Here is a 55,799-nt window from a genome sequence, read left to right as displayed (position 1 = left end):
AGCACGATGAGCACCGCGACGAGCGCCGACAACGGCGCCAGCTCCTGATACAACGAGCCGTGTCGATGGACCCCGTACACCAGCGATCGCGTTTCGTCGCGTTCGACCACCCGGACGACGACGCTCGTGGTGGCTGCCGCGATGAGCGCGCCATGGCCCCAGGTGACGAGCAGCCACGCCGCCCGGCGTCCTCGGCGCATGCCCTCCGCGCCCACCAACAGCACGACCGCCGACATCAGATTCGCGACCACAGGACCGAACCCCGACAGTCGAAGTGCCTCCTGCCCTTTGCGGCATTCACCGTGCAGTGTCGGGTCGGCGCACACGTCCACCAGTTCCCTGGTGGTGTAGGGAACCTGATCGAACAGTTCTCGCAGTGCCGACAACGGTCCGATGGCATGCGGGGAGAGTGCTGCCAGCATCGGCCCCAGCACACTTGCCGCCACCACGAGGGCGACGAGGGTGCGTTGTTCCCTGATGGTGCCGCCGAGTGTTGTCGTGCGCGTGCGGTCGCGGAAGAGGATCGATCCCAGCGCCAGTCCGGCGAGGGCCGCGCACAGACGCGTCAGGTCCTGCAGGTGTCCGGCAAAGAGCGCGGTGGTGACCAGGAAGACCACTGTGACCATGCGGATTCGTCGTCGCCACAGTGTCGGCATCGCGGCGGTAGCGGCCAGCAATGTGCCGATAACCCAGGGGAGTGGATCTTCGATCAGGTGGCCGTGCAGCTCGAGCCTCCACGAGTTCGGAACCATCGAGGCGACCTGTGCCAGGGCCAGGGCCGCTGCTGCGCCCACCCCATGGGTTACGACCGCACTCACCGCGAATCGTCCACTCCCACTGATGTTCTCGACAGGAACGGCCACCGCAAGAATCACGACGGTCGCGAGCAGATAGTCGCCGAGCCCGGACGCGAACAGCCCGGACGTCCACAGCACCCAGATGTGTCCGTCCGAGAAGCTGGAAATCCCGAGTGAGACGTTGCGCGCGACGTCTCGCGACGGTCCGTGCAGGACACTTCCCGTCGCCGCCGCCAGAATCCAGAGGCTCGCCAGTAACCCGAGCGTCACGGGGGCGCGGCGCAGCATCGATGTGCCACGCGTGAACACCCTCCGACGGCGCTGTGTCACGGGCCGGCGAGTCCGAGTCGCTGGCTCAGCCACGGTAGCTCCTTCTCCAACCCGGCCGACCACACCTCGAAGCTGTGGGCACCGGGCACTTCGGTGAGGTGGACATCCATTCCTGCGGCCTGCGCGGAGGCGGCGAGCTGTTCGACTCCGGGCAGGTACTCGGTGTCGTCCTGCCCGATGACGAACGCGCCGGCAGAATCGGGAAAGCGCTCGTGGGCCAGCAGGTACGCAGGATCGATTCGATCGAAGGCTGATTCGTCGCCACCGAACACCTCGTCGATCGTGCGGGTGCGGTCGCCGAGTGTGGGTTCGGCCTGACCGGACATGTCGAGGAAAGTGGGATAGACATCCGGTCGTAGCGTTGCCATCTGTAGTGCGCACGTGCCGCCGTACGACAGACCGCCGATCGCCCACGCCGTCGGGTCGGTGTCGACCTGAAGGTTGCTGTGTACCCACGCGGGTACGTCGACCGACAGGTACGTGGCGACGTTGCCGAGGTGCGAGTCGACGCACAGCGGGTTGGCGAATTGGCTGCCGGTGCCGTCGGCAAGCACCACGATCGGTGCGAGCCCGTGGTGCTCGGTTGCGAACGCATCCATCGTCCGAGTGAGTCTGCCGCCGACGAGCCAGTCGTCGGTACTGCCGGGCTGGCCTGCCAGCAACACCAGCACGGGCAGCTCCGGCCGGGGATCGGTGAAGTAGGCGGGGGGAAGATAGATGTTGGCATTGCGTGCCGAGAACCCCGACGTCGCGCCCGGTATCGGAGTGGTGGTCACGACACCGGTCTGCGGAATGTCCGGCGGCGGGATCCAGTCGGTGCTGGGGACCGTGTCCGTCGGTTCGAGCGAGTCGAACGGGACGGTCCGATAGTTGCTCAATCCCAGCGCCGCCCGGACGGTCGGGTACGCGTCGTAGACAGCGTTGATCTGGCCGGCCGCAGCCACGGTGACCACGAGCCACGCCGCGATCAGCCCGCACGCCGCGGCGAGGTGGTATCGGGTGTGGTCGCGACAGAACAGTCGGCCCACGAGAAGCGCGAGCGCGAGAACCGCAATCCCGGCCCAGATGTAGACCGTCGTCGGGAGGCTGTCGGGAAACGGTTTCCACACCCGCTCGATGACCACGGCCGCGACCACCGTCGTCACCACGGCGATCACGCCGAGCAACGGCAGGTAGACGAGAAGCCACCGCGTGCGCCGCCGGAAGGCGAGCACGCACAACCCCACGAGTGCAGCGACGGTGAAGACAACCGCCGCTGCGCTCGTGGTCAGCGGCAGATTCAACACGGGGTCGATGATGCCGGACCAGGACACCGATTCAGTATGTACGGCGTTCGGCGTCGTCGGAGTCGTTGCCTGCGATCAGCGCGTCTCCGATCAGCGATTGAACGATCACCGGTGACGCGACGAGCACCAAGGCAGCCACGAACAGATAGCCGACCATGGTGAAGACGATTCCGAGCGTCCCGAAGTGTGCTTCGGAACTGGCGGTGACCGGGGGCAGTACGACCCTGCCTCCGATACTCACCGCGGTGAGCAGTGTCGCGGTGAGAACACCTGTCCCGATCAGGACTCGGATGGGGACGAGACCTGATGTGAGCAGCGCCGGGCATGCCGTCCACACGCACACCCACGTGCACCACTGGGCGACGACCGCGAGAATCGGTGACCCCAGCTGGTGGATCAGCCCGGTGGCCAACGCGGATGTCGCGACGAGAAGCAGTACCGCACACCACCGCCACGCATGGGACAGGCGCAGCACGGGTGTGGCCCAGATTTTCCCGTACACCCTGCCGAGCGCACGCGCGAACGACGTGCCGCTGATCAGGACCATCAGCAAGCCCACCGCACCGAACGCCGCGGCCTCGGATGTCACCTCGAACCCGTCCTGGACGAACGAGTTCGGATCGACTCCGAACGGGTCGAGCAGAGTCTCCCGCAGCGCGGTGCTGTCGACGAGGACCGATGCGGCCATGATGACGGGCAGGACCGAGGTGAACAGCTGTGCGGCGAGCGTCATCGAGCGGTCGACGAGTTCGATCCGCCCGAGCCCCAACAGAATACGCTCTAGCGCACGCCCAGCCGGGTGAGTGTTCAACTCGGCGCGAACCCGCGCCACTTGCGCGGCCGGCATGAAGCGATCCTGCCAGGCATCCGCTCGTCGTGCGCGCCGATCGGTTACAGCGCTACGCCGATGTACTTGGTTTCGAGGAACTCGTCGATTCCGGTGAAACCGCCCTCGCGCCCGAGCCCGGACTCCTTGATTCCCCCGAACGGTGCGGCCGGGTTGGAGACCACGCCCTGATTGAGCCCCACCATCCCGGCTTCGAGGGCCTCGCACACGCGCAGACCTCGTCGCAAGTTCTCGGTATAGACGTAGGACACCAACCCGAAGGGGGTGTCGTTTGCGCGGCGGACCGCTTCGTCTTCGGTTTCGAAGGTACTGATCGCTGCGACCGGGCCGAAGATCTCGGTATGGCACATCTCCGCGTCGTCGGTGACATTCGTGAGCACCGACGCCGGATAGAAGAATCCGGGCCGGTCGACGGGAGCGCCGCCGAGGGCGACGGTCGCGCCGCGCGTCACGGCGTCGTCGATGAGTTGCCCGACCTTGTCGACGGCGGCGCGGTTGATGAGTGGACCGACGACCACCCCGTCCTCGACACCGCGACCCATCGGCAGCGCGGACATGCGCTCGGTGAGGCGCTTCGTGAACTCCTCGGCGGCACCGCGCTGGACGAGAATGCGGTTCGCGGCGGTGCAGGCCTGCCCGATGTTGCGCATCTTCGCGGCCATCGCGCCGTCGACGGCGGCGTCCAGGTCCGCGTCGTCGAACACGAGGAACGGCGCGTTCCCGCCGAGTTCCATCGAGGTGCGCATGACGGTCTTCGCACACAGTTCGAGCAGGTGCTTGCCGACTCCGGTCGATCCCGTGAACGACAGTTTGCGCGAGCGTGGGTCGAGGATCAGTGGGGCCATCACGTCGTCGGACTTCGAGGTGGTGACGACGTTGACGACACCGGGCGGAAGCCCTGCCTCGCTGAGGAGATCGACGAGGGCGAGCATCGACAGCGGGGTCTGCGACGCCGGCTTGATCACGCTCGTGCAGCCGGCGGCGATGGCCGGGCCGATCTTGCGGGTGCCCATCGCCATCGGGAAATTCCACGGGGTGATGAGGAGGGTCGGGCCGACGGGCTGCCGGGTGACGAGAAATCTCGATCCACCTGCGGGGGCCTGCATGTAGCCGCCGTCGATGCGCACGGCTTCTTCGGCGAACCAGCGGAAGAATTCGGCCGCATAGGTGATCTCGCCGCGTGCTTCTGCCAGCGGTTTGCCCATCTCGAGGGTCATGACGAGCGCGAGCCGGTCGATGTTCTCGAGCATGAGCCGATACGCGTCCGCGAGGATCGTCGAGCGTTCACGCGGTGACGTCTGCGCCCACGAATCCTGGGCGGCCGCCGCGGCGTCGAGGGCACGCATCCCGTCGGCGGGGCTCGCATCGGCGACCGAGCACAGCTCTCGCTCTGTGGACGGGTCGACGACGGGCATCGTGTGGTCGGCGTCCTGCCATCGGCCGTTGATGAAGAGGCCCGTCGGGACCGTACGGATGGCTGCCTCTTCGTTCGGGCTCAGCTTGTCGTTCTGGGTGACCGCCTGATCGGGCATGGCATGCCTTTCGTCCGTTGCCTTCGGCCTCCGCCCATGTTATGCATATTGTCAACAATCCAACAATAGGATTGGGATTCGAACTCGGTCGCCGAACCCGGGAGGGTTGTCATGACTCGACTGTCTCCACTGCTTCAGCAAGCCACGCCCGTCACCGTCGACCACGCCGCCGGTAGCTACATCTACGGCACCGACGGACGCAGATATCTCGACTTCACGGCGGGAATCGGTGTGACCAGCACCGGTCACTGCCACCCGCACGTCGTCGAAGCAGCGCAGCGACAGATCGGCTCGCTGATCCACGGCCAGTACACGACCGTCATGCACAAACCCCTGCTCGAACTCACCGAACGACTCGGCGCCGTCCTACCGGAGGGCCTGGACTCACTGTTCTTCGCGAACTCGGGGAGCGAGGCGGTCGAGGCGGCGTTGCGTCTCGCTCGCCAGGCGACCGGACGTCCCAACGTGATCGTGTTCCACGGTGGATTCCACGGCCGCACCGTGGCGGCCGCGTCGATGACCACCTCGGGCACGCGATTCTCCGCTGGATTCAGCCCCTTGATGGGCGGGGTGCACATCGCTCCGTTCCCCAACGCCTACCGATACGGATGGACCGAAGATCAGGCCACCGATTTCGCCTTGAAGGAACTCGACTACCTCTTCGCGACGGTCACCTCACCCGCCGAAACTGCGGCGTTCATCGTGGAACCTGTTCTCGGTGAAGGCGGTTACGTACCGGGCAACACCCGCTTCTTCCAGGGCCTGCGCGAGCGCGCCGACCGGCACGGCATCCTCCTCGTCTTCGACGAGATCCAAACCGGATTCGGGCGCACCGGAAAGTTCTTCGGACACCAGCACTTCGACACCCGTCCCGACGTGATCACCATCGCGAAGGGCCTGGCCAGCGGCTTCCCGCTGTCGGGGATCGCGGCGTCCGAAGAGCTCATGGTCAAGGCGTGGCCCGGGTCCCAGGGCGGAACCTACGGCGCCAATGCCGTGTCGTGTGCGGCAGCGGTCGCGACCCTCGATGTCATCGAGAAGGAAGGGCTCGTCGAGAACGCTGCGGCGCGCGGCACCGAACTGCTCGACGGTGTGCGCTCACGTGCCACCGACGCAGTGGGGGACGTGCGGGGCTTGGGACTGCTGGTGGGCAGCGAGTTCGTCAGCGCGGACGGCGAGCCCGATCGCGAACGGGCCGCAGCCGCACAGAAACTCGCAGCATCGAAAGGGTTGCTTCTCCTGATGTGCGGCGCGTACATGAATGTCGTGCGGATGATCCCGCCACTCATCGTCACATCCGAACAGATCGAGGACGGCCTCGGGATCTGGTCCGAGGTGCTCTCCGAAATCTGATCGCGCTCAGGAGTTTCTGTGGCCCGCTACATCACGATCACGCTCAACAAGCGAGGTATCTCCTGCCGCGCAAAACTTCTCGACGTCGAAGCGCCGCTCACATGTGAGGCAGTGTGGAACGCTCTGCCGCAGAGCGGCGCGGCGTTCCACGCGAAGTACGCACGCAACGAGGTATACACCCTCGTGCCCCGGATCACGACGGCACCCCATCGTGAAAATCCCACGGTCACACCTATTCCCGGAGATATTTGTCTCTTCGACTTCGAGCCGTGGGAGATCGGCAACCCGGCATACGGATACGAACCGGGATCCGAGGCCCACCACGAGCAGGGGGCCACCGATCTGGCGCTGTTCTACGGACGCAACAACCTGCTCATCAACGGCGATGTGGGCTGGGTACCGGGAAACGTGTTCGCGACCATCGAGGACGGACTGCCCGGCCTCGCGGTCGCATGCAACGACCTGTGGATACAGGGGGTGGTGGGGGAGACGTTGAGCTTCGCCCGGGAACTGTAGGTCAGCGGATTCGGCTCGAGTCGGGGCCGTTCTGCTCCTTCTGGAGCCGAGCAGGGCAAGATGGCGCCCATGCAGACCTTGCCTTTGACCTTCGAGTCCTCTGTCGTCGTACGCGCTACCCCGGAGGAGGTGTACGCGATCGTGTCGGATGTGACGCGGACGGGCGAGTGGTCGCCGGTGTGCGCGGAGTGCTGGTGGGATTCGGATCAGGGGCCTGAGGTCGGTGCTTTCTTCACCGGGCGGAACGTGACCCCGGACCGCACCTGGGAGACACGCTCGGAGGTGGTCGTCGCTACCCCGGGCACGGAGTTCGCGTGGTCGGTCGGTCCCGGTGTCGTGCGCTGGAGTTACCTCATGGAACCCGTCGATGCGGGTACGAAGTTGACGGAGACGTGGGAGTTCGGCGAGGCCGGGAGGAAGTTCTTCGACGAACGCTTCGGTTCCGACGCTGCCCAGGAGATCGCGGCGCGGGAAGTGGCTGCCAGGGAAGGCATCCCCGCGACGCTCGCCGCGATCACGCGGATCATCGAGGGCTGAGAGTCCTGGACGCACCTCGAGGACCGGCCAGAGCTTTCCTGATGAGGGCTGTTGCCTTCCGATGGTGACGCCTGTGGATCTGGTCAGCGGGTGGAGAACACGGACGGCATCGAGCGTGTGATTTACCACGTGATCAGGAGGTGGATTGTTATGACAACCGCACACCCACGACCCGACCTCGCCGCCTACAACGACGCCGCCCGTATGTCTCAATCGGAGCTGGTCACGGCGCTGCGTGAGCTGCTCGGTGCCAAGCTCGTCGCGTATCTCGGGAAGGTGAAAGAGACCCGGGCTGTACGCCAGTGGGCCGAAGGTACTCGCACCATCAACAACGAGACCGACGTCGAACGCCTCCGCATCGCCTACCGCGCCGCCCGTCTGATCGCGGAACGCGACACCCCGGCAGTGGCCCAGACCTGGTTCCAGGGCCTGAACCCGATCCTCGATGACCGTCCGCCGGCACTGCTGTTGCGCGAGGGTGATCTCCCCGACCTCGGACCGAAGGTCCTCGCGGCTGCGCGTCAGTTCGCGGCGGTCGGATGAACGCAGCCGACCGCACGTCGGTCCCCACCTCGCGCGGCGATGTCTGCTGCGCCCAAGTCCGGGGAGCTATCGCCTACCGCGTCGGCTACCCGCCGACCTCGTGGGAGTGGACGCCGTGGGAGTTCGCGACCGATGGCCGCTTCACCGGCCGTTGGGATGATCCTGCGGGGGTGTGGCGGACCTTGTACGTCGGTGACGACGAGGACGAGTTCCCGACCATCGCGCCGGGCCGTGTCCCACGGTCGTGGATGTCGACCCGGGTTACCGGTAGCGGTGCGATCAGCGGATGGTTCGTCGTGCCCGGCGACGCCGAGTCCGTGGCTCGACGTTGAGGTCCTCGATCTCGAGCACCGCCTCTGACATCGATTCGCTCCCGCCGATGCGTGACCGACAAGCATGGGAAAGTGCTCGTGCACGACAGTCTCGTCCAAAATGGATGCCAGGGGTGCTGAGGCCGTTGGAGCACCTCGCTACAGGGTCGCGGAATGCCATTGTCAGGGCGGGCAGGAACCAGTGTGAGCACTCAGTCGGCAGTGCGGGTCCGAGGTCGGCCTGCTCGTCGGCGGGGCCACTTCGACGAATGCACCAGTGCCGCATCGCTTGATGGTTAGGATGTGTTCTGCACGGTCCATCCGAGTGGCATTGCAGAACTCCTGCCTCCTCCTACAAGCCGGGAAAGGAGAAGCAACCGTGGCCTATCCGATGTTCCGCCACCTCACCCCGCGACAGAGCGCACACCCCGTGAGCAGACCTACCGAGATGACGATGCTGCCCCATAGGGGCAACATCACCCGGGGCCTGCCCCAGCAGGGAAACGTACCGTGACCGTCCGCGTCGGCAGTGACCCGCGCGCCGTGCGGCATCGTGCACGTCCCGGCGCAGAAAGCGCCGGTCAGCTTGCGCAAAGGCCGCAGGTCGCGGTCGTCGGGGGTGGCATCGCCGGGTTGGCCGCGGCCACCGGGCTCGCCGAACGCGGCGTAGGCGTGACGCTGATAGAGCGCGCACCGTATCTCGGGGGCCGGGTCGGTGGCTGGAGCGAATCACTGCCCGACGGGACGCAGGTGGCGGTCAACCGCGGCTTCCACGCGTTCTTTCGCCAGTACTACAACCTGCGGCAGCTACTGGCCCGGACTGACCCGAACCTGGACCGGTTGACCCCGGTCGAGGACTATCCGCTCCTCGATGCACACGGCCGTCTCGACAGTTTCCGAGGGTTACCGCGTACCCCGCCGTGGAGTGCACTGCGATTCGCCCTGCGCAGCCCCACTTTCACAGTCCCGGATCTGATGCGGATCGATGCTCGCGCCGCCGCGCCACTGGCAGACGTCAGTGTGCCGGAGATCTATCATCGCCTCGACCACATCGACGCGGCAACGTTTCTGCAGCGCATGCAGTTTCCCGCCGCTGCGCGCCATTTGGCGTTCGAGGTGTTCTCCCGCAGTTTCTTTGCCTCACCCGGGGCGATGTCGGCGGCAGAACTGGCCGCTATGTTCCATATCTACTTCCTCGGTTCGGCCGAAGGGCTGCTCTTCGACGTGCCGACCGCCAACTACGACACCGCCTTGTGGAATCCGTTGGGCCGGTATCTGTCCGATCTCGGCGTCGATACATGCCTCGACACCACCGTCACCGCCGTCGAGACCGGCGGTCCGCGCACCTTCCGGCTGCACCACCGCGACGACGCCGTACTCGACGTCGATGCGGTAGTCCTCGCTCTCGATACCGCGGGGCTGCGCACGCTGGTCGAGGCCTCGCCGGACCTGGGCGACGAGCAGTGGCGTACCCAGATTGCGCGTCTGCGAACCGCTCCACCGTTTCTGGTGCACCGGCTGTGGCTGGACCGTCCCGTCGCTGCACACCGGGCACCGTTTCTGGGTACCGGAGGCCTTGCGCCGCTGGACAACATCAGTGTGCCCGACCGATACGAGCACGAGGCCGCCACGTGGGCGCGGCGCAACGATGGGGCCGTCGTCGAACTGCACGCCTACGCCCTCCCCGACGATCTCCCGAGCCACGACACGCACCCGCGACCCGCAGAATTGACAGCGCAACTGGTGCAGCGGCTGCACGAGGTCTACCCGGAAACCGCTACGGCCCGCATTGTCGCCGAGCATACGCAGCGCCGATCCGATTGTCCGCTGTTCGGTGTCGGCGACTTTGCTCATCGTCCCCCGGTGCACACTCCGCACCCGCGGCTGATGCTGGCCGGCGACCTGGTGAGGATCGATCTGCCGGTTGCGTTGATGGAACGCGCCGCCACCACAGGCCTGCACGCCGCCAACTGTCTGCTCGCCACGTGGGAACTGGTCGGTCACGACCTGTACACCGTGCCCACTCGCGGTCGCAACACTGTGCTGCGATGGCTGGCCGCGACCGGAAACCGCCAGACATGAGCGGATCCGGTTCCGGCCCGGGGAAATGGCCGAAAAATATTCCGCTGCAGCCTCTCCAGAAATTCGATTGGAGTGCGCAACGCCCCACATATCATGACGCAGACCCCGGACTTATCGCCGCTGTCCTCGACCGCACGCAGGCCCGCCCGTCGGGAAACTGGTTCGTCATCGCCGCCAGCGACGGGATCGGCACCGAACACCCGATCGGTGTCACGGTCGCCGGTGTGGAGCTCGTCGCGTGGCGCGACCGAACCGGACGCTTGATCGTCGGCCCCGGCGCATGTCCGCATCTCGGGGCGCCGCTGGCCCGCGCAGCACTCGACTGCGGTGCGCTGCGATGCCGCTGGCACGGGCTGCGTATCGCCGCCGAGGGGGTGCCCGGCTGGACACCGTGGCCAAGCCACGATGACGGTGTACTGGCCTGGGTGCGCCTCGACCACATCGGACGACAGACGCCGACCCCGGCGCCGATCATCGGCCCCCGGCCGCCTGCACATGCACATCTGGCGGCCGTGACGACCATGGTGGGGGTGTGCGAGCCCGTCGACATCGTGGCCAACCGGCTCGATCCGTGGCACGGCGCATGGTTCCACCCGTATTCGTTCACCCATCTCGACGTACTGGAGACCCCTGATCCAGATAGCGGCGATCGGTTCGTGGTGGCCGTGACCTTCCGTGTCGGGCGGCGCCTCGGGGTGCCCGTGCGCGCTGAGTTCACCAGCCCGGAACCTCGGACCGTGGTGATGCGGATCCTCGACGGCGAGGGTGCCGACAGCGTGGTGGAAACTCACGCCACCGCGCTCGGCCCGGGCCCCGATGGACGGCCCCGTACCGCGGTGATCGAAGCGGTCCTCGCTTTTTCGCCTCGGAGCGGCTTCACCGCGGCACGTCGTGCTGCACCGATGCTGCGTCCGTTGATGCGCCGTGCCGCAGCCCGGCTCTGGCGTGACGATCTCGCCTACGCCGAACGCCGTTACGAGCTGCGCACCACACAGGTACCTCCGCACAGGTGAGGCCACGGCTGCGATGTCGTTTGAAGTGCCCGGCGGCGGGAATACACCCTCGGTGAACAGCAATAGCGGCCGGCCCGACTCGGAACACCGCAGACCCACCGGTGCCGGCGACGACACCATCGCCGCGGTAGGCAAAGTATCGGAGGCTCTCGAATGCGTCGAGCGCGCCCGTGGACATCTCTACGACCTACATCAATTGATCGGGCACGCGGACCTGCTTCTCGAAGATGCCATCGGCATGCTCGAGGCCGCTGGGCACTCCGATCACGCCACCCGGCTGAAGCAAGAGATGCTCGGCCGCAACGTGATCAGTGGACGCTGGACTTTTCAGATCGTCGAAGACTTCGACGACAACTACTGGTCTGTGTTTCGCTCCGAAGAACGTCGGGTGCGGGAGGCATTGCAAGACGGCAAACGACATGTGTTCGAGTCGGAAATGAAAGAGCGGCGACGCACCGACGGCCACCCCGATCACACTGCTCGGCCGTGACCGCACGAGCGGTGCCGCCGGCTACGCTGCTGAACCGGCGGCACCTCGACCGAGGTGCACTTCCATGAGGACAACCCCGGCTGTCGCATGCGATACCCATTTTGCGTCACGGTAACCAAGTCGGTTTGCCGGTGAAGGCGTCGATGTCATCATGGGAGCATGTACCAGGGCGAACCCGGCGGCAGGACAGGCGACCCGACGACGAATTCGTTCGAACGGCGCCTGCGTGCAGCGATTGAACAGACCGCACGCGACATGCGCGACGAGCACGCCAGCCTCAACGGCACCTTGAAGTCGATCACAGCTGCTGCGGTCGAGCTGATACCCGGTGTCGAGCACGCCGGCATCACCTTGGTCGTCGGGCGCACGCATTTCGAATCGCGGGCCGCGACCTCGGAGTTGCCGAGAAAGATCGACGAGCTGCAAGACCGGCTCCAGGACGGGCCGTGCGTGCGATCGATCTGGGAGAAGGAGACCGTGAGCGTCGCCGATCTCGCGCAGGACGACCGTTGGCCCGTATTCGGGCCGGAAGCTGCTGCGCTGGGCGTCGGCTCGATGCTGGCATTCCGTCTCTATACCGCCGAGGACACGCTCGGGGCCCTGAATTTGCACAGTTCGCACATCGCCGCGTTCAACGAGGGCAGCATCAGTGTCGGCTCGACCCTGGCCACCCATGCCGCGATTGCGTTGATCGCCACGTTGCGGGAGGAGCAGTTTCATAATGCGTTGGCGTCGCGCGATATCATCGGGCAGGCCAAGGGAATCCTGATGGAACGCTTCGGGATGGACGCCGATACAGCATTCGGGATGCTACGCACGCTGTCGCAGGAGCGCAACGAACCGCTCAACGAGATCGCGCTCGAACTCGTCGAAGTGGACCACCCTCCTCACTGATAGCCGATGTACAGTCCTCGACCGGTATATCGGCTCCAGGTCGATGCTGCGCGGTACACCGCTGTGGGATGTTCCAACGGAGCTGCATCGCATCACGTGCTCGTACACGAGCTGGTGGATCTTCGTCGACAGACCACGAACCGGCCGACCGTACGACCGGCTCGAGCGCACGACGCGTGGAGAATTCGTGCCCGCGGTTGGACGCTGACGACACTGCTGCAACGGGTACCGTCGTGCGGGGTCGGTCGATGTTCTGGGCGGCGGTGATCAGGAACCGGATCGAACTGCGGGCGTTGCGCCGAATGAACGCCGAGCTCGAGAAGTCCATCGAAATACTCAAAGCCGCACCGTCTTTCTTCGCGCGGGTGTGAGACCCGCCACGCAAGTGATCTGCCGATTCATCGCCGAACATCGCGAGGAGTTCGCCGGTCGCACCGATCTGCCGTGTGCTCACGAGCACGGGTGCCCGATCGTCCCGAGAACCTTCCACGCCTGGCCGGGCCGTCCGCTGTCGAAGCGCGGATTGTGGGACGCCACCACCACCGCGGTGCTGGCGTCGTACTACGCGGAGCAGGACGAGCACGGCAGACGCAAACCCGAGTCGGGCCCACCTGCGGCGCCAGGGCATCGAGGTGGCCCGCTGCACCGTGGAGCGGCTCATGCGCGTGAACGGGTGGCGCGGAGCCACCCGGGCGAAAAGGTCCGCACCACCATCGCGGATGCGTCGGCGCCGCGGAGACCCGGACCTGATCAACCGGAATTTCCGGGTCGAGCGTCCGGACGCGCTCTACGTCGCCGACTTCACGTATGTGCGGATGGCGCCGTGCTTCGCATACACGGCGTTCGTGATCGATGCGTTCGCCGACGCGATCGTCGGCTGGGAGGTGTCGACGTCCAAGGAAACCGCATTCGTGCAACGGCAGTGGATCACGCCTGCAGGCTGCGGTCGGATCACGGTGACCCGTTGCGCGACAGGATTATTCACCACTCGGATGCGGGTTTTCGATATGGGGCTATGTGGCTATGCGGTTCGGGGAAACCCTGTTCCTGCAAGGACTTCGGCCGTCGATGGGGTACGTGGCCGATGTCTACGGCAACGCCCTCGCCGAGGCGACCATTGGACTCTGCAAGGCCGAGTGCATCGCCGACGACTCCCTGTTCCGCAAGGGGCCGCTGCGCACCATCTGTGATGTCGAGGAGGCCACCTCGGCGTGGGTGCACTGATACCCGGCCGGCTCATGCGTCGTCTCGGCCGGATCCCACCGGCCGAGTACGAGGCCAAGTGCGACGCCGGACACCGTGCAGATCGCCCGGTTGCACACAATGACAGTGTGTGCATGAAACCCGGGATGGTTCAAGGTGCTCAGTGGGTTGCGGCGAGTAATCGGGTGGTGAGTTCGTCGACCCGGGTGGCGATGTCGTCGCGGACCAGGCGCATGCGCTCGATTCCGTCGATGCCGCGCTCGGAAGGCTCGTCGGTGTCCCAGTTCTCGACGGCCACGCCGGCGGGAGCGTCGACGCGGGCTTCGCTGCCGAGAGTGACCACCAGGTCGGCCTCACCGAGCAGTTGCGGATCGATCGGCTTGGGGTGCTCACCGTCGATGGAGGCGCCTACCTCGTGGAGGACCTGTACCGACAGAGCGTTCAGTGACGGCCCGGGGACGGTGCCGGCCGAGTGGGCGACGACGCGGTCGCCGGCGGTCTTGCGCATCAACGCTGCGGCCATCTGGGATTTTCCGCCGTTCTTCACACACACGAACAGCACCGAAGCAGTGGGCACGTGGAGGTCCCTTCCCATTTGACGACTGGATTGATAGAGGCAAATATAGACGGATGTCGAACCAGCTGTCGAACGGGGCCGAGCCGTGCTGCCCGCCGCTCTCGCGCGAGCCCCTCACCTCGGATCGGTCCACAGACCTGGCCCGCATGTTCAAGGCCCTCGGTGATCCGGTGCGGCTGCGGATGCTCAGCATGATCGCCAGTCACCAGGGCGGTGAGAGTTGCGTGTGCGACATCAGCCCCGCGTTCGACCTGTCGCAACCCACCATTTCGCATCACCTCAAGGTGCTGCGCGAAGCCGGACTGCTCGACTGCGAGCGTCGCGGCACCTGGGTCTACTACCGGGTGGTCCCGGCAGCTCTCGAACAGCTCTCTGCGGTGCTCGCCACCGAATCCGGGGTCCTGCCCGCTTCTGCCTGCACCCCGACAGCCGCTCTCGCGGGAACTCACTCGTGACCACCACGACCGAACACCGGTCTGTCGCCGGGAAGATGTCGGTCCTCGACCGGTTCCTCGCGGTGTGGATCGGCATCGCCATGGTCGTCGGACTACTGCTCGGTCGCCTCATACCTGGGCTCGGCGACGCACTGAGTGTCCTCGAGATCGACAACATCTCGCTGCCGATCGCGCTCGGTTTGTTGATCATGATGTATCCGGTGCTCGCGAAGGTGCGCTACGACCGCCTCGACGCCGTCACGGGTGATCGCAAGCTGCTGATCTCCTCGCTGATCCTGAATTGGGTGCTCGGCCCGGCGCTGATGTTCGCCCTCGCGTGGCTGCTGTTACCCGACCTGCCCGAGTATCGCACGGGCCTGATCATCGTCGGCCTCGCCCGCTGCATCGCGATGGTCATCATCTGGAACGACCTCGCGTGCGGCGACCGCGAAGCAGCCGCCGTGCTCGTCGCGATCAACTCCGTCTTCCAGGTGATCATGTTCGCGGTGCTCGGCTGGTTCTACCTCTCGGTGCTACCCGGCTGGCTCGGACTCGAGCAGACGACCCTTGACGTCTCGCCGTGGCAGATCGCCAAATCGGTGCTGATCTTCCTCGGCATCCCGCTGGTCGCCGGTTTCCTCACCCGCCACTTCGGTGAAAAGGCCAAGGGCCGCCAGTGGTACGAGGGCACGTTCTTGCCGAAGATCGGCCCGTGGGCACTGTACGGGTTGTTGTTCACGATCGTGATCCTGTTCGCGTTGCAGGGTGAGCAGATCACCTCGCAGCCGTGGGACGTCGTCCGCATCGCTCTGCCGCTGCTGGCGTACTTCATCCTCATGTGGGGCGGCGGGTTCCTGTTCGGTGCCGCGATCGGTCTCGGCTACGAACGCACCACGACTCTGGCGTTCACTGCGGCGGGCAACAACTTCGAACTCGCCATCGCCGTGGCGATCGGCACCTTCGGTGTCACCTCCGGTCAGGCCCTGGCCGGGGTGGTGGGTCCGCTGATCGAGGTGCCCGTCCTCGTCGCCCTGATCTACGTTTCGCTGGCACTGCGTAAACGTTTCACACGCTCGCCCGCCGCCGTTGTGTCGTGATGACCGAACGTCAGGAGGTGTTCGAGTCGTACGCGGCGCTGCGCCGCCACGGTTCATACGCATCCGACCTCGCTGGCCACCCGCTCGCCGGCGAACGCCTGACCGCCCCGACCCAGTTTCATGGGTGAGACCGGTGGTCGCTGTCCGTTCGTGATGCTTATCGATGAGCTCATCGATGCCGCGACGCTGGCAGAGCTGCGCAATCTGCTTGATCCGATGATCACAGCGCCCGCACAGAGTTGGCCGCAGGTCAGGCCTTGCCTGCGGCGGCACTCTGCACCGCAAGTTTCGCGAGACCGGCTGCATACAACCGTCTGCCGGCGAGCAGCGCCACGATTGCGAGCAAGTACACCAGTGGAGTAAGTTGCAGTGCGCCGACGAGGCCGAGACGGTCGGCGAGGATGCCGACGATGAACGGTCCGGTCGCCAGCCCCAAGATGTTGTTGGCGACGGTCAGGGAGCCGAGGGCGGAAGCCCGCACCGACTGGTGCGTCAGGCTGGCCACCATCGCGGCAGTCGGACCGGACGAACCGGCAGAGAAGAACGCCCCGATCGCGATGAGTGTCAACTGCGCCGCACCCGGCTCCAATTGGAACGCGATCCCGAGAGAAGCCAGCGAAATCACGCAGAACACAATGGCACTGGACCACTTCGCGGAAGGGCTGTTGCGGCTGACCCGGTCGGTGATGAATCCGCACATCACCATGCCGGTGCCGATCAGCAACACGAACACCGAAGCGACCACACCTGCTTTGTCCGGGGCCATGCCGTACTCGCGGTTGAAAAGCTGGGAGTCCACGACAACAGCACGGCAGCAGTACCCTCCGCTCAGCCGGCGTTGAACGCCTCGGCGACGGTCAGTGTGTCCTCGTAGAGGTGCATGCGAACGATTCGGCCGTCCTCGACCGCCAGGTGCATGGCCACCGGTGTGGTGAACTCCTTGCCGCTGGTCACGGCGGTGTGCGTGAAGACTGCCAGCAGTATCACGTCACCACCGTCGACTATGAGGCGCTCCAGCACGACCTTGCTCTGGCCGTGCGCGAAGTGCGGCCACATGGTGGTGAAGTAGGGGGCGACTTCCTCCCGGCGGGTACGGCGCCCGGTCCAGGGCAGCGCGTCGCTGCCGGGGACGTGCCAGTCGATCTCCTCGGAGAACAGTTCCTGGATGCCGTCGGGGTCCTGCCTGCCGAGGCGCTCCAGGAACTTCTCGGCCACGGTGCGCGAGGTCTGAGTATCTGGTGTCATCGTCCCTTTGTCCTTTGTCTCTTCGTCTCTCGAGGGTGTCGGTCGGGCCTCAGCTCTGGAACAGGAAGTGCTTGCCGCTCAGTGGCCCGCCGAGCTGCATGAGCGCCCCGCCTTTGCGTAGCGCGCCGAGGTCGACCGGCGCGAACCAGAATTCGGTCCGCAGTCGTGTGAAGGTGGCTTGGCGCTCTCGTCGTCACCGGCGAGGAAGACGGCCTGCCCGGTAGTGGACCGACCACGCTCTTCATGACGCGCTTCTTGTTGTGTCGGAGCCGTTGCCCTGGCGAGACGGTCGCAAGTACGCGGCTCGGAGGTCCTGGAGCGTCGATGCGTCCCGCCTCGCCGATTCGCCGCCTAGAGCTGTGTGACGCCGCCGTCGACGAGCAGTTCCGCGCCGGTGGTGAAACTGCTTTGGTCGCCGGCCAGGTAGAGGGCGGCAGCGGCGATCTCGTCGGGACGGCCCAAGCGGCCGAGCGGGGTCGGTGGGGCGGGCTCGGCCGCGGTGGGCCGATCGTCGCGCGGAAAAGCGGCGACGAGCTCGGCCAGGCCAGGGGTCTCGACGGGGCCGGGGGTAAGAGCGTTGACGCGGATTCCGCGGCCGGCCAGCTCAACGGCCCAGGTACGCGCGAGACTGCGGACCGCGGCCTTGGAGGCGGCGTAGACGCCCAGGCCCGGGGTGGCCAGCAGAGCCGAGTTGGAAGAGATCAGCGTCACCGACGCGCCGGCCGTCAGCAGCGGCAGCGCCTTCTGGACAGTGAAGACCGTGCCCTTGAAATTGATCGAGGCAGTGCGGTCGTACTCTTCCTCGGTGATCGTGCCGAGCGGGCTGTAATCCCCGACCCCGGCGTTGGCCACCACAATGTCCAGGCGGCCGCTGCGGTTCGTGATCTCGGCGAAGACCCGGTCGAGGTCGCCGAGATCGGAGGCATCGGCCTGGATGGCGATGCCTAGGTCTCCGACCTGTGCGACGGCGGCGTCGAGCTCGGTCTTGCGGCGCCCGGTCAGGTAGACGGTGGCGCCCTCGGCGGCGAAACGGCGGGCGATCGCCAGGCCGATGCCGCTGGAGGCGCCGGTGACGAGGGCGGTCTTGTCGTCCAGTTGTCCCATGAGATTCTCCAATTCCTCGGTGTAACTAATTTTGTTACATCGGTAGTCGTGGAATGCGACCCCCCCGATCGGGGAAGTCGACGGTTCGAGGTCAGGCGGCTTTCAAGACGTCCCGCAGCACGTCTTCCAGTGTTGTCTTTGCCAGCTCCCTGCGCAGGGCGGCCTCCACCTCGTCGTACACGGCGGTCATTGCCGGCCCGATGCCGTGGCCCACGACGCACTCGGGGTTCGGTGTCGCGCGATGCAGGGCGAAGACCGGCCCCGGTTCGATCGCTTGATAGACGTCGAGCAGGGTGATCGCCGACAGGTCCCGGGCGAGCATCCAGCCGGCCCCCGCCCCCTGCCGTGAATCGGCCAGGCCGGCCTTGCGCAGCTCGCCCAGCAGGCGGCGAATCACCACGGGGTTGGTGTTGACGCTCGTCGCGATCTGCTCGGAGGTGGCGACCTCGTGGCCACGCCGCTGATACAGCCCGATCCATGTCAGGGCGTGCGCCGCGACGGTCAGTCTGCTGTTGGCACTCACGTCGGGCTCCACCTCCCTCGCTCCTCGGCGTTAGTCGTAACTATAGATGTTACAACACCATGCGGCAAGCAGCTGATGCGGCCAGTGCCCGGGAAGTGCGGTGCGGGTGAGGGGCGGGTGCCGGTCAGGACCCTCAGTAAGGGCCCGCCTGCCCCGACCGGTGCGCCGGGCGAGGACGGTTGCCAAGCCTGTCCCGGCGTCGAGCCTGCCACCGTCACCAGGGGAGCACGCCGGTGCGGTCGGTCACCGTGCCGCCGGTCACGTCCGGCTGGACGAAGTCGGCGCCGAGCGGGTCGGCGGCCTTGCGTCCGTTCTCGGCGTCTCGGGCTCCGATCCAGACCGTCTGGCCCGCCTGAACGAGTTTGCGCGAGATCTCGTGGCCGAGGCCCTGTTGCCGCCGGCGGGCGTCCGGCGCTAGTGGGCGGGACGGAACGGGTGCAGGATGCGGATGCCGTCCTCTATGGATCCGTCGATCAGTTCGAGCATCTGCGGGACGAGTTCCCGCATCCGGGGCGCGGCGAGGTGGGCGTCGAGGTGGGCGCGGGTCTCCCAGCGTTCGTAGATGACGAATTCGCAGGGCCTGCCCTCGACTTCGTGGGCCTCGTAGTCGATGTTGCCGGGGTCGTTGCGCGAGGGGGTGACGGCGGCGGTGATGAACGCCTTGAGGTCGGCCTCTCTACCGGCCTTCGCCTTCGCGTCCCAGACGACGGTCACGTAGCCGGTGGGTGTTGCGGTCATGGTGATTCCTGTTCTGTTCCGTGCTGACGGGCTGCGTGTCGGTACCGGGCCGGTGTCAGCTCTCGATGAAGCCGAGGAGGTCGGCGTTGACGGTGTCGGCGTTCACGGTGCACATGCCGTGCGACAGCCCCGGGTAAACCTTCAGGCGCGCGTTCTCGACCAACGTGACTGCCGTCTCGGAGGAGTTGGCGATCGGGACGATCTGGTCGTCGTCGCCGTGCATGATGAGCGTGGGCACGTCGATCGCCCGCAGGTCGTCGGTGAAGTCGGTCTCCGAAAACGCCTTGATCCCCTCGTAGTGCGCCTGCGCGCTGCCGGTCATTCCCTGGCGCCACCAGTTCTGGATGACGCCCTGGGAGATGTCCGCGCCCGGGCGGTTGAACCCGTAGAACGGCCCGGAGGCGAGGTCGAGGTAGAACTGGGCGCGGTTGGTGGCCACGGCCTCGCGGAAGCCATCGAAGACCTCGACCGGCAGCCCTCCCGGGTTCGATTCGGTCTGGACCATGAGCGGCGGGACCGCTCCGATGAGGACGGCCTTGGCGACCCGCCCCGCACTGTGCCTGGCGACGTACCGGGCGACCTCTCCACCACCGGTGGAGTGGCCGACGTGGACGACGTCGCGCAGGCCGAGGTGCGCCACCACGGCGGCGGCGTCCGCCGCATAGTGGTCCATGTCGTGCCCGTGGCCGACCTGGGCGGAGCGCCCGTGCCCCCGGCGGTCGTGGGCGATGGCACGGTAGCCCCGCTGGACGAGGAACAGCAGCTGGGCGTCCCAGTCGTCCGAGCTCAGCGGCCAGCCGTGGTGGAACATGACCGGCCGGCCCGAGCCCCAGTCCTTGTAGAAGATCTCGGTTCCGTCGCTGACGGTGACGAACGGCATGGTGTGCTCCTCGTGGTCTCGCCCGGATACCGGGCGGTTTCGATGTCTCCACGAGAATGGCTCGGCCACCCTACCGACAGCCTCCGTCAGCTGACTGACATCCCGCCGGCGGCTCGCTCACGTCAGTGCCGGGGCAGTACTGAGACCCGACCGGTAGCTCTCACAGCCGGGTGGCCGAAGGCTCGGGAGGCAGCGCATCCAGAGCGTCGCGGAGCTCGGCCCGCGACGTGATCCCCAGCTTCGGGAACACATGGTAGAGATGCGACGACACGGTCCGCGGCGAAAGGAACAGACGCGACGCGATCTGCGGATTGGACAGCCCCGTCGCCGCCAGCCTGGCGACCTCCAGCTCCTGTGGGGTGAGGGCTTCACCGGCCTTGCCCCGGCCGGTCCGCGTCATGCCGGTGGCGCGGAGCTCCGCAGCGGCTCGGGCCTCCCACGAACGGGCCCCGAGTTCCTCGAAGCGGTCGCGGGCGGCGGCCAGCTGCACCCGCGCATCACGGTTGAGTCCTTGCCGGCGAAGCGCTTCGCCGTACGCCAGACGAGCATGGCCGACCTCGAAGGGCCACTGCTCGACGCCCGGCAGTCCGAGTGCCTCCTCGAAGCACCGGACCATGTCCTCGGCAGTTGATGTCATCGCCGTGACCGTGGCCGAACTCAGCGCGAGCCGCGACGAGAGGTGGCCGACACCGGCGTCGTGCAGCGCGTCCGCGTGCCGTCGCGCCTCCGCGTGCCGCCCGGTGCGCACGGCGGCCTCGACGAGGTCCGGCGCGGACCACACGGCCTCGGGGTTGAACGGCGGCAGCACACCCGGGGCGCAGATCGCTGTGGCGTGCCGGAAGGCCGTCTCGAAGTCGGCGGCGCCGAGGGCCGCCCGGGCCGCCGCCTGGTGGGCGCAGTTCTCCAGCCGCTGCAGTCCCCTGGGCCTCGACCACCCCCAGACTGCTTCACAGTGGCGGCGGCACGCGTCGAGGTCGCCGCGCTGGGCCGCGGTCATTGCGGCGACGTAGTGTCCCACCTGGGCGAACAAGTGGTATCCCGTCTCCTCGGAGAGTGCGATGAGCTCGTCCGCGGCGTCGGCCGACGGCTGCCACCGGCCGGCGTACAGGTTGTCCAGGGCGACGAACATCAGGGCCGGCATGCTCGACCCCACCGCGCCGCCGTCGCGTATGACCCGGGACACGGCCTCGCGACAGCCCGGAAGCCGGTCGAGGTACGAGGCGGTCAGGGCGGTGCGGATGACCACGTCGGCGTCACTCTGGTCCCTCAGCCGCGAGATCTCCTCGTCCAGGCGGCGCAGCATGCCGTCGGTGACGGAACCGAGGTCGTGATGGACGCGCCCCAGCGACGCCGCGGCGGCGGGCGATGCCTCGGGGAACCGGTCGAGCACGTCGACCAGAGGCTGCCAGTGCTCGGGCCGGCCCGAGTACTGGCAGGCGAGGGTGAGAGCGAAGAGCGCGGTCTCCAGCTCCTCACGCGGCGGTCCGGGCATCGCCGAGGCATGCCCGACCGCCTCCATCAGCAGCGCGTGCGCCGTATCGGCCTCGCCTTCCGTGACGAGCACGAGGAAGCCGGCCGCCGCGGCCGCCGCGAGCGACCGGGCCGCCGGATCGCCCTCGATCTCACGCATGATCTCGTGGCTGACCTCCAGATGGCCCGCGACCCAGGCGGCGACGTAGGCGGCCTTCGACAGGCGGCGCCTGCGGACCCCTCGGTCGGGACTCAGTTCGGCCGCGCGCCGCAGCCTCGCGATCGCGCCGTCGGCGTCACCGCGTCGCAGGCTGCTCCGGGCCGCCGACTCCACGACGGCGGCGACCGTCTCGTCGGGCGCCGTCGTGGCTCTCGCGAGGTGATCACCGCGCCGCTCGGGCTGGTGGCCCAGTGCGTCGGCCAGTCGGCGGTGGGCGCTGCGCCGCTGCTCGCCGGTGGAACCGTCGACCACCGCGGACCTGACCAGCGGGTGCCTGAAGCGCACCGCGCGGCCGTTCTCCGCGACCATGACCAGGTGGTCACGCTCCGCGGGAGCGAGTTCCTCGAGGCTGCCCAGCCCGCCGGCCGCCTCGAGAATGCCGATGTCGCCGGAGCCCTCGAGAGCCGCGAGCAGCAGTACCTCGCGCGTTCTCTGCGGCAGTCGTCCGACGCGGGCGCCGTACAGAGCGCGCACGTCCCGCCCCGGGCCGCTCGCCCACCCCGCCCCTTGGCCGTGTCGGTCGCCGGACGCCTCCGTGGACCCGGCGAACTCGAGCAGAGCCAGGGGGTTTCCCTGTGCCTCGTGCGCCACGGTCGAAAGGACCCGGCGGGGGAGGTGGGCGAAGCGCCGGGACAGCAGTCGCAGGGCGTCCGCGTCGTCCAGCGGCGCGATCTCGAGCTCCGGCAGACCGGTGGAGCGGAAGGATGCGTCGGACTCCTCTCGCTGTGCTCCGAGCAGTCCGATGCGGCGACCGCCCAGTCTTCTGGCGACGAAACCTACCGCAGCCTGGCTCGCCTCGTCGACGGCATGAAGGTCATCGACCACGAGTAGCAACGGCCGCTCCTTCGCGGCCTCGTCGAACAGGGCCAGTGCCGCGTTCAGGACGGCGATCCGGCTCGCCGCGGGACCGACGCCGAGACCGAGAGCGACCTCGAGGGCCTCTCGCGTGGAACGTGGCAGACGACCAAGCTCGTCCGGCAGCGAACCGACGAGCTGATGGAGTCCCGCGAAGCTGATGCCAGTCTCGTACTCGACGCCGCTCCCGCGGACGACCCGCACTCCCTTCGCCACCGCCAGCTCGGCGGTCGCGTCCAGGAGCGCAGTCTTCCCCACACCCGGATCACCGGTGAGCAGCAGGGCGGCTCCGTTCATCCCGGCCATGTCCAGGAACGCCGCAAGCTCTGCGAGCTCGCCCTCCCGACCGACCAGTCCGGTCGGGCCGACGCTCATGTCTGCCCTTGGCTTCGCCCACATCCGCCGCGTCCTTCGTCGTACCTCGCGAAGCAGTCGAACCACCAGCCACGCACTCGACCAGCAATTATCGCACCCACCGGCAATCGGATCGTGAAGACATCCGCTTCGCCGACACTCGCAGCTCCCTAACGAAGATCATGCAGATCACCAGCCGGGCGCTGCAGCCCCACCGCAGCGACAGCACGAAGGTCACGCGGATCATCGCGCCGGTCGTCGCCCCGCCCGGCAAAGACCTGGACGACATGGTCGCCTCCGCCGGCTACCGCCCCTCGTCGCGTCCTCCGAGGCCTGCGCAGTCATGATGAACGACTCGTCGAGGATCATCGGCGCCGACGGAGACCAGGAACACTACGACGGCGACGCCGCTGCCGAGTCCGCCCTGCTCCACTTCTCCACCCTGCCCGACCCAGCGACCATCGCGGCCGTTTTGCGCACCCGGGTCTACCGACCCGGTCCCCTGATCTGGTCGAAGGGCCGAAAGGCCCTGCGGCGCCGGCGATCCGAGAACGAGGTCATCGGCCCCTACCCCGGTCCCGTACGACGCGGGACCAGGGTAGGCGCGACGAAGGCTTCTCCGCTTGGAAGGTGGCTTCACCAGCAGAGAAAGGCACTGCGGGCGGGCGAGCTGGAACCGCGGCGCAAAGAGTTGCTCGACGCACGAGGCGGGGATGGTCCGGGAACCGGGCGAATAGGCCTGGGAGGCAAGCTCGCCGCACGACGGTCCTACCGGCGGGCTACAGGGCACCTCGCACCGCGTCAGGACGCAGTGGGTCCCGCGGCGGCGAGGGGTTCGCTCACAGTACTGGCACGGCGCTTTCCTCGTGCTTCCCGGGCGTGCACCAACTGGGCGCTTGCCTGGATTATGGCCACGATGAAGCACAGGTCGAAGAAGAGTTCCAGTGAGGAGACGCCGCGGTGGGTCTCATCGCGGCCTCGCGCTGCTTGTCATCTGGTGAGCCAAGCTCCGAAATGCCGCTGCAGTCGGGGATTGATCTGCCAGACCATCACTGCTGCCGCCACCGGGACGAGTACAGCGAGTCGCACCGGCAGGTACAGATCCTCCAGAACAGGGTTCGTGGCCAGCCCCAGCAGGACGATGGTGGGGTAGATAGCGCACACGGTGAGCAGCCACAACTTCCAACGCCGGACGGCGGCCGGAACGGTGGGGCGGAGCCGGGGTTCGGCGTTCGCGAACGCGTTCCGGCTCTGCTCCCGGAGCGTGTGCCGGATGTCTGTCGCTGCCAGTGGGCTTGGCAGTCCAGGATCGTCGGCACCGTAGGCATGGGAAACACTTCTCTCGTTCATCGACCACTCCAAATCGAAATGCTGCGTTTTGATTTCATCGGTTCCTGCACGACCGAGGTGATGTTGGCGCTGCGGGATGGGCTGCCCGCGCGCAACAGCGGCAGCAGTCGCCAGGTGAGCAGCACAGGACTCGGATGGTTCACCGCCAGCCGCTGCTGGTGTCGTGCCGCCACTTCGGCCACGAGTCGCTGGGTCTTGGCCGGAGCGGACAACTCGGCGATGTATTGCTCGGCGCTGAAGCGTTGAGCGATCGGCACCGGTTGCTGCGGGTTGCGATCGTGCAGAAGCAACTGGTGCCCGGCTTCCGCAAGCTCCTCAGCCGGCCTGGGCCCCGGAACCGGAGCCCGGCGGGCGCCGGCCGGGGCATGATCTGATCAGTGCGTGGACTGGGTATGGTCCTGCTCTACATACACCTTGAGGGTCTGGAACTCCTCAATCGCTCGCGGGCCGCACAGATAGCCGTAACCGCTGCCCTTGACGCCGCCTTCCTCGAAGTCCTCGCTGATGGCTCCCCAGGTGTTGATCCATACAGTGCCGGTGCGGATGCGCCGGGCGATCCGGCGGGCCTTCATCGAGTCCGAGCTGAACACCGAGGCGGCCAGGCCGTAGATGGTGGCGTTCGCCTTGGTCACGGCGTCGTCCTCGTCGTCGAAGATCTCGAACGTCTGGACCGGACCGAAGACCTCTTCCTGCACGATCCGAACGTCGGTGCGGTCCACCTCGATCAGGCTCGGCCGGTAGAACGCACCGGTGGCCAGGGGGCCGTCGGTGACCACGCCGCCGCGCAGCAGTACCGTGCCGTACGAGGTGGCTTCCTCGACGATCGCGTCCACCCGCTGGGCGGACGCCCTGTCGATCACCGGGCCGAGCTGGGCATCCTTGTCGTCACCCGAGCCGAGCCGCACCTGCGCGAGCGCGTTGGTGAGTCGGGTGCGCACCTGGTCGGCGATGTCCCGGTGAACCAGTACGCGGGAGCCGGTGCAGCAGAACTGCCCGTTCATCAGCACCAGCGACTGCACCACGGTCGGGATCACTATGTCCAGATCGGAGTCGGGAAGGACCACCATCGGCGCCTTGCCGCCCAGTTCCAGACCGAGCCGCTTGAGCGTGGTGGAGGCCGCGGCCGCGATACGGCGCCCGACCGGCGTGCTGCCGGTGTAGTTGATCACGTCGACCTTGTCCGAGGAGACCAGGAACGGGGCCCCGGTGTTGCCGGACTCGGTGAACACGCTGACCACGCCCGCCGGGATCTCCGTGACCGAGGCCAGGACCTGCGCGAAAAGCTCATTGGTCAGCGCCGTCTGAGCCGGAAGCTTGACCACGACGGTGCAGCCGGCGGCCAGCGCCGGGCCCAGCGCCCGCACGGTCAGCATGATGGGGGAGTTCCAGGGAGAGATGATCCCGGCGACACCGAGCGGTTCGGGCACAGAGTGGGTGTACTGGCCAGGTGCCGTCTCGGCGGCGCGCCCGGCGTTCTGGGTGCGCGCAGAGGCCGCCGCGTACCGCAGCCATCCGACCGCACCACTGACCTCCCACGTGGTCTCACCCAGCAGCTTGCCGTTCTCCTGGGACAACATGGCCGCAACCTCGGGCACCCGGGCCTCGAGGGCGTCGGCCAGCCGACTGAGCGCGGTCGCCCGAAGCGAGGGAGTGCGCGACCATTCGGTGGTCTCGAACGCGGCGGCGGCGGCGTCCACGGCGGCCGAGGCCTCGGCCTGGCCACCGTCGTAGAACGAGCCGACGACTGTGCCGTCGGCCGGGTTGATCGATTCCAGAACCGAGCCGGAGCCGGTCCACTGTCCGTTGATCCAGTGCTGCGCGATGGTGTTCACAGTGTGCTCCTCGTGGTCTCGCCCGGGTACCGGGCGGTTTCGATGTCTCCACGAGAATGGCTCGGTCACCGTGCAGACAGCCTCCGTCAGCTGACTGACATCCGGCCGACGGCTCGCTGAGAAGCCGTTGTCTTTCCGAGGATGGCGGGTGTGTTTCCACAGGATTTCGAGCATGGCCGGATGCGCGATCCGCGGACCGAGAACTCGTTCGAAGGCGGGGTGGATTCCGGTGAGTAAGCCGCTGATGAGGTGGCTGATGTGGGTGGCTTCACCGGCGAGGTCGTCGTCGAATCCGACGAGGACCCGAGCTCGGCCGAGGCTTCATCACCGACATCGACCCGGCGCAGGGTGTGCGGCATGGTGCGGGCGGCGAAAGGCGATGATGAATGCTCCTCCGTTTCAACCTTTCTGATCGGCCAGCACATACTCCGCGAACCGCGCGACGGCGAGGACCAGGTCGTCCGAGTGCCGTGGCCCCACGATCTGGAGACCGACGGGAAGCCCGGCAGCGGTCTTCCCCGCCGGAATACTGATCGCAGGTTGCTGCGACAGGTTGAACGGGTAACTGAACGGCGTCCACTGCGGCCAGCTTGTGGCCGAAGAACCCGAGGGAACGTCGTAGCCGGCCTCGAACGCGGGAATCGGCATGGTGGGGGTGATCAGCACGTTGTGCGTCAGGTGGAATGTGCCCATGGTGATGCCCACAGCGGCAGCGACCGCGCGCGCGTCGAGATACTCGACAGCACTGAGTGTTTCACCGCGCTCCCACACCCGGCCGAGTCCAGGGTCGACTTTGTCGCGGGCGCCGTCGGGGAAGTTCTTCAACATCGCGGCGGCGCCGGACGCCCACAGCACCTCGAACGCGTCGAGTGGGTCGTCGAACCCGGGATCGGCTTCCGTGACGATCAGGCCGGCGTCGGCGAGCCGGCGCACAGCGCGGTCGACGATGTCGCCGACCTCGGGATCGACCGACACGTAGCCGAGCGTCTTCGAATACGCGACACCGAGACCGACGACCTCACGATCCAGTGCCCCGCGGAACGTCATGACCGGCGGTGCGAGCGCGGTGGGGTCGCGTGGGTCGGGCAGCGACAGGATGTCGGTGAGCAGGGCCGCGTCCTCGACGGTTCGGGTGATCGGTCCGGCGTGCGCGAGCGGGCCGAACGGGCTCGCCGGAAACAGCGGGATGCGGCCGTGGGTGGGTTTGAATCCGACGACACCGCAGAACGCCGCCGGGATGCGGATGCTGCCACCTCCGTCGGTGCCCACCGAGCAGGGTCCGAAGCCGGCGGCGACTGCTGCGGCGCTCCCGCCGGAGGATCCGCCTGCCGTCTTCGTCGTGTCGACGGGATTGCGGGTGATCCCGTGCAGCGCGGAGTCTGTCACGGCCTTCCAAGCGATCTCCGGGGTGGTCGTCTTGCCGACGAACACCATCCCGTCTTCCCGTAGTCGGGCGACGACAGGGCTGTCGACGTCCCATACCTGGTCGGGATCGACGGCCTGTGAACCTCGCAATGTGGGCCAGTGTTTCGTGAGGAAGATGTCCTTGATCGAGATGGGCACTCCGTCGAGCAGGCCCTTGGCGTATCCGGTGCGCCAGCGTTCCTCGGAGAGTCGCGCCTGTTCGAGGGTGCGTTCTTCGTCGACGAGGCAGAACGCGTTGATGTCGCGGTCGCGCGCGGCGATGTCGTCGAGGACGGCCCGGGCCGCTTCCACCGGGGACAGCTCACCCGCGGAAAAGGCAGTCACCAGTTCGACGGCGGTCATGTCGGTGGGCTTCAAGCTGCCTCCCTGATGCTCGGGCCTGTTACCGGGTGTGCGGCCTCAGGTACTCGGCACGTAGCCGAGATGCTTGTCGACGACGTTCTCGAGTTCTCCGTTGGCGCGCCACCGCTGGAAGTTGTCGACGAACACGTCGACCAGCGCATTTCTCCATCCGGCGAAGTCGCCGGAATTGTGCGGTGTGATCATGACATTCGAAATATCCCACAGTGGATGTTCCGGGGGGAGTGGTTCGGTGTCGACGACGTCGAGTGCGGCTCCGGCGAGTTCACCGGATTGCAGTGCGTCGACCAGATCGTCGGTGCGGACGAGATCGCCGCGTCCGACATTGATGAAGCGCGCGCCAGGTTTCATCGCGCGGAACAGGTCAGCGTCGAACATGTTGCGTGTCTGTTCGGTCAGGGGTGCGGCCACGACCACGAAGTCGGCGTCGGCGAGTGCGTCGGGAAGGTCTTCGGTGGCGGTGACGGTACCGAAGTCCGGGTCCTGGTCGCGTGCGCGTCGCCCCGACCCTCGAACCTGCATGCCCACTGCGGTGAGCAGGCGTGCGATCGCGCGACCGATAGGACCGGTCCCGACGACCAGCGCGGTGCGTCCGGTGATGCGTTCGGATTCGCGGTGCCGCCACGTGTGTTCGCGCTGGAGCCGGAGTGATTCCGGGAGGCCCTTCGCGAACGAGAGGATCTGTGCGAGAACGTATTCTGCGATCGGTTGATCGAACACGCCCCGGGAATTGGTGACGGTGACGTCGCTGTCTCGCAGAGCGGGGAACATGAGGGGATCCACGCCGGCCGCCGCCACATGCACCCAGTGCAGTGACTCGGCGGCGTGCCATGCTTGGGGGAGTGCATCGGTGAGGAAGTCGTAGACGAACAGCACGTCGGCGCCCGCTAGTGCGGTCGCGAGACCGTCGCTGTCGGTGTAGCGAATCTCGGCGTGCTCGGCTACCGAGGCCAGAAGCGCCGTGTCCGGCACGGTCTCTGCATGGAGTACTGCCACCACAGGATTCACTGTCACGATTGACACCGTATGAGTGCATCGTATTATTGTCAACAATCCTCGTATGGTGGTGTCTTCGGGTAGAAGCAGAGGACCCTATGGAATTGAACATCCCCGAATTCGAGGGGCCCCTCGCGCAACGGGGCATCGGCATCATCGCACCGTTCGATCTCGCGCTCGAACGCGAACTGTGGCGCTGGACTCCGCTCGAAGTGAGCCTGCACCTTGCGCGCACACCTTTCCAACCCGTTGCGGTGAGCAGAGCGATGGCCGAACTCGTGTCCGATCGACGTCACCTCGTGGCCGCAACCCGCGACATTCTGCAGGTCGAGCCGGAAGTGGTTGCCTACCTCTGTAGTTCCGGGTCCTTCATCAGGGGTGTGGGATTCGAGAAGACGCTGTGCGACGCGATCTGCGAGGCCGGTGCGCCCGCAGCGGTGACGACCTCGGGGGCGCTACTCGAAGCACTCCGTGAACTGGGTCTGACCAAGATCTCGGTGCTCACCCCGTACGACGAGGAGTTGACACTGCTCCTGCACGACTTTCTTGCCGAAGCCGGAACCGATGTCGTGCGGTCTCGGCATCTCGGCCTCGGGGGAGGCATCTGGAAGGTCAACTACCGCACGATCGCCGAACACATCATCGGGGCCGATACCCCCGACTCCCAGGCCATCTTCGTCAGCTGCACCAACCTGCCGACCTACGACCTGATCGCACCGTTGGAACGTGAGCTCGGAAAACCGGTGCTCACGGCAAACCAGCTGACGATCTGGGCGTGCCTCGGGCGGATGCAGTTGCCGATGACCGGGCCGGGCCAGTGGTTGAGAGGTGTCTTCTGATGCGAGGTGTTCCAGGTGCGTGAGAGTCCGACGGTGGGGATCATCTACCCCGACCATGCAGCGGAGGACGACTATCCGTTCGCCGCAGATCTCCTCGGCGTCCGGATTCCCGTCGCCCACATCTACGGCACCGATCTGCACGCGGTGCCCGAGCTGCTCGACCTGGGCAGCCCGAGCAAACTCGCCGCTGGGGCAGCGAAGCTCGCGCCGGAGTCGCCCGACGTCGTCGTGTGGGCGTGCACGTCCGGGAGTTTCGTCTACGGACCCGACGGTGCGCGCAACCAGGTAGCCGAGCTGTCGGCGGCGGCAGGAGACATCCCGGCGTCGAGCACCAGTTTCGCGTTCGTCGAAGCACTGCGTGTACTCGGTGGACAGAACAACCACAGCGCGACACGTGTCGCGATCGCGGCGAGCTACCCGCGCGACGTCAGTGAGCTGTTCGTCGAATTCCTGCGTGCCGCGGGGATCGACGTCGTCTCGTTCACCGGCGCGGGCATCGAGACCGCAGCGCAGGTGGGCACTCTCACCCCGGATGAAGTGCTTGCCCTCGCCTCGGACAACGACCACCCCGACGCGCAGGTACTTCTCGTTCCCGACACCGCCATGCACACGCTGAGGTTCCTGCCCGAGATCGAAAAGCAGGTCGGCAAGCCGGTGCTCACTGCCAACCAGGTCTCGGTGTGGGAGGGGCTTCGCCTCGCGGGATATACATGTGTACGCCCGCAGCTGGGCACACTGTTCGAGGAAGGTATCGATCATGGCGCTCGGTGATCTCGGAGATCTCCAACCTGTGGCCCAACCGTCGACGGCGGAGTTGATCGCTGATCAATTGCGGTCGGCCATCGTCCGCGGCGCCATCGAACCGGGCGCGCAGCTCGGTGAGGCCGAACTCGCGACACGTTTCGCCGTGTCGCGGGGGCCGTTGCGCGAGGCCATGCAGCGTCTCGTGTCGGAGGGACTGCTCTACAGCATCCGGAACCGCGGCATCTTCGTCACCGAACTGACCTTCGACGACGTCGTCGACATCTACAACAGTCGCCGCGTCATCGAGGGCGGCGCGCTCGATCTCGTACTCGACGGACGACGTGAGGCCACGTGGCGCGACCTCGGCGCAGCGATCGATGCGATGCGCGCCGCCGCACAACGCGGTGACGCCGGCGGTGTCTCCGATGCGGACCAGATGTTCCACGAGGTCCTCGTTGCCGGCGCGTCGAGCCCGCGGCTGATCCGGTCGGCGCGCACTCTGCTCGTCGAGACCCGCATGTGCCTCGGGGCGCTGCAGACCACCTATCGCGACCTGCAGGTGCAGGTCGACGAGCATGTCGCGCTGCGCGACGCGATCCGTACCGCCGAGCCGGACGTTGTGCGCAAACTCCTCGTCGAACATCTGCACGACACCGTCGATCGGCTCAGGGGTCAGGATCTCACGGGATAGGAGTGACGACCTCCGCCTCGCCGAACGTCATCTTCAGATCGGGGATCGACGACGTGACCAATGCGCGTCGAGGCAGACCCAGGCCGCGTAGCTCCTCAGCGATCGGATGGGTGCCCAGCTGCAGCGTCGCGCCGCCGATCCGGGTGCGCACACCGCTGGGATTCATGTCCCACGTCGTCCGACGCGTGACGCCGTCGAGGTGCGAGTACGCGGCCAGCGACGCGGCGATGCCCTTGCCGGGAACGGGGAGGCCGGGGGTCACCGACATCTCCGCGATCAGCGCTCCGTCGCAGTTCACACGTCCATGCTTGGTGTCGCTGTGATGGTCGGTGTCGAAATCGGCCAGGATCTTCGGGAAGCCCCAGATACCCCGGCCCGCTGCGCGTGTGAACTCTCCGTCGACCGGCAACTGATGGATCAGCGCGCCAGCGCCTCCGGTGGCGAGGTCGCGCAGGTCTTGCAGTACGCCGCCGCCGCGCCGTGCGTGGTCGCGCACGAGGAAGCAGACTCCGAACTCGTTGTACGGGCCGAGGTCGCCGTCCACGTAGTCGACGAACACGAGCGTGCACAGTCCGCGGCCGGGCCGGTGCTGCAGGAGCTCGAGTCCGGTGTGGTCGATCAGCGGCTGAGCGGGGGAGACGGGAACGGAGAAGACGGCCATGAACGCCGTCGCCGTGCGCACCTGCACCGGCATCTCGACGGGAGTGCCCAGCACCATGTGAACCTCACTCATGACTGCAATGAGAACACGTTCTAGTCGTCAGTGGAACCCTCCCACGACGGAGCGAGTGGTACACCCGTCTCGATGAATCGATCGGGTGTACCACTCGCTCGGAAGGGGAAGGCGGGGAAGGGAGCGTGGGTAGAGCGGTCAGCTGGGCGCGCCGAGGTTCATCTCGTCCGGATGCGCGCCTACGCGATTGCCGTTGTCGAGGGTGTCGATCTCGCTGAGATCGAGGTCGGACAGTTCGAAATCGAACACGTCGATGTTCTGGGCGATGCGCGCGTCGTGGACCGATTTCGGGATCACGATCAGCCCGTTCTGCAGATGCCACCGAATCAGCACCTGGGCCGCGGTCTTGCTGTGACGATCGGCGATCCGGTCGATGACGGGGTCGGTGAGCAGGGTGTTGGGCTTCGAATTCGACCCCCAGCCGGAGTTGCTGGTGCCGCCGAGCGGGCTCCACGATTCGACCGCGATCCCGTGCTCGGCGGCGGCCCCGCGGATCGCATGCTGAGGCAGGTTCGGGTGTAGCTCCACCTGGTCGACGGCGGGCAGCAGCCCGCCGCGGTCGACGAGCAACTGCAGGTGGTGCGGCTCGAAGTTGCACACACCCACGGCTTTCGCCCGTCCGGATTCGACGATCTTCTCGAGGGCGTCCCACGTGCGCAACAGACGATCGTTGTCCTGGAGCGGCCAGTGGATCAGGTACAGGTCGACGTAGTCGGTGTCCAACTTTTTCAGGCTCGAGTCGAATGCCTTCAAAGCAGAGTCGTAGCCCTGGTCGGAGTTCCAGAGCTTGGTGGTGACGAAGATGTCCTCACGTGGAACCGACGTGCCCGCGAGTGCGCGGCCCACGCCCTCCTCGTTGCCGTACGCGGCGGCGGTGTCGATGTGTCGGTAGCCGGCGTCGTCGATTGCGAATCGGACGGCGTGCTCGGTCTCGTCGTTCGTGGCCTGCCAGACCCCGAGGCCCAGCTGAGGGATGGTGGTTCCGGAGTTCAGCGTGATGTCGGGAGTCGTCATGTGTACGAGGTTAACGAGACTTCAAGGGTCTCGACACCGATCGCACGTCGTGCCCGATCTCGCCATGAAGCCGTCGCTGATCGAATCCATTGATGTATTCGGCAACGGTGATCTCGATGTCGTCGATACCGTGCCGCGACCTTTCGTGTCATGGGGACATGACGAAGCCCGCCGCGACGACATCGACGTGTTCCCGCTCCAGCTGCTCGAGCGGCCGATTGCAGTGTCGGCGCTCGAGGGCGCGGTCGCACTGTGAGCCGCGATGCAGACCAGCGCATCGTCGACGTCCTGCACGCCATCGACCGATGCACGCGGTACGTCGGCGCACTCGATGATGGCGACGCTGATGTCGCCGAGATGGCTGAAGATGCGATCGGTGAGGTCGCGGCAGCTACTCGAGTCCGAGTCGGACCGTCCACCTCTCGACGTCACGTCGGCTCGTCAGCTGCACGATCGGCAGTTCGGGACGCCGCTCGAGCACTTCGCGGATGCGCTCCGGGAAGAGCCCGTACGTCGACCACGCCCAGCGGATGATGTGCGTGCGGTCAGTGAAGATCGTGTGCAGACCTGGTTCGATGTTGCCGTTCCACAGCACCTCACGGTGGATGCGTCGCCGTAGCGTCCGGCGCACCACCTGCCGCATCACCGTGGAGCGGGGAAGGTCGAGCCACACCATCAGATCCGCGCGGTCTGCCAGCAGCGGACGCACCACCGTGTACTGCCACTCGGTCACCCAGTGCGGCTTCGCGGTGAAATCCTCGACGTCGGCGACGAACGACGGCCGCGGCGTCCAGTTCGGTCCGTGATGCAGCCCGTCGATCTCGATGTGTTCGATGCCGAGCGCGTCACCGATCCGGGCGGAAAGTGTCGTCTTCCCCGAGCCCGACGCCCCCGCCACGACGATGCGGCAGGGGCGATCGGGGAGTAGCGCGGAGGCGTCGAGAAGTGGCACCGCGGCAGGTTAGCGCAGTCAGGCAGAGACGGCGAGCAGATACTCGCGCGGTTGCCCGAACAGCTGCGCGGTTCCGTGTGCGCGCTTGAAGAACAACTGTGTGTCGTGTTCCCACGTGATCGCGATGCCGCCGTGCAGCTGCACCGCCTCGGACGCGACCTGCTCGAACGCTTCGGAGCAGTAGATCTTCGCCGCGTAGGCATCCTGCGGATCCTGCGACAGCGCCGCCGCGTACGACATGGATCGCGCGGTCTCCACGAGCGCGTACATGTCGGCCATGCGGTGTTTGAGTGCCTGGAACGAGCCGATGACGCGCCCGAACTGCTTGCGGTTCTTCGTGTATTCGACCGTCAGATCCAGTGTTGCCTGCGCGGCACCCACCTGCTCGGCCGAGACCGCGATCACCGCCGCCGTCCGCAGTCGCTCCACCAGATCGTCGGTCGACGACAACCGGCGCGCGGACACAGCAGAGAACGACACCTCCGCCAGCGTGCGGGTGGGGTCCATCGTCGGAACCCTGCGACGGACTACCCCGTCGGCCGTCGGATCCACCTCGAACAGCGCTGTCGTGTCACCGTCGGCGGCGATCACGAGCAGGGTTGTGGCGATGTCGCCGCCGAGGACGTAGTGGGCGGTGCCGGTGAGCACGTCGCCGTCGGCGACCACGCCGGGCCGATGCCATCCCGCTTCCGACGCCCAGCACACTGCAACGACCTCGCCGGCCGCGATGCTCGGCAGCAGCCGCGCTGCGGCGTCGGTGTCGCCGGACAACAACACCGCCTGCGCGGCGAGCACGGCCGAGCCGAGGAACGGGGACGGAGTCAGTGTGCGACCGAGTTCTTCGAGCACGACGTGGGTTTCGGCCCACGACGCGCCCACACCGTCGTACTCCTCGGGAATCGCGAGCGCCGCGACCCCCACCTGCTCGACGAGCCGCGACCACAGATCCGGGTCGTAGCCGTCAGGGGTGTCGATCGCTTTGCGAACCGCCGCGGAGTCGGAATGCTTCGCGAGCAGGTTGCGCACCGACTCCCGCAGTGCCGCACGGTCCTCGGTTTCGAACGTCACGACGCCACTCCGCTCTCGAGAGCTGCGACGACGCGTGAGCGATGGAAATCAGGTGTGCCCCACGCGGTGACGAGTGCGCGTGTCTTGGTGATCCACAGCGACAGATCGTATTCCTGGGTGTATCCGATCGCGCCGTGCACTTGCAGTGCCGTGCGTGCCGCGAGGTAGGCGGCGTCGCCGCACGCGACCTTCGCGGCCGACACGTCGCGCGACGCGGTGGGTAGACCGTCCCGCACCGCGAGCGCCGCGCCGTGCAGTAGCGGGCGCGCCATCTCGAGCGCCACAGCGACGTCGGCGAGGTGATGCTTGATCGCCTGGAACGAACCGATGACGCGGCCGAACTGCTTGCGCTGCTGCACATACTCGACGGACGTGTCGAGCAATGTCCGGCCGAGGCCCTGCAGCTGCGCGGCGGTCGCGAGTGCGCCCAGGTCGAAGGCTGCGTCGAACGAGGTGGACCCCAGGGCCTGACCGGGCGACACCTCGAACAGGCGACGCGCGAGATCCACCGACGCGTGCTGCTCACCCGCGGTGGCCGTGGAGACGGCCTCTCCGTCGACGTGCAGGACGAGATCGACGGAATCGGCGTCGACCGCGAACGGCGTGTGCGGCGCCGCGGCGACCGTCGCAAGCGACCCCGCTGCCAGTGCCGCGAGACGCTCGGGGGCGACTGCTGCGAGCAAAGTCGGTGCGACCGCGACAGTTTCGACGACCGGACCCGGAACGGCATGCCTGCCGAGCTGCTCGAGCGCGACGACGAGATCGACCGCGTCGGCGCCGAGACCGTCATGTTCTTCGGTGATGAGCAGCCCGTTGACGCCGGTCTCGGCGAGCCGCTGCCACACCTTCAGGCCGGGCGCGGTGTCGCCGGTGTTCCACGCGCGGATGACGGCGGGCATGTCGGACTTGGTGAGGAGCGCGTCGATGCTCGACGCGAAGTCCTCGTGGGACTCATCGAGTGCGAATCTCATCGGTCACCCTTCGGGAGGCCGAGCAGCCGCTCAGCAATGACGTTCTTCTGGATTTCGTTGGTGCCGGCGTAGATCGGGCCCGACAGTGAGAACAGGTAGCCGTCGGTCCAGTTGTCGACGATCTCCGCGTGCGCGCCCTGCAGGTCGAGGGCGGTCTCGTGGGTTGCGATGTCCCACTCCGACCAGAAGACCTTGTTGATCGACGATTCGGCGCCGAGTTGTCCGCCGTTGGTGAGCCGGGTGACCGTGCCCCACGTCGACAGCTCGTAGGCGCGGGCACCGATCCACGCGTCGGCGACCTTGTTCCGGAGCGCCGCGTCGCCGTGGAGCGGCGACTTCGAGTACTGCGCCAGTAGCCGGTCGGTGGTGGCGAGGAACCGTCCGGGCGCACGCAGCGACAGGCCGCGCTCGTTCGACGCTGTGCTCATCGCAACGCGCCACCCCGCGTTGACCTCACCGATCACGCCGGACTCGCCGGGCTTCGACGGGTCGTCGGGGACGAACACGTTCTCGAGGAAGATCTCCGCGAAGCCGGGTTCGCCGTCGAGCTGGTCGATCGGACGGACGGTGACGCCCTCGGAACGCAGATCGAACATGAAGTACGTGATGCCCTTGTGGCGCTGGGCTTCCGGGTCGGACCGGAACAGGCCGAAGCCCATGTCGGCGAACGACGCCCGCGAGCTCCACGTCTTCTGCCCGTTGAGCAGCCAGCCGCCGTCGACCTTCGTGGCGGTCGAGCGCAGTGACGCGAGGTCGCTGCCCGATTCGGGTTCCGACCAGGCCTGCGCCCAGATGTCGTCGGCGCGTGCCATGCGCGGCATGATGCGTTCGAGCTGTTCGGGTTTCGCGTGCTCGAACAGAGTGGGGGCGAGCAGGAAGATGCCGTTCTGGCTCACCCGACCGGGTGCGCCCGAGCGGTAGTACTCTTCCTCGAACACGACCCACTGTTCGAGCGTCGCGTCGCGGCCACCGAGCGATTCGGGCCACGAGACGACGGACAAGCGCGCATCGGCGAGGAGTGCTTCCCACTGCCGGTGCTCTTCGAAGCCCTCGGCGGTGTCCATCGACTTCAGGGGGGTCTTCGGGACGTTCTCCGCGAGGAACGCCCGCACTTCGTCGCGGAAGGCGAGGGTAGCGGCGTCCAGTTCGAGATCCACTACTTGCTCCCCTCGGCCGGACGGGCGCTTGCCGCCATCGATTTGGCATCCATACCGCCGAGCGAATCGGTGCCGACCTCGGCGTTGTAGGAGTGCGCGAAGTGATGCAGACCGAAGACCGAGTCCATGCCGTTGCGCATACCCATCTGGTCCTCGCACTGGTTGACGGCGCGCTTGGTCAGGGCCAGACCGAATCGCGGCATCTCGGCGATGCGCCCGGCCAGTGCGAGCGTCTCGGTCTCGAGGTCGTCACGCGTGACGACGCGGCTGACCATGCCCACCTCGTACGCACGCTGCGCGGTGAACCGGTCGCCGGTGTAGAGGATCTCCTTCGCGAACCGGGTGCCCAGGATCCACGGGTGGGCGAAGTACTCGACACCCGGAATGCCCATGCGTACCACGGGATCGGAGAAGAACGCGTCGTCGGAGGCGACGATGAGGTCGCAGACCCACGCGAGCATGAGGCCACCGGCGATGCAGGCGCCCTGGACCATCGCGATGGTCGGCTTGGGGATCTCCCGCCAGCGGCGGCACATCCCGAGGTAGACCTCCATCTCGCGGGCGTAGCGCTGGTCGCCGCCCGGCTTGTCGACGTGGTCCCACCACATGACGGCCTTGTTGTCGTAGTGCACGTGGTGGTCGCGGCCGGGGGTGCCGAGGTCGTGGCCTGCGGAGAAGTGCTTGCCGTTGCCGGCGAGCACGATCACCTTCACCTCGTCGTCCTGGACTGCCTTCTCGAAAGCGGCGTCGAGAGCGTAGGTCATCACCGAGTTCTGCGCGTTCCGGTAGTCCGGCCGGTTCAGAGTGACGATGGCAACGCCGTCACGCACCTCGTAGGTGACGACATCGGGCTCGAATGGGACGGTCATGACTTCTCCTCACGCAGAACGTTCTTCAGGACCTTGCCGGATGGGTTGCGGGGTAGGTGGTCGACGAATCGCACCGACCTCGGCCGTTTGAAATTGGCCAGCTTCTCTTTGGAATACGCGATCACGTCGTCTTCGGTCGGCGAACTTCCGTCCAGCGGGACCACGAACGCCCGGCCGACCTCACCCATGCGCTCGTCGGGGACGCCGATCACCGCGACTTCGTGGATGCCGGGCATGGTCAGCAGTGTCGCTTCGATCTCGGCCGGGTAGACGTTGAATCCGCCGCTGATGTACATGTCCTTGAGCCGGTCGGTGATGTCGAGGTAGCCGCGCTCGTCGAGGGTGCCGACGTCGCCGGTGTGGAGCCAGCCGTCGGAGTCGATCGTCTTCGCGGTGGCCTCGGGGTCGTCGAGGTAGCCGAGCATCACATTGGGGCCGCGCAGCAGAATCTCGTCCTTGTCGCCGATGCGCACCTCGAAGTCGGCGGTCGCGCGTCCGGACGAGGTCGACACGGTGACGGGGTCGTCGTCGGTGCGGCACATCGTCGCGACCACGGCCTCGGTCTGCCCGTACGCGGTGAGCACCGCGTCGAAGTTCAGCTCGGTCTGCATGCGTTCGACGAGCGAGACCGGAACGGGCGCGGCGCCGGTGACGGCGATCCGCAGGTTGCTCAGGTCGAAGTTGCCGCGGCGGGGGTGGTCGAGGATGCCCTGGTAGATGGTCGGCGCGCCAGGCAGGACGCTGATGCTCTCCTCGGAGACCATCGCCATGACCTTCTCGACGTCGAACACAGCGAGCGGGACCACCGTCGAGCCTGCGAGCAGGGCGGCAACGAACCCGGCCTTGTAGCCGAAGCTGTGGAAGAACGGGTTGATGATCAGATAGTTGTCGTCGACCGTCAGTTCCGCGCACTCTGCCCATGCCTGCGCGACCCCGATGCATTGCCGGTGCGCGCTGAGCACGCCCTTGCTCTTGCCGGTGGTGCCGGAGGTGAACAGGATGTCGGAGATGTCATCCGGCCCGACAGCTGAGGCGCGGGTGTCTGCCTCGGTGCGGGAGGTGTCGGTGGCGGCGGCGAGGAAGTCGTCCCAGTCGAGGACGCCGTCGGCGGGAGCGTCGATCCCGCCCACCGGGACCCGCACGACCGTGGGCACGGCGAGATCCGGTGCGGCCTCGCGAAACTGCGCGTAGCGGTCGGTGCCGAGGAACTCGCCTGCGACGACGAGCGCTGCGGCATTCACTCGTTCGATGATCTCGGCCGCTTCGCTGCCGGTGTAGCGGGTGTTGATGGGAACGACGACGCCGCCTGCCCAGTGCACACCGAGAGCTGCGATTTCCCAGTGGTACGTGTTGGGTGACCAGATCGCGACGCGCGCACCGGGTTCGATGTCGCGGGCGACGAGCGCGGCCGCGAAGTCCCGCACGCGGGTGTGCAGTTGTGCGAAGGTCAGTCGGCTGTCGCCGTCGACGATCGCGAGCCGGTCCGGCCGGGTGCCGGCGGCGTCGGCGAGGGCGGCCGGCGTGGTCCTCGGATGTGTCTTCACTGAGCTCCCTACCTAGCAATTGCTTGGTAGGTTATCGTACAGACGTGCAAGAGAGCGAGAGCCTGGAAAATACCGAGTACGCGGCGACCGTGCGGGCGTGGCTCGAGGAGAACCTGACCGGCGAGTTCGCCGCGCTCAGGGGCAAGGGCGGTCCCGGCAGCGAGCACGAGTTCTTCGAACAGCGGCTCGCGTGGGATCGTCACCTCGCCGAGGCCGGATGGACCTGCATCGGCTGGCCCACCGAATACGGCGGACGCGGCGCCACCATGGAGGAGCGAGTCACCTTCCACACCGAGTACGCGAAGGCCGACGCGCCCGCCCGCGTGAACCACCTCGGTGAAGAACTGCTCGGCCCCACCCTCATAGCGTTCGGAACCGAGGAGCAGAAGGCGCGATTCCTCCCCGGGATCCGCAACGTCACCGAACTGTGGGCCCAGGGCTATTCCGAACCGGGCGCCGGATCCGACCTCGCCAACGTCTCGACCACCGCGCGGCTCGAAGACGGCAAGTGGATCATCAACGGCCAGAAGGTGTGGACGTCCCTCGCCCACGTCGCGCAGTGGGCGTTCGTGATCGCGCGCACCGAACCGGGCTCGACACGTCACCAGGGCCTGAGCTTCCTGCTCGTCCCGCTCGATCAGCCCGGCGTCACCGTCCGGCCGATCCAGCAGCTCACCGGAACCTCCGAATTCAACGAGGTCTTCTTCGACGACGCGGTGACCGACGCCGACCTCGTCGTCGGCGAACCAGGTGACGGCTGGAAGGTCGCGATGGGTCTGCTGACCTTCGAACGCGGCGTCTCCACCCTCGGCCAGCAGATCGGCTTCGAACGAGAACTCGACGGTGTCGTCGACCTCGCGCGGGCCAGTGGATCGCTCGACGACCCCAACATCCGCGAGAAGATCGCCCGTGCCCGCGTCGGGCTGCGCGTGATGCGCGCCCACGCCCTCCGCACCCTCGGCGACGCCGATCCCGGACAGGCCTCGGTCGCCAAGCTCTTGTGGGCCAACTGGCACCGCGACCTCGGCGCCCTCGCCATGGAGGTCCAGGGCGCCGCATCGCTCATCGGCCCCGACCACGATCACGCGGGCACCCCGTCGAACATCACCGACCCGGAACATCTCGAGCTCGCCGAATGGCAGCGGCTGTTCCTGTTCACCCGCGCCGACACCATCTACGGCGGATCCAACGAGATCCAGCGCAACGTCATCGCCGAGCGGGTGCTCGGCCTTCCCCGAGAGGCTCGTCCGTGACCACCACGCCCCAGACCACTTCACCCCTGTCGGTCCCTCCGGTCGAAACCCCGGGACACGGACTGCTCGCCGGCAAGAAGGTCGTCGTCACCGCGGCCGCCGGAACGGGCATCGGCTTCTCATCGGCCCGGCGTGCCCTGCTCGAAGGCGCCGACGTGCTGGTCTCCGACTTCCACGAGCGTCGCCTCGGCGAGGCCGCAGACAAGCTTGCTGCCGAGTTCCCGGAGCAGCAGGTGCACTCCATCGTGTGCGACGTGTCGTCGACCGCGCAGGTCGACGCGCTCATCACCGGAGCCGCCGAACAGCTCGGCCGCATCGACACGCTCATCAACAACGCCGGTCTCGGCGGTGAAACCCCCGTGGTCGACATGACCGACGAGCAGTGGGATCGCGTCCTCGACGTCACCCTCACCAGCACCTTCCGCGCCACCCGTGCCGCACTGCGCTACTTCAAGGAGGCCGGGCACGGCGGCGTCCTCGTCAACAACGCCTCGGTCCTCGGCTGGCGGGCCCAGCATTCGCAGGCGCACTACGCTGCCGCGAAGGCCGGCGTCATGGCCCTCACCCGATGCTCGGCGATCGAGGCGGCCGAATACGGCGTGCGCATCAACGCCGTCGCACCGTCCATCGCGCGCCACGCGTTCCTCGCGAAGGTCACCAGCGAGGAACTGCTCGACAAGCTGGCCTCCGGCGAGGCGTACGGTCGTGCCGCGGAAGTGTGGGAGATCGCAGCGACTATTGCGATGCTGGCGAGCGACTACACCACCTACCTGACCGGCGAGATCGTGTCGATCTCCTCGCAGCGGGCCTAATAGTTCGAAAGGCTTTTCTCTCCATGACCCCACCTCGCGACGACTCAGCGAAGACCGGCCGCCGCGCCGAACTGCTCCACATCGCGGCCGACCTCTTCGCGTCACGCGGTGTCCGCGCTACCACGGTCCGCGACATCGCCGACGCCGCGGGGATCCTCTCGGGCAGCCTCTACCATCACTTCGACTCGAAGGAGTCGATGGTCGACGAGATCCTGCGAGCGTTCCTCGACGAACTGTTCGATCGGTACCGCAAGATCGTGGCAGCCGGCCTCGACCCGCGCGCGACCCTCGAAGCGCTCGTCACCACGTCCTACGAATCGATCGACCGATCGCACGCGGCCGTTGCGATCTACCAGGACGAGGCCAAGCACCTCGACGGCGACAAGTTCTCCTACATCGCCGAACTCAACACCGAGTTCCGCACACTGTGGTCGGGGGTACTCGAACGCGGCATCTCCGAGGGAGCATTCCGGCCCGACGTGGACGTCGACGTCGTCTTCCGTTTTCTCCGCGACACGGTGTGGGTCGCGGTGCGCTGGTATCGGCCGGGCGGAGCGCTCAGTGTCGAACAAGTTGCGCAGCAGTACCTTTCCATCGTTCTCGATGGACTGTCGAACCCGAACCCCGCATAAGGAGCAACAATGTCCGAGGCGTACATCGTCGATGCGATCCGCACTCCGATCGGTAAGAAGAACGGCAGCCTGGCTCCCGTTCACCCGATCGACCTCGGCTCGCACGTCATCAAGGCCGTCGTCGAGCGCACCGGCATCGACCCGTCGGACGTCGACGACGTCATCTTCGGCTGCGTCGACGCGATCGGCGGCCAGGCCGGCAACATCGCACGCATGTCGTGGCTGGCCGCGGGCCTGCCGCAGCACGTGCCCGGTGTCACCGTGGACCGTCAGTGCGGCTCGAGCCAGCAGGCCATCCAGTTCGGGGCGCAGGCGATCCTGTCCGGCACGGCCGACCTCATCATCGCCGGCGGCGTGCAGAACATGAGCCAGATCCCGATCTCCGCCGCGATGATCGTCGGTCAGCAGTACGGCTTCACCACGCCGACCGCCGAGTCGAAGGGCTGGGCCGAGCGGTACGGCAACGAGGAGGTGTCCCAGTTCAAGGGCGCCGAGATGATCGCCGACAAGTGGGACATCACCCGCGAGGACCTCGAGCAGTGGGCTCTGCAGAGCCACGAGCGCGCCAAGGCGGCCATCGCCGAGGGGCGCTTCGAGAAGGAAATCGTCCCGGTCGGTGAGTTCACCACCGATGAGGGCCCGCGCGAGACCAGCCTCGAGAAGATGGCCTCGCTCAACGTGCTCGTCGAGGGTGGACGACTCACCGCGGCCGTCGCCAGCCAGATCTCCGATGGCGCCAGCGCGCTGCTGCTCGCGTCCGACGAGGCAGTGAAGAAGCACGGTCTGAAGCCGCGCGCGCGGATTCACCACATGAGTGCCCGCGGCGACGACCCGATCTTCATGCTGAGCGCACCGATCCCGGCCACCCAGCATGCACTCGAGAAGACCGGCCTGACGATCGACGACATCGACCTGATCGAGATCAACGAGGCGTTCGCACCCGTCGTGCTCGCATGGATCAAGGAGATCGGCGCCGACCCGGCCAAGGTCAACGTCAACGGCGGCGCTATCGCGCTCGGCCACCCGCTCGGCGCGACCGGCACCAAGCTCATGGCGACCCTGCTCAACGAGCTCGAGCGCACCGGTGGACGCTACGGCTTGCTCACCATCTGCGAGGGTGGCGGCACCGCCAACGTCACCATCATCGAACGCGTCTGACGACACCTGCTCGATACTTCCCGCCCGCCCGTCGCTTCCCGCCGCTGCACCTCGCAGTTGCGCGAAGGCGACGGGCGCGCGCGATTCCTGTGCGTGTCCAGCGACGAGGTCTAACCTCGAAGGCATGTGCCGGAACATCACAGAGCTGCGCGGTCTCGAGCCGGTAGCGACCGCCGAAGAAATCGAGGCGGCTGCTCGGCAATACGTCCGCAAGGTCAGCGGAATCCACAAACTGTCCGATGCCACCCGGGAGCCGTTCGAGCAGGCCGTCGCGGAGGTCACCGCGACCACCACCCGGCTGCTCGACCTTCTCCCCGAGCGGCGGCAACCACCACCGACGGTGCCACCACTGCGTCGTCCCGAAGTGCAGGCGAGGATCGCGGCACGCGGCTGAATCACTGATTTCGGTTCGTGCTCTCCGGTCCGCGGGTAGCGTGACGCTGGCCAGAACTGTGCACGCTGTCGAGGGCTGTCGCGGCGCATCGGTCGAAGCTCCGCGTCGGCTCTGGTGAGGAGCCGAGATGGCCGTCGACCCGACGCCGCAGACCGACGCGAATATCGAATACCTGCGTACAGAACCGGATCTGCCGCCGGTCGGCGTCGTCGACCGGACTCCGATGTCCGCCACGGCGCGCATCGTCTTCGTGATCCTGGCGATCGTCGGCGGCTTCGCCTGGTCGATGATCGCGGTGGTCCGCGGCGAGAACATCAACGCGGTGTGGTTCGTCATCGCGGCGGTGTGCACGTACCTGGTCGCATACCGGTTCTACGCCAAGTTCATCGAACGCAAGATCGTGCAGCCGCGCGACGACCGCGCGACACCCGCCGAGGTCCTGGAGAACGGCAAGGACTACATGCCGACCGACAGGCGCGTGCTGTTCGGTCATCACTTCGCCGCGATCGCCGGCGCCGGACCGCTCGTCGGACCGGTGCTTGCCGCCCAGATGGGCTATCTTCCGGGAACGATCTGGATCATCGTCGGCGTCGTCTTCGCCGGTGCTGTCCAGGACTTTCTGGTGCTGTGGATTTCGTCGCGTCGTCGCGGACGCAGTCTCGGGCAGATGGGACGTGACGAACTCGGCCCCATCGGCGGCACCGCCGCCCTGATCGCCGTCTTCGTCATCATGATCATCATCATTGCGGTGCTCGCACTCGTGGTGGTCAACGCGCTCGCCGAGAGCCCATGGGGAATGTTCTCAATCGCGATGACCATCCCGATTGCGCTGTTCATGGGCGTGTATCTGCGTTTCCTGCGGCCAGGCAAGGTCTCCGAAGTCTCGGCGATCGGAGTCGTGCTGCTGATCCTGGCGATCGTCGCCGGTGGCTGGGTCGCCGAAACCGAGTGGGGTGTCGAGTGGTTCACCCTGTCGAAGGTGACGATCTCGTGGTTGATGATCGCCTACGGATTCGCCGCGTCGGTGTTGCCCGTCTGGCTCCTGCTGGCCCCGCGCGACTACCTCTCGACATTCATGAAAGTCGGCACCATCGCGTTGCTCGCGATAGGTATTCTCATTGCCCGGCCCGAGATCCAGATGCCCGACGTCACGTCGTTCGCGATCGACGGCGACGGACCCGCCTTTGCCGGGTCGCTGTTCCCCTTCCTGTTCATCACCATCGCCTGCGGGGCGTTGTCGGGGTTCCACGCGCTGATCTCGTCCGGCACGACCCCGAAGATGTTGGAGAAGGAGAAGCAGACCCGCCTCATCGGATATGGCGGGATGCTCACCGAATCGTTCGTGGCGATCATGGCGCTCGTCACCGCGTGCATCATCGATCAGCACCTGTATTTCGCGCTCAATGCCCCGGAAGCACTCACCGGCGGCACTCCCGAAACCGCAGCCGCTTATGTGAACGGACTCGGGCTCTCCTCGCCGGATATCACTCCCGAGCAGATAGCCGGTGCTGCGGCCGCCGTAGGGGAGGACTCGATCATCTCCCGCACCGGCGGTGCGCCCACTCTCGCGTTCGGTATGTCGAATGTGCTGTCCGACCTGTTCGGCGGCGACAGTCTCAAATCATTCTGGTATCACTTCGCGATCATGTTCGAGGCGTTGTTCATCCTCACGACCGTCGACGCCGGTACCCGTGTCGCGCGCTTCATGCTCTCGGATTCCCTCGGCAACTTCGGCGGTGCCGCCAAGCGTTTCAAGGATCCGTCGTGGCGTCCCGGTGCGTGGTTCTGCTCGTTCGTGGTCTGCGCGCTGTGGGGTGCGATCCTGCTCATGGGCGTCACCGATCCGCTCGGCGGCATCAACACCCTGTTCCCGCTGTTCGGTATCGCCAATCAGTTGCTCGCCGCGATCGCACTGACGATCGTCCTCACCATCGTGGTCAAGAAGGGGCTGCTGAAGTGGGCGTGGATACCCGGCGTCCCGTTGGTGTGGGATCTCATCGTGACGATGACGGCGTCGTGGCAGAAGATCTTCTCCAGCGACCGTGCCGTCGGTTACTGGGCTCAGCACAATGCCTTCGTCGACGCGAAGAACGCAGGCGAAACCAGTTTCGGCTCCGCGGCTTCGCCGGCGGCGATCGACGCGGTCATCCGCAACACGTTCATCCAGGGCACACTGTCGATCGTGTTCGCGGTACTCGTGCTCATCGTGGCGATCGCCGGTGTGGTGGTGTGTATCCGGTCGATACGACAGGGCGGCATGCCCACCACCGAGTCTCCGGATGTGCCGTCGAAGATCTTCGCTCCGGCCGGATTCGTGCCCACACCGGCCGAGCGTGAACTGCAGAAGCAGTGGGACGAACTCATTGCGGCAGGCAAGGTGCGTGCACCGGGTGCGGCGCGCGCTCACCCCGAGCATGCGCATCAACGCGACGAGGAAAAGTCGTGATCACCGCGGTGCGTCGAGCGTGGTGGTGGGTCGGTGCGTTGATGGGCGACCACGACTACGCGCGGTATGCCGCATTACAGCGGCGAACGCACCCGGATCGCCCCGTCCTGACAGAGCGTGAGTACTGGCGTGAGCGGCATGCCTCGAGCGATGCGAACCCGGGCGCACGCTGCTGCTAACCCACGACAGGCAGCGTCACGAAACTCGGTGTGGATGGATCGAGTTCGACATGCTGTGGTGCGAGCTTGCTGTCGTGGAGCATCGGACCGAGCGGGAGCGACCGCGGAATGCTCGACGCGTACACGTCGATCCGGATGCGGTGACCCGGCTGCAGGATTGCGTCGGTGGGCAGCATGCTGATGTCGAGCTGGGTGGGCTGCCCGGGCACGACCGGTTGGCGCGTGTCGAGCGTCAGGAACGGGTGGGCCTGCGCGTAGTCGCCCGCCTCGGTGAACGTGCTCTTCGAATCGTCGATCGCCCGCAGTGACGCCACCAGCGACCCGGAGGACAGCACGGTGGAGCGACCATCGGGCGCAACATCATTGATCGACACCGACCAGAATCCGTCCGGATTGTCGAGGACGGTATTCAGGTGCAGATTGATCGGCCCGGACAGAGCTGTCGGCTCGACCATCGGCTGGGATGTGAACGTCAGGCCCTCCGCTTCGTTGAACCGTGCGTCCTTCGTGCAGTTCGATCCGAGGACAACTGCAAGGCCCGCGGTGCCCTGCGCGGCTTCTCTCGAACACACCCCGCGCAGGCCTGGTGCGACGGTGAGCCGTGCAGGCGCGTCGGGCGGGGTGGGTTGCAGGCTTCCGTCGTGGACTGCGTGTGCTGCGGTGCCGCTCTGGGGCATCGACAGATACATCCGCTCGTATTCGACACCGGCGCGCGGGAACTGGTCGGTGGTGGTCCAGCCGCCTCCTTGCTGCAGCAGGGTCACCGGCCCGTAGTCGGTGATGCCGTTGTCGATGTCCGCGAGCCAATGGTCGAACCAGGCGCGCTGCAATGCTGCCATCGTCGGCGGGTGTCCGGGTGTGCCGAAGTCTTCGCCGAGCACGGCGTGGTATCCGTCGCCCATCACGAGCTGCTTGTCGCCGGGCGCCACCGGAATCGAGTTGTAGATATCGGGCTCGCTGTTGGCGAAGATGTCGTGCCAGTTGCCGAACACGAAGGTGGGTACGTCGACAGCGTCGAGATCGGCTTGTCGTTCCTGGTAGAACGAGCCGTCCTGCGCGACTTCGAGGGCATCGGGGGAGACGCCCTCGATCGTCGGTGCGGTGAGCGCTTCGACGAGTTCGGGGATCTTGGTGAACGGATCGGCCATGCGGTCGCGGAGCCATTGCGCATCGAATCTGCCCTGCAACAGCGCTTCGACGTCGGGTACCCATTTGAGTCCGTTGACGAGGCCGAGCCACGCCGGCATGAATCCGACGCCGATCGCACCGCCGGTGCCGACGATGTCGCGGAGCAGGTCGTTGCCGGGTTCGACGGCGAACACCGCGTCGAGTTCGGCGGGCCGGTGTCCGGCGGCCTGGATCTGATTGATTGCCGAATACGACACGCCGGTAGTGCCGATGCGGCCGTTGGACCACGGCTGCGCCGCGACCCAGTCGATGACCTCGACGGTGTCCTGTTGTTCGCGAGGTCCGAGTACGTCCCACTGACCCTGGGAGAAGCCCGTACCGCGGACGTCGACGATCACCTGGGTGTAGCCGTTCTGCACGAGGTCGCGGTTGAGCCCGAAGACGCGTCCGAGCTGTGCTGCGGGGGCGGCGAGCTCGGTGATGCCGTCGAACGGGACGTCGAGATTCAGGATCGTCCCGAGATCTTCGATGAGCGGTTGGAGGGTGGGATCCTCCATTGCGACGGAGGCGAGCGTCGACAGGAGTTTCGTGTACGGCGTGAGGTTGAGGACCACCGGTGTCTTCTCGTCGATCGGTGTTCCGTCCGTATTCGCGGGTCGGAACACGTTGGCGCGGAGAATGGTTCCGTCGCTGAGGGTGATCGGAACGTCCCACTCGACTGCGGTGCTCGGATAGTCGTCGGGTGCGTCGACGGCGTCCTGCCATGCGACGGCATCGGCTCCACCCGACGGATCGGCCGTGGCCGGTGGCGCGAGCGCGATCGTCGTGGCGGTGGCTGCCGCAATGACGACAGCGCTCATGAGACGTGATTTCACTTGAATTCCCTCGTACCGGCAGTAACAGCTTTCAGGCACGTTAGCGCCCGGAAATTCCCAGGTCAACGATATGCACACGGCGTTATGCCGATTTGTGGATGACCATGGATGTATCTTTCGCAGCGTGATGGTGGGAAAGAATTGGTTCGATCATGGTGGTCAGGCCTACGCGCAGTTTCGTCCCGAATACCCGGCAGAGCTCGCGGAGTTCCTCGCTTCCCTTGCTCCGACGACCGAACTCGCGGTCGATGTCGGGTGTGGAAGCGGCCAGCTGACGGTGCAGCTCGCACCTCATTTCGAGGCGGTGATCGGGATCGATCCCAGCGTCGATCAGATCGTGAATGCCCGGGCTCATGATCGGGTCCGGTACGTGCAGGCGCCCGCTGAGGTTCTTCCCGTGCGGGACCGTAGCGCCGGGCTGATCACCGCGGCGCAGGCGGCGCACTGGTTCGATCGCTCGGCGTTCTACAGCGAGGTGCGGCGTGTCGCGGTCGACGATGCTGTTCTTGCGCTGGTCAGCTACGGGGTGATGCAACTCGATGCCGAGCTCGTCGACCGGTTCGATCGTTTCTATCGTGACGAGATCGGCCCGTACTGGACGAAGGAACGGCAGCTGGTCGACAGTGGATACGCGGACATCGACTTTCCGTTCGACGAGCAATCGGCCCCACCCATGTTGATCCGTAGACAGTGGGACCTGAATGGAATGCTGGGCTATATCTCGACGTGGTCGGCGGTCCGAAATGCCGCGGAGGCAGGAAAGTCCGAGGTGCTGAAGTCATTCGCAGCGGACATGACGCTCCTGTGGGGCGACCCCGCGGTCACGCGGGAGGTGGCGTGGCCTATCCACATGCGCCTCGGGAACGTCTGATCGCAGCTGTGCCTCGATGGCTCCGAAAACTACGGGGTGAGCCACATTCCATCGGGCAGTGTCGATCCGAGTGCGTACATCTGTACACCGTGGAGGTTCTGGCTGCTGATCACCGACGGTGCCGACCGGATGTACCAGATTCCCGGTTCGAGTTCGGCCAGCCGTTCCTGCACCGTGCGATACGCGGCGACCCGTTCCTCGCCCGAGGTGCCCGTGCGACCGGCGTCGAGGGCGGCGTCCAATTCGGGGTCGGAGATGCCGGTGTGATTTCCCGACGACGTGGAATGGAAGGCGTTCCACAGAGTGGTGTCGGGTTCGGGGCTGTCCGCGGCCCAGATGATCATGTCGAAGTCGCGGGCCGCGGTACGAGGCATGTACCCGGCGATGTCGAGCACCTCCACCTGGACGTCGACGTTGTCGTAGGCGGCGAGCTGTGCCTGAAGACTCTCGGCGACGGATCTGATCTCGACGAGCGAGGTTGCGGTGAAGGTGAATTCGACGGGTTTTCCCTCCGCAGCCAGTTCGTCGAAGAGTTGCTGTGCCCGCTCGGGATCATCCTGCCGGAGGGGGATGTCCGCATGGAACGGTGAGGAGTCCGGGAACAGTGTGTCGGGGACCTCGCCGTGCCCCTCGAACACGGCGGTGTTGATGTCGTCGAGATTCACCGCCGCGCTCACCGCCTCCCGGGCTCGGGGGTCGTCGAACGGGGCACGCCGGGTGTTCATGACCAGGTACTATCCGCCGCCGACCGGTACGGCGTCGGTGACCAGGCCCGCCTGATCGGCCTTTGCCAGTGCCGCCCAGCTGGATTCGGACGCCAGATCGGCGCCGCCGCTGACCATCATGTTGACGCGCTGGTTTGCGTCGCTGACGGCGCGGAGCTCGAGTGAATCGAGGTACGGGCGTGGTGCATCCCAGTAGTCGGGGTTGCGGTCGAGCTTCATCCGGTCCTGGCGCGACCACTCGGTCAATATGAACGGGCCTGCCCCGACGGGATCCGCGTTGAAGGCGTCGGTCCCCTTGTCCAGTGCGGTGGGGGACGCTATCCAGTTGAGTCCGCTCGACGTGATCGAATTCCCGAACTTCGGATTGGGTGCAACCAGGGTGACCTTCAACGTTGTGTCGTCCACAACCTCGGTCGACGCGATCTGCGACGCCAACGTCAGCGAACCGGAGCCGAGCGCCGGATCGAGGATGCGATCCCAGTTGAACTTCACCGCTTCGGCGTCGAGCGGTGTTCCGTCGGTGAAGACGAGATCGGGTCGCAGCGCAAGGAGGAACGTGGCACCCCCGTCGGACGTGGAGAAATCCTCGGCCATCCGATACTCGAGCTCGAGTGTCTGAGGATCATCGATCATGAGCGTCCCGTACAGGGCATTGCCCAACAAGCCTTGGCCGACCCAGTTGTTGGCGAGTGTCGCTGGGTCGAGCGACAGCGGTTCGCGGACCTGGATGACACGTGCGACACCGCCCGGCGCCGGTTCGCCGTCGGACCCCGCAGGCGCGGCGGAATCGGACGGCGCACCACACGCAGTCAGAAGTAGTGCGGCCGCGCAGACGGCGACGAGCGAGGTAGCCGAATTCCTGTGCCGAACAACCCATCCGAACATGGAGAAACCTACCTTCAGGCAAGTGGAACTGGTGGTGGAGCGTTATCCCGTGACCCACATTTCCCCGGGAAGCGGGGATCCGAGCGAGTACAGGCGGATGCCGTGGATATCGTTGCCGGTGATGACGGCCGGAGCTGCCCGGATGTACCAGATGGCCGGGGCGACCTCGGCGAGACGCTCCTGCACGATCTCGTAGGCAGCGGCCCGTTCTTCGGGTGTCGTGCCCACACGGCCTGCGTCGAGGGCCGCGTCGAGTTCGGGATCGGAGATGCCGGTGACATTGCCTCTCGACTGTGAGTGGAAAGCGTTCCACAAGGTGGAGTCAGGTTCCTGGACATTCGCCGACGAGATCATCATGTCGTAGTCGCGGGCGATGTTGCGCGGAATGAACGCGGTGAAATCGACGACCTCGACGTCCATGTTCACGTTGTCGTATGCGGCCAGTTGCGCTTGGGAGACTTCGGCGGTTGCCTTGGTCTCCGGTAGAGATGTTGCAAGGAAGGTGAAATCGACGGGCTTGCCCTCTGCCGCGAGCTCGTCGAAGAGGCGCTGGGCTTCTTCGGGGTTGTGCTCGGCCAAGGGAATGTCGTTGTAGAACGGCGACGACTCGGGGAACAGTGTGTCCGGGACGATGCCGGTGCCTTCGAATGCGGCCGTGTTGATGTCGTCGAGCTGCAATGCCATCGAGACGGCGCGACGCGCGCGAGGGTCGTCGAATGGGGCGCGGCGGGTATTCATTGCGAAGTACTGTCCACCGCCGACGGATGCGATCTCGGTGCCGAGTCCGGCATCTTCGGCTCGGGCGAGGGCCGTCCAGCTGGTTTCCGAGGCGAGGTCGGCTCCTCCCGACGAGAGCATGTTGACCCGCTGGCTGCCGTCGGCGACGTTGAGGAGGGTGATGCTGTCGAGGTACGGCCGGGGTGCGTCCCAATAGCCGGGGTTGCGTTCGAGCCCCATGCGGTCCTGGCGACGCCACTCCGTGAGCGTGAACGGTCCTGCGCCGACCGGAGCGTTGTTGAAGGCGTCCTTGCTCTTCTCCAGCGCGGTGGGGGAGGCGATCCAGTTCAAGGTGCTGTTCGTGATCGAGTAGGCGAACATCGGGTTGGGGTCGGCCATGACGACCTTCAATGTGGTCTCGTCGATCACCTCTGTTGCGGCGATCTGGGAGGCCTGCGGAAGGGAACTCGATCCGGTGGCGGGGTCGGCGATCCGCGACCAATTGACTTGCACCGCTTCGGCATCGAGGGGAGTTCCGTCGGTGAACATCAGGTCCGGGCGCAGTTCGAGGGTGAACGTGCTACCACCATCGGCGGTCGAGAAGTCGGTCGCCATCCGATATTCGATCTCGAGCGTTTCGGGATCGTCGATCATCAGCGTTCCGTAGAGCGCGTTTCCGAGCAGGCTCTGGCCGACCCAGTTGTTGGTCAATGCCGCCGGGTCGAGTGCCACCGGTTCGCGAACCTGGATCATGGTGGCTGTGCCGCCGGAGACCGGATCGCCGACCGGTTCGTCCGAGGTGCCGCCGGAGTCGGGGGCCCCGCATGCGCCTACGAGCAGTAGCACCGAGCATGCGGCGACGACGGTGGTCAGGGTATGCCGGATCATCGATCTCCCCTCATTGTGGGACGGGTCACACAGTCCTGAAGAGTGAAGTTAGCAAGATCGGGAGAGATATAGAAGACCATCTCCTGAAATAGTCGATCTGGGTACGATCACCACATGGCGGACACGTCCCGTCGTCCGGGCAGACCGCGCGACACCAGCATCGACGAACGGGCACTCGCCGCAGCGCGCGAACTGCTCGCGCAACAGGGATTCGAGGCGACGACAATCCAGGCCGTGGCGGTGCGGTCGGGTGTGCACGCGTCGGCGATCTATCGCAGGTGGTCGTCGCGGATCGAGTTGATCGAGGACGCCGCCTTCCCGATGGAGAGCCCCTTGAAGGTCGACCCCACAGGGAATCTCCGAGAGGATCTGCGTCGCTTCATCCGCGCCTACACCGGCACGTTCAGCGACCCGGCGACACGTGCCGCGGCGGGGCCTCTACTGGCGCATCGCCGGTCCGATGCCGGCCACGGCGCGGCGTACCAGCGGGTGTCGGTGCGGCCCCAATTCTTTGCGATCCTGGAATCGGCACCACCGGGCACCGTCGATCCGGCACTCGATCCCAACGACGTGTTCGACATGCTCCTCGGCGCAGTGTGGACGCGCATCGTCGTGCCGATCATCGACTCGCGACCCGACCCGGTCGAGCGGACGGTGGAGATGATCGTGAGAATGCTGAGACCCTGAACGAGCACAGGACCCGTGAACGAAGAGAAGTAAGCAGGGTGAATGTAAAGCTCGCAGCCCCAGTGGATGACCACCAGGGCTGCGAGCTCTACATCAGGGCTGCCAGGTTCAGACGCGTCCGGATTCCCGCAGGGCTCCGAGGGCGTCGATACGAGCAACCGCGTCGGTCATGATCCGGTCGATCAACTCCGCACAGCTCGGCAGGTCGTCGACCATGCCGACCGCCTGACCCGAGGCGAGCACACCGGCATCGGTGTTGCCCTCGACGAGACCGGCTTTGAGCAACATGGGGGTGTTGGCGGCCATGATGATCTGCTGCCAGGTGCGGTCGCTCGCCTTCTTCATGGCGAGTCCGTCCTTGACGAGCGTGGACCATTTCATGCCGGTCATCGACTTGAACTTCGTCGCGTTGCGCGCGGCCGCGACGAGCCCCTTGGCGTAGCTGGACTTCTCGAGGCTGTTCACCAGATCGGTGTTGAGCACGCGGTGCGGCATCCCGTCGACCTTGAGGGAGACGGTGGTGTCCTGCAGCCCGCGGGCCAGGTACTGCTGCTTGACCGAATCCGGGACAGCGCTGTCGCTGGTGAGCAGGAATCGGGTGCCCATCGCGACACCGGCCGCGCCGTACGACAGCGCCGCGGCCAGGCCGCGACCGTCGAAGAAACCACCTGCGGCGACGACGGGAATGTCGACGGCGTCGAGCACGCTGGGCAGCAGCAACGTCGTAGCGACGGGGCCGGTGTGGCCTCCGCCCTCACCGCCCTGCACGATCACTGCGTCCGCGCCCCACGATGCGACCTTCACCGCGTGCTTCGCGGCGCCGATCGACGGGATCACGACGATGCCGTGATCCTTGAGCTTCGCGATGAGCTCCTTCTTGGGGGCCAGCGCGAACGACGCGACCTTGACCTTCTCGCGGATCAGCAGATCGATGCGCTGTTCCGCATCGGATGCGTCGGCGCGCATGTTCACGCCGAAGGGCTTGTCGGTCAGCGACTTCGTCTTCAGCACTGCCGCTTCGAGTTCCGGGTAGGTCATCGTCGCGGAGGCAAGGATGCCCAGGCCGCCCGCATTCGATGTCGCCGCCGTCAGGCGTGGACCCGACACCCATCCCATGCCCGTCTGGACGATGGGATGCTCGATGCCGACGAGTTCGGTCAGCGGAGTGCGCAGGAGCTGCCTAGATTTCCCGTCGCTTCGCTCGCCCCCGATACTCACAGCGAGACCTCACGGTCACGCAGGCTCTTCGGGTCGATGACCTCGCGGATCAGCCGCAGTTCTTCGGCGGTGGGCTCGCGGGTCACCCCTGCCTCGGCGAGACCGGCAACCTCGAACGACGTGTTCGCGGCGACGGTGTCGGCGTCGACACCCGGGTGCAGCGACACGGCGCGGAACGCGTGGTTCGGCCCCTCGAAGTCGAACACGCCGAGGTTGGTGACCACCCGGGGAATGCTCAAGAACCGGTATGCCGGGTTCTCCGGGTCGATCTTGTCGTAGCCCACGCCGCACACGACGTCGACGGTGTCGGTGAAGACGCGGGTCGAGTGCTTGCCCACCCAGTAGCTGGTGGCGTGGTTGATGGTGTTGCCGGGTGCGCCGCGAACACCGAACATCTGACGCGTCGGCTTCTCCAGCGGGCCGAATGCCGAGAGGTTCTGGTTGCCGTAACGGTCGATCTGGTTGGCGCCCATCACCACGTGGCGGCGACCGGATGCGACGACGTCGAACACCTTGCGGAACGGCATCCAGCCCTCGATCGGAGCCTTCGCGCCGAGCGCGGGCACCTCGGCGAGGATCAGGGCCTCACCGTCGGTGATCACGAGGTCGGGTTCGGTGGTGAGCTTGGCCAGGCGTGCTCCGATCTGCGGGAGCGTAGCCATGGGGCTGGCAACGATTTCGCCTGCACCGGAAAAGATCTCGGCGCACGCAATCGCGCAGTATTCGGCGCGGGTCACGGTGTCGGTGGTGGTCATGCCTGCTGCTCCCCGGTGTTCGATTCGGCGGTGAACTTCTTGACGGCGGCCTGGTAGTCCTCTTCGGATCCGGAGAGGAACCGGTCGACGAAGGTCTGCCACGACTCGGGGGTCTTGGCGGCCTCGGCGTAGTGACGCTGGAACTTCTCGTCGCGGCCGTACGAGTCGCCGGCGAGGGTGAAGTGGGCGCCGTTCGGTGCTTCGACGACACCGTCGACCATCAGGCGGTTGAGCAGCAACTGCTGCAGCGGCACTTCCTTGACCAGCTGCTCGGTCTCGACGATCTTCTCCACCGAGACGTACCGCTTCTCGGCGGCCATGCAGTAGAGATCGTCGAAGTAGGGGTCGACCCCCTGGTAGCCGGCGTTGCCGTGCTTGTCACCGATGTTCAGGTGTACGA

57 protein-coding genes and 4 pseudogenes (2 of these 61 cut by a window edge) are annotated in these 55,799 nt (G+C 66.4%); 28 read left to right on the top strand and 33 right to left on the bottom strand.

What is annotated here, in order from left to right; translation table 11 throughout:
- The 4 genes in view from ACFWB0_RS03645 to ACFWB0_RS03630 are tightly spaced (at most 44 nt apart) and all read right to left on the bottom strand, a layout consistent with a single transcriptional unit that may run on beyond the window.
- A protein-coding gene (locus ACFWB0_RS03645; RefSeq protein WP_378489128.1) for a bifunctional lysylphosphatidylglycerol flippase/synthetase MprF crosses the window boundary here: on the bottom strand, positions 1 to 1,085 show its beginning. The gene continues 1,381 nt to the left of window position 1, outside the view; only the first 1,085 of its 2,466 coding nucleotides appear in the window; the start codon lies at positions 1,083 to 1,085; its stop codon lies off the left edge, out of view.
- A gap of 38 nt (positions 1,086 to 1,123) precedes the next feature.
- Entirely contained in the window at positions 1,124 to 2,440 is a 1,317-nt protein-coding gene (locus ACFWB0_RS03640) for an alpha/beta hydrolase (RefSeq protein WP_378489054.1), read from the bottom strand.
- Between the two features lie 4 nt (positions 2,441 to 2,444).
- Entirely contained in the window at positions 2,445 to 3,260 is an 816-nt protein-coding gene (locus tag ACFWB0_RS03635; RefSeq protein ID WP_378489053.1) for a hypothetical protein, read from the bottom strand.
- 44 nt (positions 3,261 to 3,304) lie between these two features.
- Positions 3,305 to 4,792 carry an NAD-dependent succinate-semialdehyde dehydrogenase gene (locus ACFWB0_RS03630; RefSeq protein WP_378489052.1) on the bottom strand — a complete coding sequence of 496 codons (1,488 nt, stop codon included), beginning with the start codon at positions 4,790 to 4,792 and terminating at the stop codon, positions 3,305 to 3,307.
- Positions 4,793 to 4,903: 111 nt separating this feature from the next.
- On the opposite strand from ACFWB0_RS03630, the gene ACFWB0_RS03625 reads away from it, so the two are divergent.
- The 10 genes and pseudogenes from ACFWB0_RS03625 to ACFWB0_RS03580 form a co-directional block, all read left to right on the top strand.
- Positions 4,904 to 6,145 (top strand): aspartate aminotransferase family protein, encoded by a 1,242-nt coding sequence (locus ACFWB0_RS03625; protein WP_378489051.1) that lies wholly within the window; start codon positions 4,904 to 4,906, stop codon positions 6,143 to 6,145.
- An 18-nt stretch (positions 6,146 to 6,163) separates the two neighbouring features.
- Positions 6,164 to 6,661: a DUF3830 family protein gene (locus tag ACFWB0_RS03620; RefSeq protein WP_378489050.1), complete on the top strand. Its 498-nt coding sequence runs from the start codon at positions 6,164 to 6,166 to the stop codon at positions 6,659 to 6,661.
- A gap of 60 nt (positions 6,662 to 6,721) precedes the next feature.
- Positions 6,722 to 7,198: an SRPBCC family protein gene (locus tag ACFWB0_RS03615; RefSeq protein WP_378489049.1), complete on the top strand. Its 477-nt coding sequence runs from the start codon at positions 6,722 to 6,724 to the stop codon at positions 7,196 to 7,198.
- Between the two features lie 150 nt (positions 7,199 to 7,348).
- Positions 7,349 to 7,741, top strand: a complete 393-nt coding sequence (locus ACFWB0_RS03610) for a hypothetical protein (RefSeq protein ID WP_378489048.1) — start codon at positions 7,349 to 7,351, stop codon at positions 7,739 to 7,741.
- Positions 7,738 to 8,073 carry a hypothetical protein gene (locus tag ACFWB0_RS03605; RefSeq protein ID WP_378489047.1) on the top strand — a complete coding sequence of 112 codons (336 nt, stop codon included), beginning with the start codon at positions 7,738 to 7,740 and terminating at the stop codon, positions 8,071 to 8,073. Before ACFWB0_RS03610 ends, ACFWB0_RS03605 begins: the two co-directional genes overlap by 4 nt.
- A 489-nt stretch (positions 8,074 to 8,562) precedes the next feature.
- Positions 8,563 to 10,134 carry an FAD-dependent oxidoreductase gene (locus tag ACFWB0_RS03600; protein WP_378489046.1) on the top strand — a complete coding sequence of 524 codons (1,572 nt, stop codon included), beginning with the start codon at positions 8,563 to 8,565 and terminating at the stop codon, positions 10,132 to 10,134.
- Positions 10,131 to 11,147 carry a DUF5914 domain-containing protein gene (locus tag ACFWB0_RS03595; RefSeq protein ID WP_378489045.1) on the top strand — a complete coding sequence of 339 codons (1,017 nt, stop codon included), beginning with the start codon at positions 10,131 to 10,133 and terminating at the stop codon, positions 11,145 to 11,147. The genes ACFWB0_RS03600 and ACFWB0_RS03595 overlap by 4 nt, the downstream gene beginning before the upstream one ends.
- 13 nt (positions 11,148 to 11,160) lie before the next feature.
- On the top strand, positions 11,161 to 11,637 hold the full coding sequence (locus ACFWB0_RS03590; RefSeq protein WP_378489044.1) for a hypothetical protein: 477 nt from the start codon (positions 11,161 to 11,163) through the stop codon (positions 11,635 to 11,637).
- 255 nt (positions 11,638 to 11,892) lie between these two features.
- The gene (locus tag ACFWB0_RS03585; protein ID WP_378489127.1) at positions 11,893 to 12,531 is read left to right on the top strand and encodes a GAF and ANTAR domain-containing protein; all 639 of its coding nucleotides are present in this window, start codon (positions 11,893 to 11,895) and stop codon (positions 12,529 to 12,531) included.
- Positions 12,532 to 12,812: 281 nt separating this feature from the next.
- Positions 12,813 to 13,814, top strand: a pseudogene (locus tag ACFWB0_RS03580) (IS3 family transposase); the annotation flags it as partial.
- 80 nt (positions 13,815 to 13,894) lie between these two features.
- Here the strand turns inward: ACFWB0_RS03580 and ACFWB0_RS03575 are convergent.
- The gene (locus ACFWB0_RS03575; protein ID WP_378489043.1) at positions 13,895 to 14,311 is read right to left on the bottom strand and encodes a low molecular weight phosphatase family protein; all 417 of its coding nucleotides are present in this window, start codon (positions 14,309 to 14,311) and stop codon (positions 13,895 to 13,897) included.
- Between the two features lie 53 nt (positions 14,312 to 14,364).
- Here ACFWB0_RS03575 and ACFWB0_RS03570 point away from each other — a divergent pair, with 53 nt between their 5' ends.
- From ACFWB0_RS03570 to ACFWB0_RS03560, 3 genes are read left to right on the top strand one after another with little or no spacing between them, the layout of a single operon-like run.
- Positions 14,365 to 14,766, top strand: coding sequence for an ArsR/SmtB family transcription factor (locus ACFWB0_RS03570; RefSeq protein WP_378489042.1), 402 nt, complete (start codon positions 14,365 to 14,367; stop codon positions 14,764 to 14,766).
- A gap of 35 nt (positions 14,767 to 14,801) precedes the next feature.
- Positions 14,802 to 15,842 (top strand): ACR3 family arsenite efflux transporter, encoded by a 1,041-nt coding sequence (gene arsB, locus ACFWB0_RS03565; protein ID WP_378489126.1) that lies wholly within the window; start codon positions 14,802 to 14,804, stop codon positions 15,840 to 15,842.
- Entirely contained in the window at positions 15,842 to 15,970 is a 129-nt protein-coding gene (locus tag ACFWB0_RS03560) for a hypothetical protein (RefSeq protein ID WP_378489041.1), read from the top strand. Before arsB ends, ACFWB0_RS03560 begins: the two co-directional genes overlap by 1 nt.
- 122 nt (positions 15,971 to 16,092) lie before the next feature.
- Here the strand turns inward: ACFWB0_RS03560 and ACFWB0_RS03555 are convergent.
- The 4 genes and pseudogenes from ACFWB0_RS03555 to ACFWB0_RS03540 all read right to left on the bottom strand — a co-directional run.
- Positions 16,093 to 16,661, bottom strand: a pseudogene (locus tag ACFWB0_RS03555) (MFS transporter); the annotation flags it as partial.
- A 9-nt stretch (positions 16,662 to 16,670) separates the two neighbouring features.
- Positions 16,671 to 17,087 (bottom strand): nuclear transport factor 2 family protein, encoded by a 417-nt coding sequence (locus ACFWB0_RS03550; protein WP_378489040.1) that lies wholly within the window; start codon positions 17,085 to 17,087, stop codon positions 16,671 to 16,673.
- A gap of 351 nt (positions 17,088 to 17,438) precedes the next feature.
- The gene (locus ACFWB0_RS03545) at positions 17,439 to 18,191 is read right to left on the bottom strand and encodes an SDR family NAD(P)-dependent oxidoreductase (protein ID WP_378489039.1); all 753 of its coding nucleotides are present in this window, start codon (positions 18,189 to 18,191) and stop codon (positions 17,439 to 17,441) included.
- 91 nt (positions 18,192 to 18,282) lie between these two features.
- Positions 18,283 to 18,714, bottom strand: a complete 432-nt coding sequence (locus ACFWB0_RS03540) for an Rrf2 family transcriptional regulator (RefSeq protein ID WP_378489038.1) — start codon at positions 18,712 to 18,714, stop codon at positions 18,283 to 18,285.
- A 160-nt stretch (positions 18,715 to 18,874) separates the two neighbouring features.
- On the opposite strand from ACFWB0_RS03540, the gene ACFWB0_RS03535 reads away from it, so the two are divergent.
- Complete coding sequence (locus ACFWB0_RS03535) at positions 18,875 to 19,132, top strand: hypothetical protein (protein WP_378489037.1); 258 nt, start codon at positions 18,875 to 18,877, stop codon at positions 19,130 to 19,132.
- Here the strand turns inward: ACFWB0_RS03535 and ACFWB0_RS03530 are convergent.
- From ACFWB0_RS03530 to ACFWB0_RS03520, 3 genes are all read right to left on the bottom strand, one after another.
- A complete protein-coding gene (locus ACFWB0_RS03530; protein WP_378489036.1) occupies positions 19,129 to 19,452 on the bottom strand; it encodes a putative quinol monooxygenase in 324 nt (107 codons plus the stop codon). The two genes, ACFWB0_RS03535 and ACFWB0_RS03530, sit on opposite strands and share 4 nt — an antisense overlap.
- Positions 19,453 to 19,507: 55 nt before the next feature.
- Positions 19,508 to 20,332: an alpha/beta fold hydrolase gene (locus ACFWB0_RS03525; protein ID WP_378489035.1), complete on the bottom strand. Its 825-nt coding sequence runs from the start codon at positions 20,330 to 20,332 to the stop codon at positions 19,508 to 19,510.
- Positions 20,333 to 20,492: 160 nt separating this feature from the next.
- Positions 20,493 to 23,252: an ATP-binding protein gene (locus ACFWB0_RS03520; protein ID WP_378489034.1), complete on the bottom strand. Its 2,760-nt coding sequence runs from the start codon at positions 23,250 to 23,252 to the stop codon at positions 20,493 to 20,495.
- 161 nt (positions 23,253 to 23,413) lie between these two features.
- On the opposite strand from ACFWB0_RS03520, the gene ACFWB0_RS03515 reads away from it, so the two are divergent.
- Entirely contained in the window at positions 23,414 to 23,578 is a 165-nt protein-coding gene (locus tag ACFWB0_RS03515; protein WP_378489033.1) for a hypothetical protein, read from the top strand.
- Positions 23,579 to 24,032: 454 nt separating this feature from the next.
- Here ACFWB0_RS03515 and ACFWB0_RS03510 read toward each other — a convergent pair whose 3' ends face one another.
- The 7 genes and pseudogenes from ACFWB0_RS03510 to ACFWB0_RS03480 form a co-directional block, all read right to left on the bottom strand.
- On the bottom strand, positions 24,033 to 24,176 hold the full coding sequence (locus ACFWB0_RS03510) for a hypothetical protein (RefSeq protein WP_378489125.1): 144 nt from the start codon (positions 24,174 to 24,176) through the stop codon (positions 24,033 to 24,035).
- Between the two features lie 45 nt (positions 24,177 to 24,221).
- Positions 24,222 to 24,581: a hypothetical protein gene (locus tag ACFWB0_RS03505; protein ID WP_378489032.1), complete on the bottom strand. Its 360-nt coding sequence runs from the start codon at positions 24,579 to 24,581 to the stop codon at positions 24,222 to 24,224.
- A complete protein-coding gene (locus tag ACFWB0_RS03500; protein WP_378489031.1) occupies positions 24,578 to 24,871 on the bottom strand; it encodes a hypothetical protein in 294 nt (97 codons plus the stop codon). Before ACFWB0_RS03500 ends, ACFWB0_RS03505 begins: the two co-directional genes overlap by 4 nt.
- An 84-nt stretch (positions 24,872 to 24,955) precedes the next feature.
- Complete coding sequence (locus ACFWB0_RS03495; protein WP_378489124.1) at positions 24,956 to 26,413, bottom strand: aldehyde dehydrogenase family protein; 1,458 nt, start codon at positions 26,411 to 26,413, stop codon at positions 24,956 to 24,958.
- A gap of 159 nt (positions 26,414 to 26,572) precedes the next feature.
- Positions 26,573 to 26,781: pseudogene (locus tag ACFWB0_RS03490) on the bottom strand (IS110 family transposase); the annotation flags it as partial.
- A 31-nt stretch (positions 26,782 to 26,812) separates the two neighbouring features.
- Positions 26,813 to 28,180 (bottom strand): amidase, encoded by a 1,368-nt coding sequence (locus tag ACFWB0_RS03485; RefSeq protein ID WP_378489123.1) that lies wholly within the window; start codon positions 28,178 to 28,180, stop codon positions 26,813 to 26,815.
- 57 nt (positions 28,181 to 28,237) lie between these two features.
- The gene (locus ACFWB0_RS03480; protein ID WP_378489030.1) at positions 28,238 to 29,212 is read right to left on the bottom strand and encodes a D-2-hydroxyacid dehydrogenase; all 975 of its coding nucleotides are present in this window, start codon (positions 29,210 to 29,212) and stop codon (positions 28,238 to 28,240) included.
- 80 nt (positions 29,213 to 29,292) lie between these two features.
- Here ACFWB0_RS03480 and ACFWB0_RS03475 point away from each other — a divergent pair, with 80 nt between their 5' ends.
- The 3 genes from ACFWB0_RS03475 to ACFWB0_RS03465 are packed head-to-tail and all read left to right on the top strand — an operon-like array spanning position 29,293 to position 31,468.
- Entirely contained in the window at positions 29,293 to 30,033 is a 741-nt protein-coding gene (locus tag ACFWB0_RS03475; protein WP_378489029.1) for an Asp/Glu/hydantoin racemase, read from the top strand.
- Between the two features lie 15 nt (positions 30,034 to 30,048).
- The gene (locus ACFWB0_RS03470) at positions 30,049 to 30,804 is read left to right on the top strand and encodes a maleate cis-trans isomerase (protein ID WP_378489028.1); all 756 of its coding nucleotides are present in this window, start codon (positions 30,049 to 30,051) and stop codon (positions 30,802 to 30,804) included.
- On the top strand, positions 30,791 to 31,468 hold the full coding sequence (locus ACFWB0_RS03465; protein ID WP_378489027.1) for a GntR family transcriptional regulator: 678 nt from the start codon (positions 30,791 to 30,793) through the stop codon (positions 31,466 to 31,468). The genes ACFWB0_RS03470 and ACFWB0_RS03465 overlap by 14 nt, the downstream gene beginning before the upstream one ends.
- Here the strand turns inward: ACFWB0_RS03465 and ACFWB0_RS03460 are convergent.
- Positions 31,458 to 32,186: an acetoacetate decarboxylase family protein gene (locus tag ACFWB0_RS03460; RefSeq protein WP_378489122.1), complete on the bottom strand. Its 729-nt coding sequence runs from the start codon at positions 32,184 to 32,186 to the stop codon at positions 31,458 to 31,460. The genes ACFWB0_RS03465 and ACFWB0_RS03460 overlap by 11 nt on opposite strands.
- Before the next feature lie 153 nt (positions 32,187 to 32,339).
- On the bottom strand, positions 32,340 to 33,215 hold the full coding sequence (locus ACFWB0_RS03455) for an aldo/keto reductase (protein ID WP_378489026.1): 876 nt from the start codon (positions 33,213 to 33,215) through the stop codon (positions 32,340 to 32,342).
- Positions 33,216 to 33,264: 49 nt separating this feature from the next.
- On the opposite strand from ACFWB0_RS03455, the gene ACFWB0_RS03450 reads away from it, so the two are divergent.
- Entirely contained in the window at positions 33,265 to 33,471 is a 207-nt protein-coding gene (locus ACFWB0_RS03450; protein ID WP_378489025.1) for a hypothetical protein, read from the top strand.
- 135 nt (positions 33,472 to 33,606) lie between these two features.
- On the opposite strand, the gene ACFWB0_RS03445 is transcribed toward ACFWB0_RS03450, so the two are convergent.
- From ACFWB0_RS03445 to ACFWB0_RS03420, 6 genes are read right to left on the bottom strand one after another with little or no spacing between them, the layout of a single operon-like run.
- The gene (locus ACFWB0_RS03445) at positions 33,607 to 34,167 is read right to left on the bottom strand and encodes an AAA family ATPase (RefSeq protein ID WP_378489024.1); all 561 of its coding nucleotides are present in this window, start codon (positions 34,165 to 34,167) and stop codon (positions 33,607 to 33,609) included.
- Between the two features lie 18 nt (positions 34,168 to 34,185).
- The gene (locus ACFWB0_RS03440; protein ID WP_378489023.1) at positions 34,186 to 35,235 is read right to left on the bottom strand and encodes an acyl-CoA dehydrogenase family protein; all 1,050 of its coding nucleotides are present in this window, start codon (positions 35,233 to 35,235) and stop codon (positions 34,186 to 34,188) included.
- Entirely contained in the window at positions 35,232 to 36,206 is a 975-nt protein-coding gene (locus tag ACFWB0_RS03435) for an acyl-CoA dehydrogenase family protein (RefSeq protein ID WP_378489022.1), read from the bottom strand. The genes ACFWB0_RS03440 and ACFWB0_RS03435 overlap by 4 nt, the downstream gene beginning before the upstream one ends.
- Positions 36,203 to 37,363 (bottom strand): acyl-CoA dehydrogenase family protein, encoded by a 1,161-nt coding sequence (locus ACFWB0_RS03430; protein ID WP_378489021.1) that lies wholly within the window; start codon positions 37,361 to 37,363, stop codon positions 36,203 to 36,205. Before ACFWB0_RS03430 ends, ACFWB0_RS03435 begins: the two co-directional genes overlap by 4 nt.
- Positions 37,363 to 38,232, bottom strand: a complete 870-nt coding sequence (locus tag ACFWB0_RS03425) for an enoyl-CoA hydratase (RefSeq protein WP_378489020.1) — start codon at positions 38,230 to 38,232, stop codon at positions 37,363 to 37,365. Before ACFWB0_RS03425 ends, ACFWB0_RS03430 begins: the two co-directional genes overlap by 1 nt.
- A complete protein-coding gene (locus tag ACFWB0_RS03420; protein WP_378489019.1) occupies positions 38,229 to 39,776 on the bottom strand; it encodes a FadD3 family acyl-CoA ligase in 1,548 nt (515 codons plus the stop codon). Before ACFWB0_RS03420 ends, ACFWB0_RS03425 begins: the two co-directional genes overlap by 4 nt.
- 44 nt (positions 39,777 to 39,820) lie before the next feature.
- On the opposite strand from ACFWB0_RS03420, the gene ACFWB0_RS03415 reads away from it, so the two are divergent.
- From ACFWB0_RS03415 to ACFWB0_RS03385, 7 genes are all read left to right on the top strand, one after another.
- A complete protein-coding gene (locus ACFWB0_RS03415; RefSeq protein ID WP_378489018.1) occupies positions 39,821 to 41,029 on the top strand; it encodes an acyl-CoA dehydrogenase family protein in 1,209 nt (402 codons plus the stop codon).
- Positions 41,026 to 41,841: an SDR family oxidoreductase gene (locus tag ACFWB0_RS03410; protein WP_378489017.1), complete on the top strand. Its 816-nt coding sequence runs from the start codon at positions 41,026 to 41,028 to the stop codon at positions 41,839 to 41,841. Before ACFWB0_RS03415 ends, ACFWB0_RS03410 begins: the two co-directional genes overlap by 4 nt.
- Positions 41,842 to 41,864: 23 nt before the next feature.
- Positions 41,865 to 42,473 (top strand): TetR/AcrR family transcriptional regulator, encoded by a 609-nt coding sequence (locus ACFWB0_RS03405; RefSeq protein WP_378489016.1) that lies wholly within the window; start codon positions 41,865 to 41,867, stop codon positions 42,471 to 42,473.
- A 9-nt stretch (positions 42,474 to 42,482) separates the two neighbouring features.
- Entirely contained in the window at positions 42,483 to 43,631 is a 1,149-nt protein-coding gene (locus tag ACFWB0_RS03400) for an acetyl-CoA C-acetyltransferase (RefSeq protein ID WP_378489015.1), read from the top strand.
- Positions 43,632 to 43,755: 124 nt separating this feature from the next.
- Positions 43,756 to 44,025, top strand: a complete 270-nt coding sequence (locus ACFWB0_RS03395) for a DUF2277 domain-containing protein (protein WP_054718315.1) — start codon at positions 43,756 to 43,758, stop codon at positions 44,023 to 44,025.
- A 127-nt stretch (positions 44,026 to 44,152) separates the two neighbouring features.
- Complete coding sequence (locus ACFWB0_RS03390) at positions 44,153 to 46,471, top strand: carbon starvation CstA family protein (RefSeq protein ID WP_378489014.1); 2,319 nt, start codon at positions 44,153 to 44,155, stop codon at positions 46,469 to 46,471.
- Positions 46,468 to 46,650 (top strand): YbdD/YjiX family protein, encoded by a 183-nt coding sequence (locus tag ACFWB0_RS03385; protein ID WP_378489013.1) that lies wholly within the window; start codon positions 46,468 to 46,470, stop codon positions 46,648 to 46,650. The genes ACFWB0_RS03390 and ACFWB0_RS03385 overlap by 4 nt, the downstream gene beginning before the upstream one ends.
- Here ACFWB0_RS03385 and ACFWB0_RS03380 read toward each other — a convergent pair.
- Positions 46,647 to 48,638, bottom strand: a complete 1,992-nt coding sequence (locus tag ACFWB0_RS03380) for a CocE/NonD family hydrolase (RefSeq protein ID WP_378489121.1) — start codon at positions 48,636 to 48,638, stop codon at positions 46,647 to 46,649. The genes ACFWB0_RS03385 and ACFWB0_RS03380 overlap by 4 nt on opposite strands.
- A 142-nt stretch (positions 48,639 to 48,780) precedes the next feature.
- Here ACFWB0_RS03380 and ACFWB0_RS03375 point away from each other — a divergent pair, with 142 nt between their 5' ends.
- On the top strand, positions 48,781 to 49,524 hold the full coding sequence (locus ACFWB0_RS03375) for a class I SAM-dependent methyltransferase (protein WP_378489012.1): 744 nt from the start codon (positions 48,781 to 48,783) through the stop codon (positions 49,522 to 49,524).
- A gap of 29 nt (positions 49,525 to 49,553) precedes the next feature.
- On the opposite strand, the pseudogene ACFWB0_RS03370 reads toward ACFWB0_RS03375, so the two are convergent.
- Both ACFWB0_RS03370 and ACFWB0_RS03365 read right to left on the bottom strand, forming a co-directional pair.
- Positions 49,554 to 50,843, bottom strand: a pseudogene (locus ACFWB0_RS03370) (ABC transporter substrate-binding protein).
- A gap of 333 nt (positions 50,844 to 51,176) precedes the next feature.
- Positions 51,177 to 52,739, bottom strand: a complete 1,563-nt coding sequence (locus tag ACFWB0_RS03365) for an ABC transporter substrate-binding protein (protein WP_378489011.1) — start codon at positions 52,737 to 52,739, stop codon at positions 51,177 to 51,179.
- A gap of 114 nt (positions 52,740 to 52,853) precedes the next feature.
- Here ACFWB0_RS03365 and ACFWB0_RS03360 point away from each other — a divergent pair, with 114 nt between their 5' ends.
- Complete coding sequence (locus ACFWB0_RS03360) at positions 52,854 to 53,426, top strand: TetR/AcrR family transcriptional regulator (protein WP_378489010.1); 573 nt, start codon at positions 52,854 to 52,856, stop codon at positions 53,424 to 53,426.
- 108 nt (positions 53,427 to 53,534) lie between these two features.
- On the opposite strand, the gene ipdC is transcribed toward ACFWB0_RS03360, so the two are convergent.
- The 3 genes in view from ipdC to ACFWB0_RS03345 are tightly spaced (at most 41 nt apart) and all read right to left on the bottom strand, a layout consistent with a single transcriptional unit that may run on beyond the window.
- On the bottom strand, positions 53,535 to 54,599 hold the full coding sequence (gene ipdC / locus ACFWB0_RS03355) for a (3aS,4S,5R,7aS)-5-hydroxy-7a-methyl-1-oxo-octahydro-1H-indene-4-carboxyl-CoA dehydrogenase (RefSeq protein WP_378489120.1): 1,065 nt from the start codon (positions 54,597 to 54,599) through the stop codon (positions 53,535 to 53,537).
- A 41-nt stretch (positions 54,600 to 54,640) separates the two neighbouring features.
- On the bottom strand, positions 54,641 to 55,399 hold the full coding sequence (locus tag ACFWB0_RS03350) for a CoA-transferase subunit beta (protein ID WP_378489009.1): 759 nt from the start codon (positions 55,397 to 55,399) through the stop codon (positions 54,641 to 54,643).
- Positions 55,396 to 55,799 carry the final stretch of a CoA transferase subunit A gene (locus tag ACFWB0_RS03345; protein ID WP_378489008.1) on the bottom strand. The gene runs 496 nt beyond the window's last position, so the window shows 404 of its 900 coding nt (coding positions 497-900); the start codon falls outside the window, past its right edge; its stop codon occupies positions 55,396 to 55,398. The genes ACFWB0_RS03350 and ACFWB0_RS03345 overlap by 4 nt, the downstream gene beginning before the upstream one ends.

It is taken from the genome of Rhodococcus sp. NPDC060086 (genome assembly GCF_042730275.1).
GTDB lineage: Bacteria > Actinomycetota > Actinomycetes > Mycobacteriales > Mycobacteriaceae > Rhodococcus.
The sequence above is the reverse complement of the archived record's forward strand: the minus strand, read 5'-3'. Positions and strand labels throughout refer to the sequence as shown.

Bases quoted from the DNA above. Each gene is read 5' to 3' on its own strand.
- ACFWB0_RS03635 (WP_378489053.1), bottom strand. From the start codon at position 3,260: ATGCCGGCCGCGCAAGTGGCGCGGGTTCGCGCCGAGTTGAACACTCAC.
- ACFWB0_RS03630 (WP_378489052.1), bottom strand. From the start codon at position 4,792: ATGCCCGATCAGGCGGTCACCCAGAACGACAAGCTGAGCCCGAACGAA.
- ACFWB0_RS03625 (WP_378489051.1), top strand. From the start codon at position 4,904: ATGACTCGACTGTCTCCACTGCTTCAGCAAGCCACGCCCGTCACCGTC.
- ACFWB0_RS03615 (WP_378489049.1), top strand. From the start codon at position 6,722: ATGGCGCCCATGCAGACCTTGCCTTTGACCTTCGAGTCCTCTGTCGTC.
- ACFWB0_RS03610 (WP_378489048.1), top strand. From the start codon at position 7,349: ATGACAACCGCACACCCACGACCCGACCTCGCCGCCTACAACGACGCC.
- ACFWB0_RS03605 (WP_378489047.1), top strand. From the start codon at position 7,738: ATGAACGCAGCCGACCGCACGTCGGTCCCCACCTCGCGCGGCGATGTC.
- ACFWB0_RS03595 (WP_378489045.1), top strand. From the start codon at position 10,131: ATGAGCGGATCCGGTTCCGGCCCGGGGAAATGGCCGAAAAATATTCCG.
- ACFWB0_RS03590 (WP_378489044.1), top strand. From the start codon at position 11,161: ATGTCGTTTGAAGTGCCCGGCGGCGGGAATACACCCTCGGTGAACAGC.
- ACFWB0_RS03585 (WP_378489127.1), top strand. From the start codon at position 11,893: ATGCGCGACGAGCACGCCAGCCTCAACGGCACCTTGAAGTCGATCACA.
- ACFWB0_RS03570 (WP_378489042.1), top strand. From the start codon at position 14,365: ATGTCGAACCAGCTGTCGAACGGGGCCGAGCCGTGCTGCCCGCCGCTC.
- arsB (WP_378489126.1), top strand. From the start codon at position 14,802: ATGTCGGTCCTCGACCGGTTCCTCGCGGTGTGGATCGGCATCGCCATG.
- ACFWB0_RS03560 (WP_378489041.1), top strand. From the start codon at position 15,842: ATGACCGAACGTCAGGAGGTGTTCGAGTCGTACGCGGCGCTGCGCCGC.
- ACFWB0_RS03550 (WP_378489040.1), bottom strand. From the start codon at position 17,087: ATGACACCAGATACTCAGACCTCGCGCACCGTGGCCGAGAAGTTCCTG.
- ACFWB0_RS03545 (WP_378489039.1), bottom strand. From the start codon at position 18,191: ATGGGACAACTGGACGACAAGACCGCCCTCGTCACCGGCGCCTCCAGC.
- ACFWB0_RS03530 (WP_378489036.1), bottom strand. From the start codon at position 19,452: ATGACCGCAACACCCACCGGCTACGTGACCGTCGTCTGGGACGCGAAG.
- ACFWB0_RS03525 (WP_378489035.1), bottom strand. From the start codon at position 20,332: ATGCCGTTCGTCACCGTCAGCGACGGAACCGAGATCTTCTACAAGGAC.
- ACFWB0_RS03520 (WP_378489034.1), bottom strand. From the start codon at position 23,252: ATGAGCGTCGGCCCGACCGGACTGGTCGGTCGGGAGGGCGAGCTCGCA.
- ACFWB0_RS03515 (WP_378489033.1), top strand. From the start codon at position 23,414: ATGCAGATCACCAGCCGGGCGCTGCAGCCCCACCGCAGCGACAGCACG.
- ACFWB0_RS03505 (WP_378489032.1), bottom strand. From the start codon at position 24,581: ATGAACGAGAGAAGTGTTTCCCATGCCTACGGTGCCGACGATCCTGGA.
- ACFWB0_RS03485 (WP_378489123.1), bottom strand. From the start codon at position 28,180: ATGACCGCCGTCGAACTGGTGACTGCCTTTTCCGCGGGTGAGCTGTCC.
- ACFWB0_RS03475 (WP_378489029.1), top strand. From the start codon at position 29,293: ATGGAATTGAACATCCCCGAATTCGAGGGGCCCCTCGCGCAACGGGGC.
- ACFWB0_RS03465 (WP_378489027.1), top strand. From the start codon at position 30,791: ATGGCGCTCGGTGATCTCGGAGATCTCCAACCTGTGGCCCAACCGTCG.
- ACFWB0_RS03460 (WP_378489122.1), bottom strand. From the start codon at position 32,186: ATGGTGCTGGGCACTCCCGTCGAGATGCCGGTGCAGGTGCGCACGGCG.
- ACFWB0_RS03455 (WP_378489026.1), bottom strand. From the start codon at position 33,215: ATGACGACTCCCGACATCACGCTGAACTCCGGAACCACCATCCCTCAG.
- ACFWB0_RS03435 (WP_378489022.1), bottom strand. From the start codon at position 36,206: ATGAGATTCGCACTCGATGAGTCCCACGAGGACTTCGCGTCGAGCATC.
- ACFWB0_RS03425 (WP_378489020.1), bottom strand. From the start codon at position 38,232: ATGACCGTCCCATTCGAGCCCGATGTCGTCACCTACGAGGTGCGTGAC.
- ACFWB0_RS03405 (WP_378489016.1), top strand. From the start codon at position 41,865: ATGACCCCACCTCGCGACGACTCAGCGAAGACCGGCCGCCGCGCCGAA.
- ACFWB0_RS03400 (WP_378489015.1), top strand. From the start codon at position 42,483: ATGTCCGAGGCGTACATCGTCGATGCGATCCGCACTCCGATCGGTAAG.
- ACFWB0_RS03395 (WP_054718315.1), top strand. From the start codon at position 43,756: ATGTGCCGGAACATCACAGAGCTGCGCGGTCTCGAGCCGGTAGCGACC.
- ACFWB0_RS03390 (WP_378489014.1), top strand. From the start codon at position 44,153: ATGGCCGTCGACCCGACGCCGCAGACCGACGCGAATATCGAATACCTG.
- ACFWB0_RS03380 (WP_378489121.1), bottom strand. From the start codon at position 48,638: ATGAGCGCTGTCGTCATTGCGGCAGCCACCGCCACGACGATCGCGCTC.
- ACFWB0_RS03375 (WP_378489012.1), top strand. From the start codon at position 48,781: ATGGTGGGAAAGAATTGGTTCGATCATGGTGGTCAGGCCTACGCGCAG.
- ACFWB0_RS03365 (WP_378489011.1), bottom strand. From the start codon at position 52,739: ATGATCCGGCATACCCTGACCACCGTCGTCGCCGCATGCTCGGTGCTA.
- ACFWB0_RS03360 (WP_378489010.1), top strand. From the start codon at position 52,854: ATGGCGGACACGTCCCGTCGTCCGGGCAGACCGCGCGACACCAGCATC.
- ACFWB0_RS03350 (WP_378489009.1), bottom strand. From the start codon at position 55,399: ATGACCACCACCGACACCGTGACCCGCGCCGAATACTGCGCGATTGCG.